General features: G+C 59.2%; 59 protein-coding genes and 4 tRNA genes. 58 read left to right on the top strand and 5 right to left on the bottom strand.

Annotated elements, in window-relative coordinates; genetic code table 11:
• The first annotated feature begins 150 nt into the window (after window positions 1-150).
• From PQR40_RS22720 to PQR40_RS22480, 49 genes are all read left to right on the top strand, one after another.
• A tRNA-Tyr gene (locus tag PQR40_RS22720) sits at window positions 151-236 on the top strand.
• 41 nt (window positions 237-277) lie between these two features.
• Window positions 278-351: transfer RNA gene (locus tag PQR40_RS22715), tRNA-Gly, on the top strand.
• A 16-nt stretch (window positions 352-367) separates the two neighbouring features.
• Window positions 368-442: transfer RNA gene (locus tag PQR40_RS22710), tRNA-Thr, on the top strand.
• Window positions 443-505: 63 nt separating this feature from the next.
• The gene (gene tuf, locus PQR40_RS22705; RefSeq protein ID WP_063497539.1) at window positions 506-1,696 is read left to right on the top strand and encodes an elongation factor Tu; all 1,191 of its coding nucleotides are present in this window, start codon (window positions 506-508) and stop codon (window positions 1,694-1,696) included.
• Window positions 1,697-1,761: 65 nt separating this feature from the next.
• Window positions 1,762-1,837 (top strand) — tRNA-Trp (locus tag PQR40_RS22700).
• 36 nt (window positions 1,838-1,873) lie between these two features.
• Window positions 1,874-2,254 carry a preprotein translocase subunit SecE gene (gene secE, locus PQR40_RS22695; protein WP_046567533.1) on the top strand — a complete coding sequence of 127 codons (381 nt, stop codon included), beginning with the start codon at window positions 1,874-1,876 and terminating at the stop codon, window positions 2,252-2,254.
• Window position 2,255: 1 nt separating this feature from the next.
• Window positions 2,256-2,813 (top strand): transcription termination/antitermination protein NusG, encoded by a 558-nt coding sequence (gene nusG, locus PQR40_RS22690; protein ID WP_007180147.1) that lies wholly within the window; start codon window positions 2,256-2,258, stop codon window positions 2,811-2,813.
• Window positions 2,814-2,978: 165 nt separating this feature from the next.
• A complete protein-coding gene (rplK, locus tag PQR40_RS22685; protein WP_074262715.1) occupies window positions 2,979-3,410 on the top strand; it encodes a 50S ribosomal protein L11 in 432 nt (143 codons plus the stop codon).
• Complete coding sequence (gene rplA / locus PQR40_RS22680; RefSeq protein ID WP_408241263.1) at window positions 3,411-4,109, top strand: 50S ribosomal protein L1; 699 nt, start codon at window positions 3,411-3,413, stop codon at window positions 4,107-4,109.
• Window positions 4,110-4,410: 301 nt separating this feature from the next.
• Window positions 4,411-4,914: a 50S ribosomal protein L10 gene (gene rplJ, locus PQR40_RS22675; protein ID WP_054043370.1), complete on the top strand. Its 504-nt coding sequence runs from the start codon at window positions 4,411-4,413 to the stop codon at window positions 4,912-4,914.
• Window positions 4,915-4,977: 63 nt separating this feature from the next.
• Window positions 4,978-5,349, top strand: coding sequence for a 50S ribosomal protein L7/L12 (gene rplL, locus PQR40_RS22670; RefSeq protein ID WP_172318043.1), 372 nt, complete (start codon window positions 4,978-4,980; stop codon window positions 5,347-5,349).
• 370 nt (window positions 5,350-5,719) lie between these two features.
• Entirely contained in the window at window positions 5,720-9,826 is a 4,107-nt protein-coding gene (gene rpoB / locus PQR40_RS22665; protein ID WP_408241261.1) for a DNA-directed RNA polymerase subunit beta, read from the top strand.
• A 21-nt stretch (window positions 9,827-9,847) separates the two neighbouring features.
• On the top strand, window positions 9,848-14,086 hold the full coding sequence (rpoC, locus tag PQR40_RS22660) for a DNA-directed RNA polymerase subunit beta' (protein WP_408241258.1): 4,239 nt from the start codon (window positions 9,848-9,850) through the stop codon (window positions 14,084-14,086).
• A gap of 202 nt (window positions 14,087-14,288) precedes the next feature.
• Window positions 14,289-16,136: a DNA helicase RecQ gene (gene recQ / locus PQR40_RS22655; RefSeq protein ID WP_408241256.1), complete on the top strand. Its 1,848-nt coding sequence runs from the start codon at window positions 14,289-14,291 to the stop codon at window positions 16,134-16,136.
• Window positions 16,137-16,357: 221 nt separating this feature from the next.
• Window positions 16,358-16,738 (top strand): 30S ribosomal protein S12, encoded by a 381-nt coding sequence (gene rpsL / locus PQR40_RS22650; RefSeq protein ID WP_006998493.1) that lies wholly within the window; start codon window positions 16,358-16,360, stop codon window positions 16,736-16,738.
• A gap of 181 nt (window positions 16,739-16,919) precedes the next feature.
• On the top strand, window positions 16,920-17,390 hold the full coding sequence (gene rpsG, locus PQR40_RS22645; RefSeq protein ID WP_006053291.1) for a 30S ribosomal protein S7: 471 nt from the start codon (window positions 16,920-16,922) through the stop codon (window positions 17,388-17,390).
• A 133-nt stretch (window positions 17,391-17,523) separates the two neighbouring features.
• Window positions 17,524-19,626 carry an elongation factor G gene (fusA, locus tag PQR40_RS22640; protein WP_408241253.1) on the top strand — a complete coding sequence of 701 codons (2,103 nt, stop codon included), beginning with the start codon at window positions 17,524-17,526 and terminating at the stop codon, window positions 19,624-19,626.
• Between the two features lie 47 nt (window positions 19,627-19,673).
• Window positions 19,674-20,864, top strand: coding sequence for an elongation factor Tu (gene tuf / locus PQR40_RS22635; RefSeq protein WP_063497539.1), 1,191 nt, complete (start codon window positions 19,674-19,676; stop codon window positions 20,862-20,864).
• Window positions 20,865-20,990: 126 nt separating this feature from the next.
• Complete coding sequence (rpsJ, locus tag PQR40_RS22630) at window positions 20,991-21,302, top strand: 30S ribosomal protein S10 (protein WP_091019600.1); 312 nt, start codon at window positions 20,991-20,993, stop codon at window positions 21,300-21,302.
• A gap of 201 nt (window positions 21,303-21,503) precedes the next feature.
• On the top strand, window positions 21,504-22,163 hold the full coding sequence (gene rplC, locus PQR40_RS22625; protein ID WP_007180137.1) for a 50S ribosomal protein L3: 660 nt from the start codon (window positions 21,504-21,506) through the stop codon (window positions 22,161-22,163).
• On the top strand, window positions 22,163-22,783 hold the full coding sequence (gene rplD, locus PQR40_RS22620; RefSeq protein WP_007180136.1) for a 50S ribosomal protein L4: 621 nt from the start codon (window positions 22,163-22,165) through the stop codon (window positions 22,781-22,783). The genes rplC and rplD overlap by 1 nt, the downstream gene beginning before the upstream one ends.
• On the top strand, window positions 22,780-23,094 hold the full coding sequence (rplW, locus tag PQR40_RS22615) for a 50S ribosomal protein L23 (protein ID WP_007180135.1): 315 nt from the start codon (window positions 22,780-22,782) through the stop codon (window positions 23,092-23,094). Before rplD ends, rplW begins: the two co-directional genes overlap by 4 nt.
• 2 nt (window positions 23,095-23,096) lie before the next feature.
• A complete protein-coding gene (rplB, locus tag PQR40_RS22610) occupies window positions 23,097-23,924 on the top strand; it encodes a 50S ribosomal protein L2 (protein ID WP_408509895.1) in 828 nt (275 codons plus the stop codon).
• A 10-nt stretch (window positions 23,925-23,934) separates the two neighbouring features.
• Window positions 23,935-24,210 carry a 30S ribosomal protein S19 gene (gene rpsS, locus PQR40_RS22605; protein ID WP_054036552.1) on the top strand — a complete coding sequence of 92 codons (276 nt, stop codon included), beginning with the start codon at window positions 23,935-23,937 and terminating at the stop codon, window positions 24,208-24,210.
• A 7-nt stretch (window positions 24,211-24,217) separates the two neighbouring features.
• Window positions 24,218-24,550: a 50S ribosomal protein L22 gene (gene rplV / locus PQR40_RS22600; protein WP_197070230.1), complete on the top strand. Its 333-nt coding sequence runs from the start codon at window positions 24,218-24,220 to the stop codon at window positions 24,548-24,550.
• A gap of 11 nt (window positions 24,551-24,561) precedes the next feature.
• Window positions 24,562-25,368, top strand: coding sequence for a 30S ribosomal protein S3 (gene rpsC / locus PQR40_RS22595; RefSeq protein ID WP_408509894.1), 807 nt, complete (start codon window positions 24,562-24,564; stop codon window positions 25,366-25,368).
• A 2-nt stretch (window positions 25,369-25,370) separates the two neighbouring features.
• Window positions 25,371-25,787 (top strand): 50S ribosomal protein L16, encoded by a 417-nt coding sequence (gene rplP, locus PQR40_RS22590; RefSeq protein WP_007180131.1) that lies wholly within the window; start codon window positions 25,371-25,373, stop codon window positions 25,785-25,787.
• 10 nt (window positions 25,788-25,797) lie between these two features.
• Window positions 25,798-25,992, top strand: coding sequence for a 50S ribosomal protein L29 (gene rpmC / locus PQR40_RS22585; RefSeq protein WP_007180130.1), 195 nt, complete (start codon window positions 25,798-25,800; stop codon window positions 25,990-25,992).
• Window positions 25,989-26,261, top strand: coding sequence for a 30S ribosomal protein S17 (rpsQ, locus tag PQR40_RS22580; RefSeq protein ID WP_408241246.1), 273 nt, complete (start codon window positions 25,989-25,991; stop codon window positions 26,259-26,261). The genes rpmC and rpsQ overlap by 4 nt, the downstream gene beginning before the upstream one ends.
• A gap of 290 nt (window positions 26,262-26,551) precedes the next feature.
• On the top strand, window positions 26,552-26,920 hold the full coding sequence (gene rplN / locus PQR40_RS22575; protein WP_006052212.1) for a 50S ribosomal protein L14: 369 nt from the start codon (window positions 26,552-26,554) through the stop codon (window positions 26,918-26,920).
• A 9-nt stretch (window positions 26,921-26,929) separates the two neighbouring features.
• The gene (rplX, locus tag PQR40_RS22570) at window positions 26,930-27,238 is read left to right on the top strand and encodes a 50S ribosomal protein L24 (RefSeq protein WP_408241244.1); all 309 of its coding nucleotides are present in this window, start codon (window positions 26,930-26,932) and stop codon (window positions 27,236-27,238) included.
• Between the two features lie 17 nt (window positions 27,239-27,255).
• Window positions 27,256-27,795: a 50S ribosomal protein L5 gene (gene rplE, locus PQR40_RS22565; protein WP_091019622.1), complete on the top strand. Its 540-nt coding sequence runs from the start codon at window positions 27,256-27,258 to the stop codon at window positions 27,793-27,795.
• A 7-nt stretch (window positions 27,796-27,802) separates the two neighbouring features.
• Window positions 27,803-28,108, top strand: coding sequence for a 30S ribosomal protein S14 (gene rpsN, locus PQR40_RS22560; protein WP_120289167.1), 306 nt, complete (start codon window positions 27,803-27,805; stop codon window positions 28,106-28,108).
• Window positions 28,109-28,122: 14 nt separating this feature from the next.
• Window positions 28,123-28,518: a 30S ribosomal protein S8 gene (gene rpsH / locus PQR40_RS22555; RefSeq protein WP_006052216.1), complete on the top strand. Its 396-nt coding sequence runs from the start codon at window positions 28,123-28,125 to the stop codon at window positions 28,516-28,518.
• 18 nt (window positions 28,519-28,536) lie between these two features.
• Window positions 28,537-29,067 (top strand): 50S ribosomal protein L6, encoded by a 531-nt coding sequence (rplF, locus tag PQR40_RS22550; RefSeq protein WP_370711630.1) that lies wholly within the window; start codon window positions 28,537-28,539, stop codon window positions 29,065-29,067.
• A gap of 12 nt (window positions 29,068-29,079) precedes the next feature.
• Window positions 29,080-29,445: a 50S ribosomal protein L18 gene (rplR, locus tag PQR40_RS22545; protein WP_102632854.1), complete on the top strand. Its 366-nt coding sequence runs from the start codon at window positions 29,080-29,082 to the stop codon at window positions 29,443-29,445.
• 14 nt (window positions 29,446-29,459) lie between these two features.
• The gene (gene rpsE / locus PQR40_RS22540; protein ID WP_007180127.1) at window positions 29,460-29,978 is read left to right on the top strand and encodes a 30S ribosomal protein S5; all 519 of its coding nucleotides are present in this window, start codon (window positions 29,460-29,462) and stop codon (window positions 29,976-29,978) included.
• A gap of 10 nt (window positions 29,979-29,988) precedes the next feature.
• Window positions 29,989-30,171: a 50S ribosomal protein L30 gene (rpmD, locus tag PQR40_RS22535; protein WP_007180126.1), complete on the top strand. Its 183-nt coding sequence runs from the start codon at window positions 29,989-29,991 to the stop codon at window positions 30,169-30,171.
• 29 nt (window positions 30,172-30,200) lie between these two features.
• On the top strand, window positions 30,201-30,635 hold the full coding sequence (gene rplO / locus PQR40_RS22530; protein WP_074281990.1) for a 50S ribosomal protein L15: 435 nt from the start codon (window positions 30,201-30,203) through the stop codon (window positions 30,633-30,635).
• Window positions 30,636-30,681: 46 nt separating this feature from the next.
• Window positions 30,682-32,028, top strand: coding sequence for a preprotein translocase subunit SecY (secY, locus tag PQR40_RS22525; RefSeq protein ID WP_408241239.1), 1,347 nt, complete (start codon window positions 30,682-30,684; stop codon window positions 32,026-32,028).
• An 8-nt stretch (window positions 32,029-32,036) separates the two neighbouring features.
• Window positions 32,037-32,255 carry a translation initiation factor IF-1 gene (gene infA / locus PQR40_RS22520; protein ID WP_004521905.1) on the top strand — a complete coding sequence of 73 codons (219 nt, stop codon included), beginning with the start codon at window positions 32,037-32,039 and terminating at the stop codon, window positions 32,253-32,255.
• Between the two features lie 20 nt (window positions 32,256-32,275).
• A complete protein-coding gene (rpmJ, locus tag PQR40_RS22515) occupies window positions 32,276-32,392 on the top strand; it encodes a 50S ribosomal protein L36 (RefSeq protein ID WP_004199844.1) in 117 nt (38 codons plus the stop codon).
• A gap of 41 nt (window positions 32,393-32,433) precedes the next feature.
• Window positions 32,434-32,799: a 30S ribosomal protein S13 gene (gene rpsM / locus PQR40_RS22510; protein ID WP_012434566.1), complete on the top strand. Its 366-nt coding sequence runs from the start codon at window positions 32,434-32,436 to the stop codon at window positions 32,797-32,799.
• Window positions 32,800-32,827: 28 nt separating this feature from the next.
• On the top strand, window positions 32,828-33,232 hold the full coding sequence (gene rpsK, locus PQR40_RS22505) for a 30S ribosomal protein S11 (RefSeq protein WP_006052224.1): 405 nt from the start codon (window positions 32,828-32,830) through the stop codon (window positions 33,230-33,232).
• 158 nt (window positions 33,233-33,390) lie between these two features.
• Complete coding sequence (gene rpsD, locus PQR40_RS22500) at window positions 33,391-34,014, top strand: 30S ribosomal protein S4 (RefSeq protein ID WP_027800372.1); 624 nt, start codon at window positions 33,391-33,393, stop codon at window positions 34,012-34,014.
• A gap of 124 nt (window positions 34,015-34,138) precedes the next feature.
• Entirely contained in the window at window positions 34,139-35,116 is a 978-nt protein-coding gene (locus PQR40_RS22495; RefSeq protein ID WP_006052226.1) for a DNA-directed RNA polymerase subunit alpha, read from the top strand.
• Between the two features lie 181 nt (window positions 35,117-35,297).
• Window positions 35,298-35,690 carry a 50S ribosomal protein L17 gene (rplQ, locus tag PQR40_RS22490; protein WP_006052227.1) on the top strand — a complete coding sequence of 131 codons (393 nt, stop codon included), beginning with the start codon at window positions 35,298-35,300 and terminating at the stop codon, window positions 35,688-35,690.
• A gap of 183 nt (window positions 35,691-35,873) precedes the next feature.
• Window positions 35,874-36,206 carry a divalent-cation tolerance protein CutA gene (cutA, locus tag PQR40_RS22485; RefSeq protein WP_408241236.1) on the top strand — a complete coding sequence of 111 codons (333 nt, stop codon included), beginning with the start codon at window positions 35,874-35,876 and terminating at the stop codon, window positions 36,204-36,206.
• Window positions 36,199-38,079: a protein-disulfide reductase DsbD gene (locus tag PQR40_RS22480; protein WP_408391060.1), complete on the top strand. Its 1,881-nt coding sequence runs from the start codon at window positions 36,199-36,201 to the stop codon at window positions 38,077-38,079. Before cutA ends, PQR40_RS22480 begins: the two co-directional genes overlap by 8 nt.
• Before the next feature lie 124 nt (window positions 38,080-38,203).
• Here the strand turns inward: PQR40_RS22480 and hemB are convergent, their stop codons facing one another.
• Both hemB and yihA read right to left on the bottom strand, forming a co-directional pair.
• Window positions 38,204-39,202 (bottom strand): porphobilinogen synthase, encoded by a 999-nt coding sequence (gene hemB, locus PQR40_RS22475; protein WP_408236130.1) that lies wholly within the window; start codon window positions 39,200-39,202, stop codon window positions 38,204-38,206.
• A gap of 251 nt (window positions 39,203-39,453) precedes the next feature.
• The gene (gene yihA / locus PQR40_RS22470) at window positions 39,454-40,107 is read right to left on the bottom strand and encodes a ribosome biogenesis GTP-binding protein YihA/YsxC (protein ID WP_408509893.1); all 654 of its coding nucleotides are present in this window, start codon (window positions 40,105-40,107) and stop codon (window positions 39,454-39,456) included.
• 216 nt (window positions 40,108-40,323) lie between these two features.
• Between yihA and PQR40_RS22465 the strand changes: the two genes are divergently transcribed.
• The 5 genes from PQR40_RS22465 to msrQ all read left to right on the top strand — a co-directional run bounded on the left by PQR40_RS22465 (window position 40,324) and on the right by msrQ (window position 46,493).
• On the top strand, window positions 40,324-40,977 hold the full coding sequence (locus tag PQR40_RS22465; protein ID WP_408236148.1) for a c-type cytochrome: 654 nt from the start codon (window positions 40,324-40,326) through the stop codon (window positions 40,975-40,977).
• 173 nt (window positions 40,978-41,150) lie between these two features.
• The gene (gene resB / locus PQR40_RS22460; RefSeq protein WP_408236124.1) at window positions 41,151-43,373 is read left to right on the top strand and encodes a cytochrome c biogenesis protein ResB; all 2,223 of its coding nucleotides are present in this window, start codon (window positions 41,151-41,153) and stop codon (window positions 43,371-43,373) included.
• A gap of 4 nt (window positions 43,374-43,377) precedes the next feature.
• Window positions 43,378-44,592: a c-type cytochrome biogenesis protein CcsB gene (ccsB, locus tag PQR40_RS22455; RefSeq protein ID WP_408338200.1), complete on the top strand. Its 1,215-nt coding sequence runs from the start codon at window positions 43,378-43,380 to the stop codon at window positions 44,590-44,592.
• A 198-nt stretch (window positions 44,593-44,790) separates the two neighbouring features.
• Entirely contained in the window at window positions 44,791-45,786 is a 996-nt protein-coding gene (gene msrP, locus PQR40_RS22450; RefSeq protein WP_408236119.1) for a protein-methionine-sulfoxide reductase catalytic subunit MsrP, read from the top strand.
• An 11-nt stretch (window positions 45,787-45,797) separates the two neighbouring features.
• Window positions 45,798-46,493 carry a protein-methionine-sulfoxide reductase heme-binding subunit MsrQ gene (msrQ, locus tag PQR40_RS22445; protein WP_408391052.1) on the top strand — a complete coding sequence of 232 codons (696 nt, stop codon included), beginning with the start codon at window positions 45,798-45,800 and terminating at the stop codon, window positions 46,491-46,493.
• 78 nt (window positions 46,494-46,571) lie between these two features.
• Here the strand turns inward: msrQ and lysA are convergent, their stop codons facing one another.
• Window positions 46,572-47,834: a diaminopimelate decarboxylase gene (lysA, locus tag PQR40_RS22440; protein WP_408236113.1), complete on the bottom strand. Its 1,263-nt coding sequence runs from the start codon at window positions 47,832-47,834 to the stop codon at window positions 46,572-46,574.
• A 9-nt stretch (window positions 47,835-47,843) separates the two neighbouring features.
• A complete protein-coding gene (gene lptM, locus PQR40_RS22435) occupies window positions 47,844-48,197 on the bottom strand; it encodes an LPS translocon maturation chaperone LptM (RefSeq protein ID WP_408236110.1) in 354 nt (117 codons plus the stop codon).
• A 35-nt stretch (window positions 48,198-48,232) separates the two neighbouring features.
• Here lptM and cyaY point away from each other — a divergent pair, with 35 nt between their 5' ends.
• Complete coding sequence (gene cyaY / locus PQR40_RS22430) at window positions 48,233-48,550, top strand: iron donor protein CyaY (protein ID WP_054036574.1); 318 nt, start codon at window positions 48,233-48,235, stop codon at window positions 48,548-48,550.
• A gap of 37 nt (window positions 48,551-48,587) precedes the next feature.
• On the opposite strand, the gene PQR40_RS22425 is transcribed toward cyaY, so the two are convergent.
• Entirely contained in the window at window positions 48,588-50,987 is a 2,400-nt protein-coding gene (locus PQR40_RS22425) for a penicillin-binding protein 1A (RefSeq protein ID WP_408236107.1), read from the bottom strand.
• Window positions 50,988-51,240: 253 nt separating this feature from the next.
• Between PQR40_RS22425 and pilM the strand changes: the two genes are divergently transcribed.
• The 3 genes from pilM to PQR40_RS22410 are packed head-to-tail and all read left to right on the top strand — an operon-like array spanning window position 51,241 to window position 53,875.
• Entirely contained in the window at window positions 51,241-52,230 is a 990-nt protein-coding gene (pilM, locus tag PQR40_RS22420) for a type IV pilus biogenesis protein PilM (protein WP_408236104.1), read from the top strand.
• Complete coding sequence (locus PQR40_RS22415) at window positions 52,227-52,955, top strand: PilN family protein (RefSeq protein WP_408236101.1); 729 nt, start codon at window positions 52,227-52,229, stop codon at window positions 52,953-52,955. Before pilM ends, PQR40_RS22415 begins: the two co-directional genes overlap by 4 nt.
• Window positions 52,952-53,875 (top strand): hypothetical protein, encoded by a 924-nt coding sequence (locus PQR40_RS22410; protein WP_408509892.1) that lies wholly within the window; start codon window positions 52,952-52,954, stop codon window positions 53,873-53,875. Before PQR40_RS22415 ends, PQR40_RS22410 begins: the two co-directional genes overlap by 4 nt.
• The last annotated feature ends 19 nt before the right edge of the window (window positions 53,876-53,894 follow it).

Here is a 53,894-nt window from a genome sequence, read left to right as displayed (position 1 = left end):
TGCAGCATCAGAAACCCCACCCCGCAAAGGTGGGGTTTCTGCGTTTACGGCAGCGCTGGAGTCACTATATAAGTGAGAGCTATGAGTTTGGAACGGTCAGTCAAGCCTTGACAGCAAGCGGTTGTTCCCTCATAATCATCAGTTCTCTGCGGAGGGGTGCCCGAGTGGCTAAAGGGGGCAGACTGTAAATCTGTTGGCTTACGCCTACGTTGGTTCGAATCCAACCTCCTCCACCAGAATGCAAGTTGTAGCAGTAGTTGGGAATCCATGGATCCTTGCGGGTGTAGCTCAATGGTAGAGCAGAAGCCTTCCAAGCTTACGACGAGGGTTCGATTCCCTTCACCCGCTCCAGCAACAAAGAAGTAGCGCCCATGTGGCTCAGTGGTAGAGCACTCCCTTGGTAAGGGAGAGGTCGGCAGTTCGATCCTGCCCATGGGCACCAGAAGTACTCGGTGATTGTTTGCGCGCGGCGCAACGTACGGATAAATCCTCTTAGGAGTCGAAAATGGCCAAGGGTAAGTTTGAGCGGACCAAGCCGCACGTGAACGTCGGCACGATCGGTCACGTTGACCACGGCAAGACCACGCTGACGGCAGCGATCACGACGGTTCTGACCAAGAAGTTTGGCGGCGAAGCAAAGGCATACGACCAGATCGACGCGGCGCCGGAAGAAAAGGCACGTGGTATCACGATCAACACGGCGCACGTCGAGTACGAAACGGCTAACCGCCACTACGCGCACGTCGATTGCCCGGGCCACGCTGACTATGTGAAGAACATGATCACGGGCGCAGCGCAGATGGACGGCGCGATCCTGGTGTGCTCGGCCGCAGACGGCCCGATGCCGCAAACGCGTGAGCACATTCTGCTGGCGCGTCAGGTTGGCGTTCCGTACATCATCGTGTTCCTGAACAAGTGCGACATGGTGGACGACGCAGAGCTGCTGGAGCTCGTCGAGATGGAAGTTCGTGAACTTCTGTCGAAGTACGACTTCCCGGGCGACGACACGCCGATCATCAAGGGTTCGGCCAAGCTGGCGCTGGAAGGCGACACGGGCGAGCTGGGCGAAGTGGCGATCATGAATCTGGCCGACGCGCTGGACACGTACATCCCGACGCCGGAGCGCGCAGTTGACGGTGCGTTCCTGATGCCGGTGGAAGACGTGTTCTCGATCTCGGGTCGCGGCACGGTGGTGACGGGTCGCGTTGAGCGCGGCGTCGTGAAGGTCGGCGAAGAAATCGAAATCGTGGGTATCAAGCCGACGGTGAAGACGACCTGCACGGGCGTGGAAATGTTCCGCAAGCTGCTCGACCAGGGTCAGGCAGGCGACAACGTGGGTATCCTGCTGCGCGGCACGAAGCGTGAAGACGTGGAGCGTGGTCAGGTTCTGGCGAAGCCGGGCTCGATCAACCCGCACACGCACTTCACGGCTGAAGTGTACGTGCTGAGCAAGGACGAAGGCGGCCGCCACACGCCGTTCTTCAACAACTATCGTCCGCAGTTCTACTTCCGTACGACGGACGTGACGGGCTCGATCGAGTTGCCGAAGGACAAGGAAATGGTCATGCCGGGCGACAACGTGTCGATCACGGTGAAGCTGATCAACCCGATCGCGATGGAAGAAGGTCTGCGCTTCGCAATTCGCGAAGGCGGCCGTACGGTCGGTGCTGGTGTCGTTGCCAAGATTCTCGAGTAACGCCAGATAGTTCTCGTTAATCGGTAGTTTCGGGGTTGGCGGCGTCGTCAACCCCAAAATGGTTTAGGGGTATAGCTCAACTGGCAGAGCGTCGGTCTCCAAAACCGAAGGTTGGGGGTTCGATTCCCTCTGCCCCTGCCAACTCACGCGTCATATGTGACGCTTCGTTAAGGTGTTATGGCGAATCCTTCCGTCGAAACTGTAAATACATCCGGCGACAAGCTGATGCTCGTCGCGGGCGTATTGTTGGTCTTGGCCGGGTTCGTGGGATTCTTCTGGCTCAGCGGCCAGGAATGGTACGTCCGCGGAGCCGCCTTGGCTGTTGGCGCTATCGCGGGTGTTGCAGTCGGTCTTCTCTCCGCGCCTGGCAAGGGTTTCATCGCTTTCGCCAAAGACTCGTACAAAGAAGTTCGTAAGGTTGTCTGGCCGACTCGTAAAGAGGCCACCCAGACAACACTCGTAGTGTTCGGCTTCGTGTTCGTGATGGCGATCTTTCTTTGGATTAGCGATAAATCCATCGAATGGGCGATTTTCTCGGTGATTCTGGGTTGGAAATGATATGAGTGATACTCCGGCATCCCCGAGCGGCAAACGTTGGTACGTGGTGCACGCCTACTCCGGCATGGAGAAGAGCGTGCAACGTGCGCTTCAGGAGCGCATTGAACGTGCTGGCATGCAAGACCAATTTGGTCAGATCCTTGTTCCGACTGAAGAAGTGGTCGAGGTGAAAGGCGGTCACAAATCGGTGACCGAGCGTCGTTTCTTCCCGGGCTATGTCCTTGTGGAAATGGAAATGACGGACGAAACGTGGCACCTCGTGAAGAACACGGCAAAGGTGACGGGTTTCGTCGGTGGGGCGCGTAATCGTCCGAGTCCGATTTCCCCGCGGGAAGTCGAGAAGATCATGTCGCAAATGCAGGAAGGCGTGGAAAAGCCGCGTCCGAAGACCCTGTTCGAAGTAGGCGAGATGGTTCGGGTGAAGGACGGTCCGTTCACGGATTTCAACGGCAGCGTCGAAGAAGTGAACTACGAAAAGTCGCGCGTCCGTGTTTCCGTTACAATCTTTGGCCGCGCAACGCCGGTCGAGCTGGAATTCGGCCAGGTCGAAAAGTTGTAATCCAGAATTCTACGGGGCACACCAATCGGTGCGTCCCGTATTTCGCGCTTACGGTCCGCGTAATGGCCGTTGAGGAGCGTAAGTAGTCTGTTTTCCGGCGAACGCGCGCTACTACTCACTGAATGTCCGCTTGTACCACGGCGGCGTTCCTAAGAGGTTTTCAACATGGCAAAGAAAATCATCGGCTTTATCAAGCTGCAGATTCCTGCAGGTAAAGCCAACCCGTCGCCGCCGGTCGGTCCGGCACTGGGCCAGCGCGGCCTGAACATCATGGAGTTCTGCAAGGCGTTTAACGCGCAGACTCAAGCTATGGAACCGGGTCTGCCGATTCCGGTTGTGATCACCGCGTTCGCGGACAAGAGCTTCACGTTCGTTCTGAAGACGCCGCCGGCTACGGTTCTGATCAAGAAGGCAGCGAAGATCGACAAGGGTTCGGCCAAGCCGCATACCGATAAGGTCGGCAAGATCACTCGCGCTCAAGCTGAAGATATCGCCAAGGCCAAGATGCCTGATCTGACGGCGGCTGATCTGGACGCAGCGGTTCGTACAATCGCTGGTAGCGCCCGCTCGATGGGCATCACCGTGGAGGGCGTGTAAATGGCTAAGCTTTCAAAGCGTCTGCAAGCATTTGCAGCCAAGGTTGATCGTCAAAAGCTGTACGCGGTCGACGAAGCTCTGTCGCTCGTGAAGGAATGCGCAAGCGCTAAGTTCGACGAGTCGATCGACGTTGCAGTGCAACTCGGCATCGACGCGAAGAAGTCGGACCAAGTGGTTCGCGGTTCGGTCGTACTGCCGGCTGGTACTGGTAAGTCGGTTCGTGTGGCCGTGTTCGCACAAGGTGAAAAGGCTGAGCAAGCTCGTGCAGCTGGCGCAGAAATCGTCGGGATGGAAGACTTGGCTGAACAAGTCAAGGCTGGCAAGCTGGACTTCGATATCGTGATCGCTTCGCCGGACACGATGCGCGTTGTCGGTACGCTCGGTCAGATTCTCGGCCCGCGCGGCCTGATGCCTAACCCGAAGGTTGGCACGGTTACGCCGGACGTCGCGACTGCCGTCAAGAACGCCAAGGCTGGCCAGGTGCAATTCCGTGTCGACAAGGGCGGTATCATCCACGCCACGATCGGCCGTGCTTCGTTCGAGCCGACGGCTCTGCGTAGCAACCTGAACGCTCTGGTCGACGCGCTGCAAAAGGCGAAGCCGGCAACGAGCAAGGGTGTGTACCTGCGCAAAGTTGCGCTGTCGAGCACGATGGGTGTTGGCGTTCGCGTCGACCAGGCATCGATCGCAGCACAGTAATAAATTCATCGCCTCGATGTGAGTCGAGGCGGTTTTATGGGCTTTGGGCGGTCGCAAGATGGCAGTTTGCATCGTGCGGCCGGTTGTCAAAGACCGTTGGCGGGAACGCAGCAGGCAGGCGGTCCCTTAATGTAAAGCCAACGCAGATGGCGAACCCGAAAAGGTTTTGTAGTGATGAAGCCGCTGGATGTCCGCAGAAATGTGGGGATCGGGCGGTCGAAATACTCCTGACTGGTCGGACGCCGTTATTGAACGCGGTACACAAGGCGCACGCTGCGTGTATCGAATCTGGAGGTTAACCGTGCCACTCAATAAAGAAAGCAAGCAGGCCGTCGTCGCTGAGGTTGCCGCGCAAGTCGCGAAAGCCCAGACCGTGGTTCTGGCTGAGTATCGTGGGATCACGGTTGGCGATCTGACCAAGCTGCGCGCGAAAGCGCGTGAGCAACAGGTTTACCTTCGTGTGTTGAAGAACACGCTGGCGCGTCGCGCTGTTGAAGGTACCCCGTTTGCTTCTTTGGCAGAGCAGATGACCGGTCCCCTGATCTACGGCATCTCGGAAGATGCCATTGCTGCTGCTAAGGTCGTCAACGACTTCGGCAAAAGCAATGACAAGTTGATCATCAAGGCTGGTTCCTACGAAGGCAAGGTGATGGACAAGGCTGGCGTGCAAGCGCTGGCAAACATCCCGAGCCGCGAAGAACTGCTCTCCAAGCTGTTGTACGTTATGCAAGCACCTGTTTCCGGCTTTGCGCGCGCTCTGGCCGCGCTGGCAGAAAAGAAACAAGGCGAAGAAGCTGCTGCGTAACGCACTTCAGTCGAGCGTGATTGATCGCTGGCTGTATCCGAATTCAATTTAGGAGTATTTCAAATGGCAATCGCAAAAGATGACATCCTCGAGGCAGTAAGCTCGATGTCGGTTCTGGAACTGAACGAGCTGGTTAAGGCGTTCGAAGAAAAGTTTGGCGTGTCGGCAGCTGCTGTTGCAGTGGCAGGCCCGGCAGGCGCAGCTGCAGCTGTCGCTGAAGAGCAAACCGAATTCACGGTCAACCTGACGGAAGTCGGCGCGAACAAGGTTTCGGTCATTAAGGCTGTTCGTGAACTGACGGGTCTCGGCCTGAAGGAAGCGAAGGACCTGGTTGACGGTGCACCGAAGCCTGTTAAGGAATCGGTACCGAAGGCTGCTGCTGAAGAAGCCAAGAAGAAGTTGGAAGAAGCCGGCGCGAAGGCTGAAATCAAGTAAGTTTCGGCGCGTTGTGCGAAGGCTGGCGGTTTTCCACCGCCGGCCTTTTTGTGCTTTGTGGGGACCACGTTTTTGCCAGCCGATTTCGGCAAGAACAGGGGCCCCAGAGGCCAAAGAGAATCGTCTATCGGCAGTATTGACCGGTGCTTCTCTTTGTCTTCTGAAGCGACTGCAGAAGGCAAGTTTGGTCGGGTAGCGGGCAACACAGGCATCCGCTGCCGTCAGCCAGCGGTTGGTAGCGGCCAACCACCAAGCTTCTAGGCTCGTTCAGGCCATCGGACGGCCATCGGGTCTCAGTCGGTGAACACTCGGGTTGTCTCATCAAGGTATCCTGCCTCGACAACAATGCCCGCCGTGATTCGGAGATCGTATGCAATATTCCTTCACCGAGAAGAAGCGCATTCGCAAGAGTTTTGCGAAGCGCCCCATCGTTCACCAAGTACCTTTCCTGCTGGCTACCCAGCTTGAATCATTCAGCACGTTTCTGCAAGCAGACACGTCGTCCACGCAGCGCAAGCCGGAAGGCCTGCAGGCTGCGTTTACATCCGTTTTCCCGATTGTTTCGCACAACGGGTTCGCACGTCTGGAGTTCGTCAGCTACATGCTGTCGCCGCCGGCATTCAACATCAAGGAATGTCAGCAGCGCGGTTTGACTTACTGCTCGGCACTGCGCGCGAAAGTGCGTCTGGTGCTGCTCGACAAGGAGTCGCCGAGCAAGCCGGTCGTCAAGGAAGTGAAGGAACAAGAAGTGTATATGGGCGAAATTCCGCTCATGACGCCGACGGGTTCGTTCGTGATCAACGGCACGGAACGTGTGATCGTTTCGCAGCTGCACCGTTCGCCGGGCGTGTTCTTCGAACACGACAAGGGCAAGACGCACAGCTCGGGCAAGCTCCTGTTCTCGGCACGTATCATTCCTTACCGCGGTTCGTGGCTCGACTTCGAATTCGATCCGAAGGACGTGCTGTACTTCCGCGTCGACCGCCGCCGCAAGATGCCGGTCACGATCCTGCTGAAGGCGATCGGCCTGACGCCGGAACAGATCCTCGCAAACTTCTTCGTGTTCGACAATTTCACGCTGATGCCGGAAGGCGCGCAGATGGAATTCGTGCCGGAGCGTCTGCGTGGTGAAGTCGCACGTTTCGACATTACGGATCGTGACGGCAACGTGATCGTCCAGAAGGACAAGCGGATCAACGCCAAGCATATTCGCGATCTCGACAACGCGAAGACGAAGTTCATCTCGGTTCCGGAAGACTATCTGCTCGGCCGCGTGCTGGCGAAGAACGTCGTCGACGGCGACACGGGTGAAGTCATCGCTAACGCGAACGACGAAATCACCGAAACCGTCCTCGAAAAGCTCCGCGAATCGAAGATCAAAGACATCCAGACGCTGTACACGAACGATCTGGATCAAGGTCCGTACATCTCGTCGACGCTGCGTATCGACGAAACCGCGGACAAGATGGCCGCTCGCATCGCGATCTACCGCATGATGCGTCCGGGCGAACCGCCGACCGAAGAAGCAGTCGAGGCGCTATTCAACCGTCTGTTCTACAGCGAAGACGCATACGACCTCTCCAAGGTGGGTCGTATGAAGTTCAACCGCCGTGTCGGTCGCGACGAAATCGTCGGTCCGATGACGCTGCAAGACGACGACATCCTCGCAACGATCAAGATCCTGGTCGAACTGCGCAACGGCAAGGGAGAAGTGGACGATATCGACCACTTGGGCAATCGTCGTGTGCGTTGCGTCGGCGAACTGGCGGAAAACCAGTTCCGCGCAGGTCTCGTGCGTGTCGAACGTGCTGTGAAGGAACGCCTCGGCCAGGCCGAAAGCGAAAACCTGATGCCGCACGACCTGATCAACTCGAAGCCGATTTCGTCGGCGATTCGCGAGTTCTTTGGTTCGTCGCAGCTGTCGCAGTTTATGGACCAGACCAACCCGCTGTCGGAAATCACCCACAAGCGCCGTGTTTCGGCTCTTGGCCCGGGCGGTTTGACGCGTGAGCGCGCTGGCTTTGAAGTCCGCGACGTGCACCCGACTCACTACGGTCGTGTGTGCCCGATTGAAACGCCGGAAGGTCCGAACATCGGCCTGATCAACTCGCTCGCACTGTACGCGCACCTGAACGAATACGGCTTCCTCGAAACGCCGTATCGCAAGGTTGTGGACAGCAAGGTGACCGATCAGATCGACTATCTGTCGGCGATCGAAGAAGGCCGTTACGTGATCGCTCAGGCGAACGCGGCGGTGGCTGCTGACGGCTCGCTGACCGACGAACTGGTGTCGTCGCGTGAAGCAGGTGAAACGCTGATGGTTACGCCGGACCGCATCCAGTACATGGACGTGGCGCCGTCGCAGATCGTGTCGGTGGCGGCATCGCTGATTCCGTTCCTCGAGCACGATGACGCGAACCGCGCATTGATGGGTTCGAACATGCAGCGTCAGGCTGTGCCGTGTCTGCGTCCTGAAAAGGCCGTGGTTGGTACGGGCATCGAACGCACGGTGGCAGTCGACTCGGGTACGACGGTTCAGGCATTCCGCGGTGGTGTGGTCGATTACGTCGACGCAGGCCGTATGGTGATCCGCGTGAACGACGATGAAGCCGTTGCTGGCGACGTCGGCGTGGACATCTACAACCTGATCAAGTACACGCGTTCGAACCAGAACACGAACATCAACCAGCGCCCGATCGTGAAGGTCGGCGACATCGTGTCGCGCGGCGACGTGCTGGCTGACGGTGCATCGACCGACCTCGGCGAACTGGCTCTCGGCCAGAACATGCTGGTCGCGTTCATGCCGTGGAACGGCTACAACTTCGAAGATTCGATTTTGATCTCGGAGAAGGTGGTTGCTGACGACCGTTACACGTCGATCCACATTGAAGAACTGAACGTCGTAGCTCGCGATACGAAGCTCGGACCGGAAGAAATCACGCGCGACATCTCGAACCTGGCTGAAGTGCAACTCGGTCGTCTCGATGAGTCGGGCATCGTCTACATCGGCGCTGAAGTCGAAGCAGGCGACGTGCTGGTCGGTAAGGTCACGCCGAAGGGCGAAACCCAGCTGACGCCGGAAGAAAAGCTGCTGCGCGCGATCTTCGGTGAAAAGGCTTCGGACGTGAAGGACACGTCGCTGCGCGTGCCGTCAGGCATGAGCGGTACGGTGATTGACGTTCAAGTGTTCACGCGTGAAGGCATTCAGCGCGATAAGCGTGCGCAACAGATCATCGACGATGAGCTGAAGCGTTATCGCCTCGACCTGAACGACCAGCTGCGTATCGTGGAAGGCGATGCATTCCAGCGTCTCGCACGTATGCTGACCGGCAAGGTCGCGAACGGCGGTCCGAAGAAGCTCGCGAAGGGTACGAAGATCGACCAGGCTTACCTGGAAGATCTCGACCACTACCACTGGTTCGATATCCGCCTCGCGGACGAAGAAGCAGCGGCACAGCTCGAAGCGATCAAGGACTCGATCGAACAGAAGCGTCACCAGTTCGATCTGGCGTTCGAAGAAAAGCGCAAGAAGCTCACCCAGGGCGACGAACTGCCGCCGGGCGTGCTGAAGATGGTCAAGGTGTATCTGGCTGTGAAGCGTCGTCTGCAGCCTGGCGACAAGATGGCCGGCCGTCACGGTAACAAGGGTGTGGTGTCGAAGATCGTTCCGATCGAAGACATGCCGTACATGGCCGATGGCCGTCCGGCTGACGTCGTGCTGAATCCGCTCGGCGTGCCGTCGCGGATGAACGTGGGTCAGGTTCTCGAAGTACATCTGGGTTGGGCCGCGAAGGGTCTCGGCTGGCGTATCGCCGAAATGCTGCAGCGTCAGGCGAAGATCGTTGAACTGCGCGAATTCCTGACCAAGATCTACAACGAGTCGGGCCGTGCTGAAGAGCTGGACAGCTTCACAGACGACGAAATCGTCGAACTGGCGAAGAATCTACGCGAAGGCGTGCCGTTTGCAACGCCGGTGTTCGACGGTGCGACGGAAGAAGAAATGTCGCGCGCGCTGGATCTGGCATTCCCGGACGACATCGCGAAGAACCTCGGCATGACGCCGTCGAAGAACCAGGTGCGTCTATATGACGGCCGCACGGGTGAGATGTTCGAACGCACGGTGACTGTCGGCTACATGCACTACCTGAAGCTGCACCACTTGGTCGACGACAAGATGCACGCACGTTCCACGGGCCCGTACTCGCTCGTGACGCAGCAGCCGTTGGGCGGTAAGGCGCAGTTTGGTGGCCAGCGTTTCGGTGAAATGGAAGTGTGGGCGCTCGAAGCGTACGGCGCATCGTACGTGTTGCAAGAAATGCTGACGGTGAAGTCGGATGACGTGGCGGGCCGGACCAAGGTGTATGAGAACCTGGTCAAGGGTGATCACGTGATCGACGCTGGCATGCCGGAATCCTTCAACGTGCTCGTGAAGGAAATCCGCTCGCTCGGTATCGATATCGACCTCGACCGCAACTAATCGGACTACGGAGAGAAAGCAATGAAAGCTCTGCTCGATCTATTCAAGCAAGTCCAACAGCCTGAAGTTTTTGACGCGATCAAGATCGGTCTGGCCTCGCCAGACAAGATCCGTTCGTGGTCGTTCGGTGAAGTTAAGAAGCCGGAAACCATCAACTACCGGACGTTCAAGCCGGAACGCGATGGTCTGTTCTGCGCGAAGATCTTCGGGCCGATCAAAGACTACGAATGCCTTTGCGGCAAGTACAAGCGCCTGAAGCATCGTGGCGTGATCTGTGAAAAGTGCGGCGTCGAAGTGACGCTCGCGAAGGTGCGTCGCGAACGGATGGGCCACATTGAGTTGGCCTCGCCGGTCGCTCACATCTGGTTCCTGAAGTCGCTGCCGTCGCGTCTGGGCATGGTGCTCGACATGACGCTGCGCGACATCGAACGCGTGCTGTACTTCGAAGCATACGTGGTGATCGACCCGGGCATGACGCCGCTGAAAGCGCGGCAGATCATGACCGAAGAGGATTACTACAACAAGGTCGAAGAGTACGGTGACGAATTCCGTGCCGAGATGGGCGCGGAAGGTGTTCGCGAACTGCTGCGCGCGATCAATATCGACGAACAGGTCGAGATGCTGCGCACTGAACTCAAGAACACGGGTTCGGAAGCGAAGATCAAGAAGTACGCGAAGCGCCTGAAGGTGCTCGAGGCTTTCCAACGTTCGGGCATCAAGCCGGACTGGATGGTGCTCGAAGTGCTGCCGGTGCTGCCGCCGGAACTGCGTCCGCTGGTGCCGCTGGATGGCGGCCGTTTCGCGACGTCGGACCTGAACGATCTGTATCGCCGTGTGATCAACCGTAACAACCGGTTGAAGCGTCTGCTCGAATTGAAGGCGCCTGAAATCATCGTCCGCAACGAAAAGCGGATGCTGCAGGAAGCTGTCGATTCGCTGCTCGACAACGGTCGTCGCGGTAAGGCAATGACCGGCGCGAACAAGCGTCCGCTGAAGTCGCTCGCTGACATGATCAAGGGTAAGGGCGGTCGTTTCCGTCAGAACTTGCTCGGTAAGCGCGTTGACTACTCCGGTCGTTCGGTGATCGTGGTCGGCCCGACGCTCAAGCTGCATCAGTGCGGTCTGCCGAAGCTGATGGCGCTCGAACTGTTCAAGCCGTTCATCTTCAACAAGCTGGAAGTGATGGGTGTTGCTACCACCATCAAGGCTGCGAAGAAGGAAGTCGAGAATCAGACAGCCGTGGTGTGGGACATCCTCGAAGAGGTGATCCGCGAGCATCCGGTCATGCTGAACCGTGCGCCGACGCTGCACCGCCTTGGCATTCAGGCTTTCGAGCCGGTGCTGATCGAAGGTAAGGCTATCCAGCTGCACCCGCTCGTTTGCGCGGCGTTCAACGCCGACTTCGACGGTGACCAGATGGCTGTGCACGTGCCGCTGTCGCTTGAAGCGCAGATGGAAGCGCGTACGCTGATGCTGGCGTCGAACAACATCCTGTTCCCGGCCAACGGCGATCCGTCGATCGTGCCGTCGCAGGATATCGTGCTCGGCCTGTACTACGCGTCGCGTGAAGCTGTGAATGCCAAGGGCGAAGGTCTGACGTTCACCGGCGTGTCGGAAGCACTGCGCGCTTACGAGAACAAGGAAGTCGAGCTGGCCTCGCGCGTCAACGTGCGGATCACGGAAATGGTCCATAACGAAGACACGTCGGAAGGCGCGCCGAAGTTCGTGCCGAAGATTACGCTGTATCCGACGACCGTTGGCCGTTCGATCCTGTCGGAAATTCTGCCGCCGGGTCTGCCGTTCTCGGTGCTGAACAAGCCGCTGAAGAAGAAGGAAATCTCGCGTCTGATCAACACCGCATTCCGCAAGTGCGGTCTGCGTGAGACGGTGATTTTTGCCGACCAGCTGATGCAGATGGGTTTCCGTCTGGCAACGCGCGCCGGTATTTCGATTTGCGTCGACGACATGCTCGTGCCGCCGCAAAAAGAACAGATCGTCGGCGATGCTGCGAAGAAGGTGAAGGAATACGACCGTCAGTACATGTCGGGTCTCGTCACGTCGCAAGAGCGCTACAACAACGTGGTCGACATCTGGTCGGCAACGTCGGAAGCGGTCGGCAAGGCGATGATGGAACAGCTGTCGACGGAACCGGTGGTCGATCGCGACGGCAACGAAACGCGTCAGGAATCGTTCAACTCCATCTACATGATGGCGGACTCGGGTGCTCGTGGTTCCGCAGTTCAGATTCGTCAGCTGGCCGGTATGCGTGGCCTGATGGCGAAGCCGGACGGCTCGATCATCGAGACGCCGATTACGGCGAACTTCCGTGAAGGCCTGAACGTGTTGCAGTACTTCATCTCGACCCACGGTGCACGTAAGGGTCTGGCTGATACGGCACTGAAGACGGCCAACTCGGGTTACCTGACGCGTCGCCTGGTCGACGTGACGCAGGATCTGGTGGTGGTCGAGGACGACTGCGGTACGTCCAACGGCGTCGCCATGAAGGCGTTGGTCGAAGGCGGTGAAGTCGTCGAAGCACTGCGTGACCGTATCCTCGGTCGCGTGACGGTGGCTGACGTCGTCAATCCTGAATCGCAGGAAACGCTGTACGAAACGGGCACGTTGCTCGACGAAGACGCGGTCGAAGAAATCGAACGCCTCGGCATCGACGAAGTGCGCGTGCGTACGCCGCTGACTTGCGAAACGCGTTACGGTCTGTGCGCAGCCTGCTATGGCCGCGACCTGGGTCGTGGCTCGTCGGTCAACGTTGGCGAAGCAGTCGGTGTGATCGCTGCTCAGTCGATCGGTGAACCGGGCACGCAGCTCACGATGCGTACGTTCCACATCGGTGGTGCGGCGTCGCGTGCGGCAGTGGCTTCGTCGGTTGAAGCCAAGTCGAACGGTACGGTGCGTTTCACGGCGACCATGCGTTACGTTACCAACGCGAAGGGCGAGCAGATCGTCATTTCGCGTTCGGGCGAAGCCATGATCACCGACGACCACGGCCGCGAGCGTGAACGCCACAAGGTGCCGTACGGCGCGACGCTGTTGCAACTGGACGGCGCGCAGATCAAGGCCGGCACGCAACTGGCGACGTGGGATCCGATGACGCGTCCGATCATCACCGAGTACGGTGGTATGGTGAAGTTCGAAAACGTCGAAGAAGGCGTGACGGTTGCCAAGCAGATCGACGATGTGACGGGTCTCTCGACGCTGGTCGTGATCGACGTGAAGCGCCGCGGTTCGCAAGCGTCGAAGACGGTGCGTCCGCAGGTCAAGCTGCTCGACGCGAACGGCGAAGAAGTCAAGATCCCGAACACCGAGCACTCGGTGCAGATCGGCTTCCAGGTCGGCGCTCTGATCACCGTGAAGGACGGTCAGCAAGTGCAGGTCGGTGAAGTGCTGGCACGTATCCCGGTTGAATCGCAAAAGACTCGCGACATTACCGGTGGTCTGCCGCGTGTGGCCGAACTGTTCGAAGCGCGCTCGCCGAAGGACGCCGGTATTCTGGCGGAAGTCACGGGCACGACGTCGTTCGGTAAGGACACGAAGGGCAAGCAGCGTCTCGTTATCACGGACCTCGAAGGCAATCAGCACGAGTTCCTGATCGCGAAGGAAAAGCAGGTTCTGGTGCACGATGGTCAGGTCGTCAACAAGGGCGAAATGATTGTCGACGGGCCGGCTGATCCGCACGACATTCTGCGTTTGCAGGGCGTCGAAGCGCTGGCGCGCTACATCGTGGACGAAGTGCAGGACGTGTATCGTCTGCAGGGCGTGAAGATCAATGACAAGCACATTGAAGTGATCGTCCGTCAGATGCTGCGCCGTGTGCAGATCGTCGATAACGGTGACACGCGCTTCATCATGGGCGAACAGGTCGAGCGCTCGGATATGCTCGACGAGAACGACCGGATGGCTGCGGAAGACAAGATCCCGGCAACCTACGACAACGTGCTGCTCGGTATCACGAAGGCATCGCTGTCGACCGATTCGTTCATCTCCGCGGCGTCGTTCCAGGAAACGACTCGCGTGCTGACCGAAGCGGCGATCATGGGCAAGCGCGACGATTTGCGCGGGCTGAAGGAAAACGTGATCGTTGGTCGTCTGATTCCGGCTGGTACGGGTCTCGCGTTCCACAAGGCACGCAAGAGCAAGGAACTGTCCGACCGTGAGCGTTTCGATCAGATCGCAGCGGAAGAGTCGTTCGAATTCGGTACGCCGGAAACCCCGGCCGCCGAACAGCAGCACTCAGGCGAGTAAGTCCCGGCGGCGCAAGCCGCTCGGGCTCACCAGCCAGCGAAGCCGCTCAGTTTCGACTGAGCGGCTTTTTTTATGCGCCTCATTTTTGTGCGGTTTTGTGGATTCGTAGGCCAAACGGCTAACGTTTGTGCAAAGCGCGGGCGCAGCACGAATGGGTTGGTAAAATTCGTGTCACCGGCATTACGCTGCTTCTCTCAAATTCATGTCCCGTCCGCTCGAAATCCTCAACGAAGTCTTCGGTTACCCCGCGTTCAGAGGACAGCAGGGCGAAATTGTCGAGCACGTCGCCGGCGGCGGCGATTGCCTCGTGCTGATGCCGACGGGCGGCGGCAAGTCGTTGTGCTATCAGATTCCGTCACTGGTGCGGCGCGAAGCTGGATGCGGAGCGGGGATCGTGGTGTCTCCGCTGATCGCATTGATGCAGGACCAGGTCGCCGCGCTCACGGAAGTCGGTGTGCGCGCCGCGTACCTGAACTCGACGCTGTCGAGCGCGGAAGCGATGGCTACCGAGCGCGCGTTGCGCGAAGGCGAAATCGATCTGTTGTATGTGGCGCCGGAACGGTTGATGACGCCTCGTTTCCAGGAACTGCTCGAGCGCACGCGCATCGGCCTGTTCGCAATCGACGAAGCGCATTGCGTATCGCAATGGGGTCACGATTTCCGTCCTGAATATATTCAGCTGTCGGTACTGCACGAGCGCTTTCCGAACGTGCCGCGCATCGCGCTTACCGCGACCGCCGACGCGATCACACGCGACGAAATCATCCACCGCCTCGCGCTTGATGACGCGCGCATCTTCGTTTCGAGTTTCGATCGGCCCAATATCCGTTACCGCATCGTCGAAAAAGATAATGCGCGCGCTCAACTGCTCGACTTCATTCGCGCCGAACATTCGAGGCCGGACGGTACGACCGACGCCGGCGTGGTGTATTGCCTGTCGCGGCGCAAGGTCGAAGAAACGGCCGAGTGGTTGAAAGAGAAAGGCATGCGCGCGTTGCCTTACCACGCCGGCATGGAGTTCGAAATCCGCCAGAAGCATCAGGAGATGTTTCAGCGCGAGGAAGGCATTGTGATGTGCGCGACGATCGCCTTTGGTATGGGTATCGACAAGCCGGACGTGCGCTTTGTGGCTCACCTTGATTTGCCGAAGAGCGTTGAAGGCTACTATCAGGAAACCGGTCGCGCCGGCCGCGATGGCATGCCCGCCAATGCCTGGATGGCATACGGTCTTGGCGACGTCGTGCAGCAGCGCAAGATGATTGACGAGTCCGACGCCGACGATGCGCATAAGCGTGTTCAGACAGGCAAGCTCGACGCTTTACTTGGCCTGTGCGAAGCGGCGACCTGCCGCCGGGTGCGGTTGCTCGCGTATTTCGGAGAATCGAGCAAGCCTTGCGGCAACTGTGACAACTGCATCGAACCGCCTGACACATGGGACGCGACGCGCGAAGCGCAGATGGCGCTGTCCTGCGTATTCCGCGCGCAGCGGGCGAGCGGCTTTCATTTCGGCGCCGGGCACTTGATCGATATTCTCCGCGGTAACCGCAGCGAGAAGGTCCTGCAACGTGGCCACGAAAAGCTGACCACGTTCGGAATCGGCGCCGGGCTCGGCGAGCCCGAGTGGCGCGCTATCTTCCGTCAGCTCGTCGCATTCGGCTACCTCACCGTCGACCACGAAGGTTTCGGCTCGCTGGTACTGACTGAGGCTGCTAAAGCCGTGCTGAAGAGTGAGCAGAATGTCACGATGCGCCGCTATGTGAAGCCCACGCGTACACGTCAGTCGTCCAGTCGCACAAGCGAGCGGGCCGACCCGACGATCGGTATGGGCCCGCGCGAGCGTGCCCGCTGGGAGCGCCTGCGCACCTGGCGCACGGAGACGGCGAAGAGCGATGGCGTGCCGGCCTATGTCATCTTCCACGACGCCACGCTGGCGGAAATTGCCCGCAACGGTCCCGATTCCATCGAGGATTTGCGTGGTATTCCTGGCATGGGTGCGCGCAAACTCGACCGTTTCGGCGACGAATTGCTGGAAGTTGTCGCCGCCGACTGAGACCCGGCGAGCGCTGTTTGAGGTCGGCAGGCGTGCGAAACATTGCAACCTGTTGACTCGCTTAGCATTTTCGGAATATTATGCTAGGTTCCGGTTCTTGGAATGCCTGTGCGCGAAGTGAATTCGTGCGCTGACACCTTGGTCCGGGAGTTCGATGCGCAATCGTTTCTGCTTTGCCCGGAAACAGATGCGTCGATTTTGTTCAATTTCAGGAATAAACAATGCCAACCATCAATCAACTGGTTCGCAAAGGCCGCGCGTCGGAAACGACGAAGAGCAAGAGCCCGGCTTTGCAGGACTGCCCCCAGCGGCGTGGCGTGTGCACCCGTGTGTACACCACGACGCCTAAGAAGCCGAACTCGGCACTCCGTAAGGTTGCCAAGGTGCGCCTGACGAACGGCTTCGAAGTCATTTCGTACATCGGTGGTGAAGGCCACAACCTGCAGGAACACTCGGTCGTGCTGATTCGCGGCGGCCGTGTTAAGGACTTGCCGGGTGTGCGTTACCACATGGTTCGCGGCTCGCTGGATACCCAGGGCGTCAAGGATCGTAAGCAAGCTCGCTCGAAGTACGGCGCGAAGCGTGCCAAGGCTGGCAAGTAATTAGCCGGTCAATGTAGTTTCAGGTCGCCTGTAAGGGCGGTAATAGCGGTGGTGCCGGAATCGCCGGTGCTGTCGAGTAAGTGGTCACCCGACCAGGCTGGTAAGTCGTTAGGGATGAATCGGGTTAGTTGGTGGCCGCGGGGCTGATAGACAGCTCCAACTGAAAAGTAAAGGAAGAAACATGCCGCGTCGTCGCGAAGTCCCCAAGCGGGAAGTGTTGCCGGATCCGAAGTTCGGTAACGTAGATGTAGCTAAGTTCATGAACGTGCTGATGCTCTCCGGCAAGAAGTCGGTTGCTGAGCGCATTGTGTACGGCGCTTTCGAACAGATCCAGACCAAGGGTGGCAAGGACCCGCTGGAAGTGTTCACGGTAGCGCTCAACAACGTCAAGCCGGTGGTCGAAGTTAAGAGCCGCCGCGTTGGTGGTGCGAACTATCAGGTTCCGGTCGAAGTGCGTCCGTCGCGTCGTATGGCATTGGCGATGCGTTGGTTGCGTGAAGCCGCGAAGAAGCGCAGCGAGAAGTCGATGGCCCTGCGTCTGGCAGGTGAACTCTCCGAAGCGGCCGAAGGCCGTGGCGGCGCGATGAAGAAGCGCGACGAAGTTCACCGGATGGCAGAAGCCAACAAGGCGTTCTCGCACTTCCGTTTCTAAGCTTCCCGAACCCGGGTTTAGCAGAAAAACGGAAAGAAATTCCGGGCGGGTGCGCTTACAAAGCGCCTCGCCCGTTTGTGTTACAGCGCGATGGGTATTTTCTCGCATCGCGTCATCCCAATTGAGGATTAAAGTGGCTCGCAAGACACCTATCGAGCGCTACCGTAACATCGGTATTAGCGCTCACATCGACGCCGGCAAAACGACGACGACCGAGCGCATCCTGTTCTACACCGGCGTGAACCACAAGATTGGTGAAGTTCACGACGGCGCTGCCACCATGGACTGGATGGAGCAGGAGCAGGAACGCGGCATTACGATCACGTCCGCTGCTACCACGGCATTCTGGAAAGGCATGGCCGGCGACCGTGCTGAGCACCGCATCAACATCATCGACACCCCGGGCCACGTTGACTTCACGATTGAAGTTGAGCGCTCGATGCGCGTGCTCGACGGTGCATGCATGGTGTACTGCGCAGTGGGCGGCGTGCAGCCGCAGTCGGAAACCGTGTGGCGTCAAGCTAACAAGTACAAGGTTCCCCGTCTCGCGTTCATCAACAAGATGGACCGTACCGGCGCGAACTTCTTCAAGGTTTACGACCAGCTCAAGCTGCGTCTGAAGGCGAACCCGGTTCCGGTCGTTGTACCTATCGGCGCAGAAGAAACGTTTACGGGCGTGGTCGATCTGCTGAAGATGAAGGCGATCATTTGGGACGAAGCGTCCCAAGGCACGAAGTTCTCGTACGAAGAAATCCCGGCTGAGCTCCTCGACACGTGCAATGAATGGCGCGAGAAGATGGTCGAAGCGGCGGCAGAGTCGAACGAAGACCTGATGAACAAGTACCTCGAGTCGGGCGAACTGACGGAAGCGGAAATCATCAAGGGTCTGCGCGACCGTACGATCGCGTGCGAAATCCAGCCGATGCTGTGTGGTACCGCGTTCAAGAACAAGGGTGTGCAACGGATGCTGGACGCCGTGCTCGACTTCCTGCCGTCGCCGATCGACATTCCGCCGGTTACGGGTGAACTCGAAAACGGTGAAAAGGCCGAGCGTCGCGCAGCTGACGACGAGAAGTTCTCGTCCCTCGCGTTCAAGATCATGACCGATCCGTTTGTCGGCCAGTTGATCTTCTTCCGTGTGTACTCCGGTACGACGAAGTCGGGTGACACGCTGCTGAACGCGACCAAGGACAAGAAGGAACGTCTCGGTCGTATTCTGTTGATGCACGCAAACCAGCGTGAAGAAATCAAGGAAGTGCACGCAGGCGACATCGCTGCTGCAGTTGGCTTGAAAGACGCGACCACGGGCGACACGCTGTGCGATCCGCTGCACCCGATCGTGCTTGAACGCATGATTTTCCCGGAGCCGGTGATTTCGCAGGCTGTTGAGCCGAAGACGAAACCCGACCAGGAAAAGATGGGTCTGGCGCTGAATCGTCTGGCTCAGGAAGATCCGTCGTTCCGCGTTCAAACGGACGAAGAATCGGGTCAAACCATTATTTCGGGTATGGGCGAGCTCCACCTCGAAATTCTGGTCGACCGGATGAAGCGTGAATTCGGCGTCGAAGCAACGGTCGGCAAGCCGCAGGTTGCTTACCGCGAAACGATCCGCGGCAAGGCGGAAGACGTCGACGGCAAGTTCGTCAAGCAGTCGGGTGGTCGCGGCCAGTACGGTCACGCGGTCATCACGCTCGAGCCGAATGAGCAAGGCAAGGGCTACGAGTTCCTGGACGAGATCAAGGGCGGTGTGATTCCGCGTGAATACATCCCGGCAGTCGACAAGGGTATCCAGGAAACGCTGAAGGCTGGCGTGCTGGCAGGCTTCCCGGTCGTTGACGTGAAGGTTCACTTGACGTTCGGTTCGTACCACGATGTTGACTCGAACGAAAATGCGTTCCGCATGGCCGGTTCGATGGCGTTCAAGGAAGCAATGCGCAAGGCTCAGCCGGTCATCCTCGAACCGATGATGGCCGTCGAAGTCGAAACGCCGGAAGACTACATGGGCAACGTGATGGGCGATCTGTCGGGCCGTCGCGGTATTGTTCAGGGCATGGAAGACATGATCGGCGGCGGCAAGATCGTTCGCGCTGAAGTTCCGCTGTCGGAAATGTTCGGCTACTCGACTTCGCTGCGTTCGCTGAGCCAAGGCCGTGCAACGTACACGATGGAGTTCAAGCACTACTCCGAAGCACCGCGCAACGTGTCTGAAGCGATCATCAACGCGAAGTCGAAGTAATCGCGCGGCAAGTCATTCAACGATTAACTTTTTGAAAGAAGAGAAACATGGCTAAAGGTAAATTCGAACGGACCAAGCCGCACGTGAACGTCGGCACGATCGGTCACGTTGACCACGGCAAGACCACGCTGACGGCAGCGATCACGACGGTTCTGACCAAGAAGTTTGGCGGCGAAGCAAAGGCATACGACCAGATCGACGCGGCGCCGGAAGAAAAGGCACGTGGTATCACGATCAACACGGCGCACGTCGAGTACGAAACGGCTAACCGCCACTACGCGCACGTCGATTGCCCGGGCCACGCTGACTATGTGAAGAACATGATCACGGGCGCAGCGCAGATGGACGGCGCGATCCTGGTGTGCTCGGCCGCAGACGGCCCGATGCCGCAAACGCGTGAGCACATTCTGCTGGCGCGTCAGGTTGGCGTTCCGTACATCATCGTGTTCCTGAACAAGTGCGACATGGTGGACGACGCAGAGCTGCTGGAGCTCGTCGAGATGGAAGTTCGTGAACTTCTGTCGAAGTACGACTTCCCGGGCGACGACACGCCGATCATCAAGGGTTCGGCCAAGCTGGCGCTGGAAGGCGACACGGGCGAGCTGGGCGAAGTGGCGATCATGAATCTGGCCGACGCGCTGGACACGTACATCCCGACGCCGGAGCGCGCAGTTGACGGTGCGTTCCTGATGCCGGTGGAAGACGTGTTCTCGATCTCGGGTCGCGGCACGGTGGTGACGGGTCGCGTTGAGCGCGGCGTCGTGAAGGTCGGCGAAGAAATCGAAATCGTGGGTATCAAGCCGACGGTGAAGACGACCTGCACGGGCGTGGAAATGTTCCGCAAGCTGCTCGACCAGGGTCAGGCAGGCGACAACGTGGGTATCCTGCTGCGCGGCACGAAGCGTGAAGACGTGGAGCGTGGTCAGGTTCTGGCGAAGCCGGGCTCGATCAACCCGCACACGCACTTCACGGCTGAAGTGTACGTGCTGAGCAAGGACGAAGGCGGCCGCCACACGCCGTTCTTCAACAACTATCGTCCGCAGTTCTACTTCCGTACGACGGACGTGACGGGCTCGATCGAGTTGCCGAAGGACAAGGAAATGGTCATGCCGGGCGACAACGTGTCGATCACGGTGAAGCTGATCAACCCGATCGCGATGGAAGAAGGTCTGCGCTTCGCAATTCGCGAAGGCGGCCGTACGGTCGGTGCTGGTGTCGTTGCCAAGATTCTCGAGTAAAATCGAGGGTTGAAGTTGCAATAAGTGGTGCCCGGAGCCGGGCGCCGCCCCATGGCGGGTGTCCGGCTCTACGTTCTTTTACTATCTGGCGGCGCAATACCGCCTCGCTCTTTCCAAGGAATTGTCATGCCGAATCAAAAAATCCGCATTCGCCTGAAGGCTTTCGATTATCGCTTGATCGATCAATCGGCAGCAGAAATCGTCGACACGGCAAAGCGGACAGGCGCAATCGTTCGTGGTCCGGTGCCCCTGCCGACCCGCATTCAACGTTTCGACATCCTGCGTTCGCCGCACGTCAACAAGACGTCGCGTGATCAGCTCGAAATCCGTACGCATCAACGTCTGATGGACATCGTCGATCCGACGGACAAGACCGTTGACGCACTGATGAAGCTGGACCTGCCGGCTGGCGTGGACGTGGAAATCAAGCTGCAATAAGGCTTCCAGAGGTTGTCCGGCGTGCTGGACAACGCTAAGTCATTGATTGCTTGCGGAAAACGAAAAGCCTCGCTATAATGCAAGGCTTTTCGCGCATTTGCGCAAAAAAGTCGGTGTGCTGCAGCATGAATTCATGCCCGAAACGGCGCCGGCATTTTGTAAATTAGCCCCGACCAATCGCAGTCGGGAATGGAGAAAACGATGAGCCTTGGACTCGTAGGTCGCAAGGTTGGCATGACCCGTATCTTCACGGCAGAAGGGGATTCGATTCCCGTTACCGTGCTGGACGTGTCCGACAACCGCGTGACGCAGATCAAGACTGTTGAAACCGACGGCTACACCGCCGTGCAGGTTGCATTCGGTACGCGCCGTGCATCGCGTGTGACGAAGCCGTTGGCCGGTCATCTCGCCAAAGCCGGTGTTCAAGCCGGTGAAATCCTCAAAGAATTCCAGATCGATGCTGCCAAGGCTGCCGAGTTGTCGAACGGCACCGTGGTCGGTCCCGACCTGTTCGAAGTAGGCCAGAAGGTCGACGTGCAAGGCGTGTCGATCGGTAAGGGCTACGCCGGTACCATCAAGCGTTACAACTTCGCATCCGGCCGTGCATCGCACGGTAACTCGCGCTCGCACAACGTGCCGGGTTCGATCGGTATGGCGCAGGATCCGGGTCGTGTTTTCCCGGGTAAGCGCATGACCGGTCACATGGGTGACGATACGGTAACCGTGCAAAACCTCGAAATCGCTCGTATCGACGCTGACCGCAAGCTGTTGCTGGTCAAGGGCGCCGTTCCGGGTGCGAAGGGTGGCAAGGTATTCGTTACGCCGGCCGTGAAGACGCGTGCCGTGAAAGGAGCGAAATAATGGAACTTAAGCTCCTGAATGCCAATGGTCAGGAAGGTGCAGGCGTTAGCGCGTCGGACGTAGTGTTCGGTCGCGATTACAACGAAGCCCTGATTCACCAGGTAGTGGTGGCGTATCAAGCGAATGCCCGTAGCGGTAACCGCGCGCAGAAGGACCGTGAGCAAGTCAAGCACACGACCAAGAAGCCGTGGCGCCAGAAGGGTACGGGCCGTGCCCGTGCCGGTATGTCGTCGAGCCCGTTGTGGCGCGGCGGTGGCCGGATCTTCCCGAATTCGCCGGAAGAAAACTTTTCGCACAAGGTCAACAAGAAGATGCATCGCGCAGGTCTCTGCTCGATCTTCTCGCAGCTGGCCCGCGAAGGCCGCATCTCGGTGGTCGACGAGCTGACGCTCGAGGCGCCGAAGACGAAGCTGCTGGCCGAAAAATTCAAGGCGATGGGTCTCGACTCCGTGCTGGTGATTACCGACACGGTTGACGAAAACCTGTACCTCGCGTCACGCAACCTGGCCCATGTGGCAGTTGTCGAGCCGCGTTACGCCGACCCGCTGTCGCTGATCTACTTCAAGAAGATCCTGATCACGAAGGCTGCGGTCGCCCAGATCGAGGAGTTGCTGTCATGAGCGAGATTCGCAAAAACGATCATCGTTTGATGCAGGTCCTGCTCGCGCCGGTGATCTCCGAAAAGGCGACGCTGGTGGCCGACAAGAACGAGCAAGTTGTGTTCGAAGTCGCGCCCGATGCCACGAAGCAGGAAGTGAAAGCCGCAGTCGAGCTGCTGTTCAAGGTGGAAGTCAATTCCGTCAACGTGCTGGTCTCGAAAGGCAAAGCCAAGCGCTTTGGCCGTTTCATGGGCAAGCGCAAGGACGTGAAGAAGGCGTACGTCTGCCTGAAGCCCGGCCAGGAAATCAACTTTGAAGCGGAGGCCAAGTAATCATGGCAATCGTTAAAGTTAAGCCGACTTCGCCGGGTCGCCGCGCGATGGTCAAAGTGGTCAACAAGGATCTGCATAAGGGCAAGCCGTTCGCACCGCTGCTCGATTCGCAATCCTCGACCGCCGGCCGTAACAACAACGGCCACATCACCACGCGCCATAAGGGTGGTGGTCACAAGCATCACTATCGTGTCGTCGATTTCCGTCGCACGAAGGATGGCATTCCGGCTAAGGTCGAACGTCTCGAGTACGATCCGAACCGTAGCGCGAACATCGCGCTGGTTCTGTACGCAGACGGCGAGCGCAAGTACATCATCGCTCCGAAGGGTGTGTCGGTTGGTCAGCAACTGATGTCGGGTTCGGAAGCTCCGATCCGCGCAGGTAACACGCTGCCGATTCGCAACATTCCGGTCGGTACGACGATTCACTGCATCGAAATGCTGCCGGGCAAGGGCGCGCAAATGGCGCGTTCGGCTGGCACATCGGCGATGTTGCTGGCTCGTGAAGGCATCTACGCACAGGTCCGCCTGCGCTCAGGTGAAATCCGCCGCGTTCACGTTGAATGCCGCGCGACGATTGGTGAAGTTGGCAACGAAGAGCATAGCCTCCGTCAAATCGGTAAGGCTGGCGCGAATCGCTGGCGCGGTATCCGCCCGACGGTGCGTGGCGTTGCAATGAACCCGGTCGATCACCCGCACGGTGGTGGTGAAGGCAAGACGGCTGCAGGTCGCGATCCGGTGAGCCCGTGGGGCACGCCTGCTAAGGGTTATCGCACCCGCAGCAATAAGCGCACGACGAGCATGATCGTCCAGCGCCGTCACAAGCGTTAAGGAGTAGGCAATGGCACGTTCTGTAAAAAAAGGTCCGTTCTGCGACGCCCATTTGCTGAAGAAAGTTGAGTCGGCAGCTGCTGCGCGTGACAAGAAGCCGATCAAAACCTGGTCGCGTCGTTCGACAATTTTGCCGGATTTCATCGGTCTGACGATTGCTGTGCATAACGGCCGTCAACACGTCCCGGTGTACATCTCGGAAAACATGGTCGGCCACAAGCTTGGCGAGTTTGCATTGACCCGGACGTTCAAGGGTCATGCAGCCGACAAGAAGGCTAAGAAATAAGGGGCTCATGATGGAAGTGAAAGCAATTCATCGCGGTGCCCGCATCTCGGCGCAGAAAACGCGCCTTGTGGCTGACCAGATCCGCGGTTTGCCGGTCGACAAGGCGTTGAACGTTCTGACGTTCTCGCCGAAGAAGGCTGCGGGAATCGTGAAAAAGGTCGTGCTGTCGGCGATCGCGAATGCGGAGCACAACGAAGGCGCCGATATCGACGAGCTCAAGGTAACGAGCATCATGGTCGACAAGGCTGCATCGCTCAAGCGTTTTACCGCGCGCGCTAAAGGCCGTGGTAACCGCATCGAGAAGCAATCCTGTCACATCACTGTGACGGTCGGGAATTAAGGGGTCATACGATGGGACAGAAAATTCATCCGACTGGCTTCCGTTTGGCCGTCAGCCGCAATTGGGCGTCGCGTTGGTACGCGAACAACAACAATTTCGCGGCGATGTTGCAGGAAGACATCGGTGTTCGTGAATACCTGAAGAAGAAGCTGAAAAACGCTTCGGTTGGCCGCGTCGTCATCGAGCGTCCGGCGAAAAACGCGCGCATCACGATTTATAGTTCGCGTCCGGGTGTCGTCATCGGTAAGAAGGGCGAGGATATCGAGCTGCTGAAGTCGGAACTGCAACGCCGCATGGGCGTTCCGGTCCACGTCAACATCGAAGAAATCCGCAAGCCGGAAACCGATGCGCAACTGATCGCTGACTCGATCACGCAACAACTCGAGCGCCGGATTATGTTCCGCCGCGCGATGAAGCGTGCGATGCAAAACGCAATGCGTCTGGGTGCTCAAGGCATCAAGATCATGAGCGCTGGCCGCCTGAACGGTATCGAAATCGCTCGTACGGAATGGTATCGCGAAGGTCGCGTGCCCCTTCATACGCTGCGTGCTGATATCGACTACGCAACTTCGGAAGCGAAGACGACGTACGGCATCATCGGCGTGAAGGTGTGGGTCTACAAGGGCGACACGCTTGGCCGCAACGACGCACCGGTGGTTGAAGAAGTCACCGAAGAAAAGCGTCCGCGCCGCAACGCACGTCCGGGTGGCGATCGCCGTCCGCGTCGCGATGGTGAAGGTGGTGGCCCGGCAGGTGCACGCCGTGGCGCTCCTCGTCGTGCTGGCGGTGCCGGCGACGGCGGGAAGACTGGAGAATAACGATGCTGCAACCGAAACGCAGAAAGTATCGCAAAGAGCAGAAGGGTCGTAACACCGGTATCGCTACCCGCGGCAACGCGGTGTCGTTCGGTGAGTTCGGCCTGAAGGCTATCGGTCGTGGTCGCTTGACCGCGCGCCAGATTGAAGCGGCACGTCGTGCAATGACGCGTCACATCAAACGTGGTGGCCGCATCTGGATCCGCATCTTCCCGGACAAGCCGATCTCGCACAAGCCGGCTGAAGTACGTATGGGTAACGGTAAAGGTAACCCTGAGTACTACGTCGCGGAGATTCAACCGGGCAAGATGCTGTACGAAATGGACGGCGTAACCGAAGAGCTGGCACGCGAAGCGTTCCGTCTGGCTGCAGCTAAGCTGCCGCTTAAGACGACGTTTATCGTGCGTCAGCTCGGCGCCTAAGGAGCAAATGATGAAGGCTTCCGAACTTCACCAGAAAGATCAGGCCGCGCTCAACAAGGAGCTGTCGGACCTGTTGAAGGCGCAATTCGGCCTGCGCATGCAACTCGCGACCCAGCAGCTCACGAACACGAGCCAGCTGAAGAAGGTTCGTCGCGACATCGCACGTGTGCGGACCGTCCTGACTGAGAAGGCGAACCAGAAATGAACGATAGCGTAAAAACCTCGCTCAAGCGGACGCTGGTCGGCAAGGTCGTCAGCAACAAGATGGACAAGACGGTCACCGTGCTGGTTGAGCACCGCGTGAAGCACCCGATCTACGGCAAGTACGTTGTGCGTTCGAAGAAGTACCACGCGCACGACGATGCGAACACGTACAACGAGGGCGACCTCGTTGAAATCCAGGAAACGCGTCCGATTTCGAAGACGAAAGCTTGGGTTGTGGCTCGCCTGCTCGAGGCTGCTCGCGTCATCTGACGCCGCAAAGTTGTAGAAGTAGTTGAAGTCGCAGTAAGTTTCGCTTGCAAGACCGAGATTATTTGTTATAATCTCGGTCTTCCCTCTTTTATGGGAGCCCCGTCGCGGGCGAAGTTGGTGGGGGAAGCGGTTCAGGCGCCAGTCTGTTCCGAAGGATTCACCGGATTGCGATGGCGGGTTTCGTTTGCCGTCGCTGCTGTTCATACCCAAGCAGCCGATTGGCTGACGGGACCAAGACTGACCGGGTACGCCATGGTGGTGTGACCGGATTAAGTTGGGATAGATAAACCATGATCCAGACCGAAACTCGGCTTGAAGTGGCCGACAACACGGGTGCGCGTGAAGTCATGTGCATCAAGGTGCTCGGCGGCTCGAAGCGTCGTTATGCCAGCATTGGCGACATCATTAAGGTGACCGTCAAAGAAGCAACGCCGCGCGGGCGCGTAAAGAAAGGCGAAATTTATAACGCCGTGGTGGTTCGCACCGCCAAGGGCGTGCGCCGTCAGGACGGCTCGCTGATCAAGTTCGATGGCAATGCGGCAGTGCTGTTGAATGCCAAGCTCGAACCTATTGGCACCCGTATTTTCGGGCCTGTTACGCGCGAGTTGCGCAGCGAACGATTCATGAAGATCGTTTCGTTGGCACCTGAAGTGCTGTAAGGAGTCGCGATGAACAAGATTCGCAAAGGTGACGAAGTTATCGTCATCACCGGCAAAGATAAGGGCAAGCGCGGCATCGTGCTGTCCGTTGGCGAAGACAAAGTCATTGTCGAGGGTATCAACCTCGTCAAGAAGCACGTCAAGCCGAACCCGATGAAGGGTACGACGGGCGGTGTGGAAGCCAAGACGATGCCGCTGCAAATTTCGAACGTCGCATTGGTCGACGCGAATGGCAAGGCGTCGCGTGTAGGCATCAAGGTCGAAGGGGACAAGAAGGTTCGTTTCCTTAAGACGACCGGTGCTGTGCTGAGCGCCTGACGCAGCGGAGTAAAAAAATGGCTCGTTTGCAAGAGTTTTACAAAGAAAAGGTTGTACCCGGCCTCACTGAGAAGTTCGGTTACAAGTCCGTGATGGAAGTGCCGCGCATCACCAAGATCACCCTGAACATGGGCCTTGGCGAAGCGGTTGCTGACAAGAAGATCATCGAAAACGCCGTTGGCGACCTGACGAAGATCGCAGGCCAGAAGCCGGTGATCACGAAGGCACGCAAGGCAATCGCTGGCTTCAAGATCCGTCAGGGCTATCCGATCGGTGCAATGGTCACGTTGCGTGGTCAGGCAATGTACGAATTTCTGGACCGTTTCGTGACGGTTGCGCTCCCCCGTGTGCGTGACTTCCGTGGCGTGTCGGGTCGTGCGTTCGATGGTCGCGGCAACTACAACATCGGTGTGAAAGAGCAGATCATTTTCCCCGAAATCGACTACGACAAGATCGACGCACTGCGTGGGCTGAACATCAGCATCACGACAACTGCGAAGACCGACGACGAAGCAAAGGCTCTGCTCGCCAGCTTCAAGTTCCCGTTCAGAAACTGAGGTTACCGTGGCTAAACTGGCACTGATCGAACGTGAAAAGAAGCGTGCTCGCCTGGCTGCTAAGTACGCTCCCAAGCGTGCTGAGCTGAAAGCGATCATCGGCGATATGAGCAAGTCGGACGAAGAGCATTACGTAGCACGTCTGGAACTGCAGCAACTGCCGCGCAACTCTAACCCGACCCGTAAGCGCAATCGTTGTGCAATTACCGGTCGCCCACGTGGCACGTTCCGTAAATTCGGGCTGGCGCGTAACAAGATTCGCGAAATCGCGTTCCGCGGCGAGATCCCTGGCCTGACCAAGGCGAGCTGGTAATAGGAGAAACGTAAATGAGCATGAGTGATCCTATCGCCGATATGCTGACTCGCATCCGCAATGCGCAGATGGTTGAGAAAGTTTCGGTGACAATGCCCTCGTCGAAAGTCAAGGTTGCGATTGCGCAGGTCCTTAAGGACGAAGGCTATATCGATGATTTCGCAGTGAAGTCCGAAGGTGCGAAGTCTGAATTGAACATCGTGTTGAAGTACTACGCTGGCCGTCCGGTGATCGAGCGCATTGAACGCGTTTCGAAGCCTGGTCTGCGTGTGTACCGCGGCCGTAACGACATCCCCGTGGTCATGAATGGCCTCGGCGTGGCAATCGTGTCGACGCCGAAGGGCGTGATGACGGACCGCAAGGCGCGTGCAACGGGCGTTGGCGGCGAAGTCATCTGCTACGTCGCTTAAGGCCGAAAGGAGAGAAACATGTCTCGAGTAGGTAAAAGCCCGATCGCGCTGCAAGGCGCAGAAGTGGCCCTGAGCGACGAACGCATTACCGTCAAGGGCCCGCTGGGTACGATTTCGCAGGCTGCAAACAGCCTCGTGAAGGTGGTGAACGACAACGGCACGCTGAAATTCGAGCCGGTGGGCGAAAGCCGCGAAGCGAATGCGATGTCGGGCACGATGCGCGCACTTGTTGCGAACATGGTGAACGGCGTGACGAAGGGTTTCGAGCGCAAGCTGACGCTGGTTGGCGTCGGTTACCGCGCACAGGCGCAAGGCGACAAGCTGAACCTGTCGCTGGGTTTCTCGCACCCCGTGGTGCACCAGATGCCGGAAGGCGTCAAGGCTGAAACCCCGACGCAAACCGAAATCGTGATCAAGGGGATCAATAAGCAACAAGTTGGCCAAGTCGCTGCAGAAGTGCGCGGCTATCGCCCGCCGGAGCCCTACAAGGGCAAGGGTGTGCGTTACGCCAACGAGGTTGTGATCCTCAAAGAAACGAAGAAGAAGTAAGGGTGCGCAATCATGGATAAGACTCAATCTCGCCTGCGCCGCGCTCGTCAGACGCGTATCAAGATCACTGAGCTGCAGGTCGCGCGTCTCGCCGTGCATCGCACGAACACGCACATCTATGCGCAAGTGTTCTCGCCGTGTGGCACCAAGGTGCTCGCTAGCGCGTCGACGCTCGAAGCCGAAGTGCGTGCGCAATTGGCTGATCAGACGGGCAAGGGCGGCAACGTCGCTGCTGCGACCCTGATCGGTAAGCGCATTGCAGAAAAGGCTAAGGCTGCCGGCATCGAATCCGTCGCCTTTGACCGTTCAGGTTTCCGTTACCACGGCCGCGTGAAAGCGCTGGCTGATGCGGCACGCGAAGCCGGACTCAAGTTCTAAGGGAAGAATTCGTCATGGCAAAGATGCAAGCGAAAGTTCAGGCTGACGAACGCGACGACGGCCTTCGTGAAAAAATGATTTCGGTCAACCGCGTGACCAAGGTCGTGAAGGGTGGCCGGATTCTCGGTTTCGCCGCACTGACCGTGGTTGGCGACGGTGATGGCCGCATCGGCATGGGCAAGGGCAAAGCGAAGGAAGTTCCGGTTGCTGTTCAAAAGGCAATGGAACAAGCTCGCCGCAACATGTTCAAGGTGCCGCTGAAGAACGGTACGTTGCAACACGAAGTGCACGGTAAGCACGGCGCATCCGCAGTCCTCCTCGCTCCGGCGAAGGACGGTACGGGCGTGATCGCTGGCGGCCCGATGCGCGCAGTGTTCGACGTGATGGGCGTGCAAAACGTGGTTGCTAAGAGCCACGGTTCGACGAACCCGTACAACCTCGTTCGTGCAACCCTCGACGGTCTGCGCAAGCAGTCGACGCCGGGTGATATCGCGGCGAAGCGCGGCAAGTCCGTCGAAGATATTCTGGGCTAAGGTGGACACCATGTCTGATAAAACTGTCAAGGTCCAGCTCGTCAAGAGCCTGATCGGCACTCGTGAAACGCACCGTGCAACGGTGCGTGGCTTGGGCCTGCGCCGACTCAACTCGGTTAGCGAGTTGCAGGACACGCCGGCTGTGCGCGGCATGATCAACAAGGTTTCGTACCTCGTTAAGGTCATCAGCTAAGCGGCTGACCAGGACTCAAGGAGTTGATAATGGAATTGAATAACCTGAAGCCGGCTGAAGGCTCGAAGCACGCTAAGCGTCGCGTCGGCCGTGGTATCGGCTCCGGTCTGGGCAAGACTGCTGGCCGTGGTCACAAAGGTCAGAAGTCGCGTTCGGGCGGCTTTCACAAGGTTGGCTTCGAAGGCGGTCAAATGCCGCTGCAACGTCGCCTGCCGAAGCGTGGCTTCACCTCGCTGACGAAGGAATTCGTTGGTGAAGTGCGTCTCTCTGATCTGGAAAAGCTGCCGGTCGACGAAATCGATCTGTTGGCTCTGAAGCAAGCCGGCCTGCTCGGCGAGCTGATCAAGAGTGCCAAGATCATCGCGACGGGCGAGCTGAAGCGCAAGGTCGTTGTGAAGGGTCTGGGTGCGACGAAGGGTGCGCGTGCTGCTATTGAAGCAGCAGGCGGCTCTTTTGCCGAGTAACGAGCAAGTTATTTGCCGTCACTAGCATTTGCATCGGAGAAGGTACTTGGCTAACAGTCCGAGTCTCGCAAAACCCGGTCGCAGCGCGGCGAAATTTGGCGATCTGCGTCGGCGTGCAGTGTTCCTGCTGCTGGCGTTGGTCGTCTACCGTATCGGCGCGCACATTCCGGTGCCGGGTATTGACCCGGACCAACTGGCAAAGTTGTTCCAAAGCCAGTCGGGCGGCATCCTTGGCATGTTCAACATGTTCTCGGGTGGCGCGCTTTCGCGGTTCACGATTTTTGCGCTTGGGATCATGCCGTACATTTCGGCGTCGATCATCATGCAGTTGCTGGCGATTGTCTCGCCGCAACTGGAAGCGCTGAAAAAGGAAGGGCAGGCGGGTCAACGGAAGATTACGCAGTACACGCGTATCTTTACGGTCCTGCTGGCGACGTTCCAGGCGTTCGGCATTGCCGTCGCACTGGAAAATCAGCCGGGCCTGGTGATCGATCCGGGAATGGTATTTCGGTTGACGACGGTCGTGACGCTGGTGACCGGCACGATGTTCCTGATGTGGCTGGGTGAGCAGATCACGGAACGCGGGCTTGGCAACGGTATCTCGATCATCATTTTCGGCGGTATTGCGGCGGGTTTCCCGAACGCAATCGGTGGTCTTTTCGAATTGGTGCGAACCGGCTCGATGAGCATCATCTCGGCGATTATCGTGGTCGCGCTGATTGCCGGTGTGACGTATCTGGTGGTGTTCATTGAACGCGGCCAGCGCAAGATTCTTGTGAATTACGCCAAGCGGCAAGTCGGTAACAAGATTTACGGCGGTCAGTCTTCGCATTTGCCGCTGAAGTTGAATATGTCGGGCGTGATTCCGCCGATCTTTGCATCGTCGATCATTCTCTTCCCGGCAACCATCCTGAACTGGTTTAGTTCGGGGTCGCGTGCCAGCTGGTTCGCAGACACGTTGCATAACGTGGCCGAAGCTCTTAAGCCCGGTCAACCCGTGTACGTGTTGCTGTACGCGTTGGCGATCGTCTTCTTCTGCTTCTTCTACACCGCACTGGTGTTCAACAGCAGGGAAACGGCCGACAACCTGAAAAAGAGTGGCGCTTTCGTCCCAGGCATCCGCCCGGGCGATCAAACCGCGCGGTACATCGACCGCATCCTGACGCGTCTGACGCTGGCTGGTGCGATCTACATCGTGTTTGTTTGTCTGCTGCCTGAATTTTTGGTACTGCGCTGGAACGTGCCGTTTTATTTTGGTGGAACGTCGCTGCTGATCATTGTCGTCGTCACAATGGATTTCATGGCGCAGGTGCAGTCGTACGTTATGTCGCAACAGTATGAATCGCTGCTGAAGAAAGCTAATTTCAAAGGCGGCGGCGTCCCGATGCGTTGAAAGGACTTATGGCCAAAGACGATGTTATCCAGATGCAGGGTGAAGTCATCGAAAACCTGCCTAACGCTACCTTTAGGGTGAAGCTGGAAAACGGCCATGTCGTATTGGGACACATATCCGGCAAGATGCGGATGCACTACATCCGAATCTTGCCGGGCGACAAGGTAACGGTTGAATTGACGCCTTACGATCTGTCGCGTGCGCGGATCGTGTTCCGGGCGAAGTGATTTGAAAAAAGGGTAATATCATGAAAGTGATGGCATCGGTTAAGCGCATTTGCCGCAATTGCAAGATCATCAAGCGCAAAGGCGTTGTGCGCGTGATTTGCAGCTCTGATCCGCGCCACAAACAGCGTCAAGGCTGAACGCCGCGCTTTTTGCTGCGCTTTTTGTTTGAGGAAAAACAATGGCTCGTATCGCAGGGGTTAACATCCCGAATCACCAGCATACCGAAATCGGCCTGACGGCTATTTACGGTGTAGGCCGCACGCGCTCGCGCGACATTTGCGTCGCTGCTGGTGTGGCATTTTCGAAGAAGGTCAAGGACCTGAACGACGCAGACCTCGAAAAGCTGCGTGAAGAAGTCGGCAAGTTCATCGTTGAAGGCGATCTGCGCCGTGAAACGACGATGAACATTAAGCGCCTGATGGATCTCGGCTGCTACCGTGGCGTGCGTCATCGCAAGGGCTTGCCCCTGCGTGGCCAACGCACGCGTACGAATGCCCGTACGCGCAAGGGTCCGCGTCGTGCAGCGCAATCGCTGAAGAAGTAAGCGGAACTGACAGTTACAGGAAAACGTAATGGCTAAGGCTTCGAACAACTCCGCGGCGCAACGCGTTCGCAAGAAGGTCAAGAAGAACGTCGCCGAGGGCGTGGTTCACGTTCACGCGTCGTTCAACAACACCATCATCACGATCACCGATCGTCAAGGCAATGCACTTGCTTGGGCAACGTCGGGTGGTCAGGGCTTCAAGGGTTCGCGTAAATCGACCCCGTTTGCAGCCCAGGTGGCGGCCGAATCGGCTGGCCGCGTGGCGATGGAATACGGCGTGAAGAACCTCGAAGTGCGGATCAAGGGCCCCGGTCCTGGCCGTGAATCGGCGGTGCGCGCGTTGCATGGTCTTGGTATCAAGATCACCGCGATCTCCGACGTGACGCCGGTCCCGCACAACGGCTGCCGTCCGCCGAAGCGTCGTCGTATCTAAGACGCTGTTTTCGCTAGCGCCTGTTGCCGCCGGGGGTTGTAAGCCGGCGACCACAGGCTGCTTGCGCTATTGAATTGACTAAGCCCACCGTTCGACCCAAAGGGCTCGGACTAGCGCGAGTGCATGCATTCGTGTGATTAATCATAGAAGGAATCAACGTGGCACGTTATATCGGCCCTAAGGCCAAGCTGTCCCGCCGTGAAGGCACTGACCTCTTCTTGAAGAGCGCCCGTCGTTCGCTCGCTGACAAGTGCAAACTTGACAGCAAGCCTGGCCAACACGGCCGCACGTCGGGTGCACGTACGTCCGACTACGGCACGCAGCTGCGCGAAAAGCAAAAAGTGAAGCGCATCTATGGCGTCCTCGAGCGTCAATTCCGCCGTTACTTCGCTGAAGCCGACCGCCTGAAGGGCAACACAGGTGAAAACCTGCTGCAATTGCTCGAATCGCGTCTCGACAACGTCGTGTATCGCATGGGCTTCGGCTCGACGCGCGCTGAAGCGCGTCAACTCGTGAGCCACAAGGCGATCACGGTGAACGGCGTTGTGTCGAACATTCCGTCGATGCAAGTGAAGGCGGGCGACGTCGTCGCAGTGCGCGAACAAAAGAAGAAACAGGCGCGTATTCTCGAAGCGCTGTCGCTGGCTGAGCAAGGCGGTCTGCCGAGCTGGGTTGCTGTCGATTCGAAGAAGTTCGAAGGCACGTTCAAGAGCAAGCCGGAACGTAGCGACATCGCTGGCGATATCAACGAAAGCCTGATCGTCGAATTGTATTCGCGGTAATCGGATTAATGGCCGGGGCACCTCGATTGCGTTGCGCAAGGGGGCGTCTCGGCTGTTTATTTTCAGGTTGTTACCGGTCAGCCTTATCGGTGTAACGAGCCGAGGGTATTGAAAAGGAAAACCTATGCAAACCAGTTTGTTGAAGCCCAAGATCATCGCAGTTGAATCGCTTGGTGAGAGCCACGCGAAAGTGGTCATGGAACCGTTTGAACGCGGTTACGGCCACACCTTGGGTAACGCGCTCCGGCGCGTGCTGCTGTCGTCGATGATCGGCTACGCGCCGACCGAAGTGACGATCGCAGGCGTCGTACATGAGTATTCGACGCTCGACGGTGTGCAAGAGGATGTGGTCAACCTGTTGTTGAACCTGAAGGGCGTGGTGTTCAAGCTGCATAACCGTGACGAAGTGACAGTTACGCTGCGCAAGGAAGGCGAAGGCGTTGTCACCGCTGGCGACATCGAACTCGCGCACGATTGCGAAGTGATCAACCCGGATCACGTCATTGCGCACCTGTCGAAGGGCGGTAAGCTCGACGTGCAGATCAAGGTCGAAAAGGGCCGTGGTTATGTGCCGGGCAATGTGCGTCGTTACGGCGAAGAGTCGGCCAAGATCATCGGCCGTATCGTGCTGGACGCGTCGTTCTCGCCGGTTCGCCGCGTGAGCTACGCCGTTGAAAGCGCGCGCGTCGAACAACGTACCGACCTCGACAAACTCGTGATGAACATCGAGACCAACGGTGTGATCTCACCGGAAGAAGCGATCCGTCAATCGGCGCGTATTCTGGTTGATCAACTGTCGGTGTTCGCTGCACTGGAAGGCACCGAAGCAACGGCGGAAGCTCCGTCGCGTGCGCCGCAGATCGATCCGATCCTGCTGCGTCCGGTTGATGATCTCGAACTGACGGTTCGTTCCGCGAACTGCCTGAAGGCCGAGAACATTTACTACATCGGCGACCTGATCCAGCGCACGGAAAACGAGTTGCTCAAGACCCCGAATCTGGGTCGCAAGTCGTTGAACGAAATCAAGGAAGTACTGGCGTCGCGTGGTTTGACGCTCGGCATGAAACTCGAAAACTGGCCGCCGGCAGGATTGGACAAGTAAGTCGAGAAGTAATCTCGGGATAAGACCCGCCGCTGCACTGGCAAAGACGCGGATTTTCCTTTAAAATCCGCGTCTTGTCTTTTTTCACTACCGGCCCGTGCACTCGCTACCGTTGGGAAACCGATGGAAGATCGAGCGCGATAGAAGAGCTGGACCAAAACTTTGAATCAAAGGAATTAACATGCGTCACCGTCATGGTTTGCGGAAACTGAACCGCACGAGCAGCCACCGTCTGGCAATGCTCCGTAACATGTCCAACTCGTTGATCGAGCACGAAGTCATCAAGACGACGTTGCCGAAGGCGAAAGAACTCCGTAAAGTCGTCGAGCCGCTGATCACGCTCGGCAAGAAGCCGTCGCTGGCAAATCGTCGTCTGGCGTTCAACCGCCTGCGCGATCGTGACTCGGTCACGAAGCTGTTCGAAGTTCTCGGCCCGCGTTACGCTACCCGTCCGGGCGGCTACCTGCGCGTCCTGAAGTTCGGCTTCCGCGTCGGCGACAACGCACCGATGGCACTGGTCGAATTGCTGGACCGTCCGGAAGTCGAAGAAGTTGAAGTGCAAGAAGCTGAGTAAGCTTTTTAGCATCGAAGAAAAAGCCAGGCACCAAGCCTGGCTTTTTTGTTTGTAGCGGCGGATTCATCGCTGCAACTCAAATGCAGCGGCTAAATGCCGCATCCTCGCCGCGGGTGCCTCAGCGGCATCGCAAGGCTAGGTGATACGATATCGGCACTTGAATCGTGCCTGTCCGGAGCCTTTGTGAGCGTGAATGTGACCTTGATTCTGACGACGGTACCTGATGCGGCCGTTGCTCAGAAGCTCGCCGCGGACGCGTTGGCAGCGCGCCTATGCGCCTGCGTCACGCAATTGGGCGCTGTGCAGTCCAGCTATCACTGGCAGGGCGCGATCGAAGTGGCGCAGGAGATTCAGTTACTGTTCAAGACAAGCGGCGCACGCGCGCTGGAACTCGAGCAGTACATTCAGGCGCACCATCCCTACGACACGCCGGAAATCCTCTCGTGGCAAGCTACGGCATCCGCCGCGTACGGCCAGTGGGTCACTGCTGAAACCCAACGTCCTCTCCATGTTTAACGGCTCCAACCGACGCGCACGCAATGTACTGCGCACAGTCCTTTTCCTGCTTGGCTGCCTGATCTTTGTGCAGTTCGGCACGCTTGCTCGCGGTGCGGACGACTTCCTCGATCCCGCCGTCGCGTTCAAATTCAGCGCGACCGAAAAACCGGGCGAAGTCGACGTCACATACAAGATCGCGGACGGTTACTACATGTACCGCGAGCGCTTCGCGTTCGCGACCCGTAACGGTACGGCGACGATCGGCGAAGCACAATTGCCGGCAGGCCACGTCAAGTTCGATCAGACCTTCAACAAGAACGTCGAAACCTATCGCAATGAGCTGACGATCCGTATTCCCGTCAAGCAGGCGTCTGGGCCGTTCGATCTCGCTGTCACGTCTCAAGGTTGCGCCGATGCCGGCATCTGCTACCCGCCGATGGAGCGCGTGTACCGCGTGAGCGGTGAGGCGTTGCAGCCGGCCGGCAGCGCAGCGGCGGCCGCCGCTGCCACCACGCAGCAATCCGCGGCGGCCGGTGCGTCGTGGTATGAACGCGCCACCAGCGCTGACTATGCGCAGTCGCTACTGCAAGGCGGCGGCTTCTTCGCAATCATCGGGCTCTATTTCGTGGCCGGTGCCGTGCTCAGTCTGCTGCCGTGCTCGTATCCGATGATTCCCATCCTGTCTGCAATCATCATCGGCGAAGGCGCGCGGGTGACGCGTGCCCGCGGCTTTGCATTGTCGCTGGCGTACGTGATCGGTATGGCGCTCGTGTACACGGCGCTTGGCATTGCGGCGGCGCTTGTTGGCCAGAGTCTCGGCGCGTGGCTGCAGAACCCGTGGGTGCTCGGGACGTTCGGCGTACTGTTGACTGTTTTTGCGCTGACCCTGATCGCGGGCTTCGATATCGCGTTGCCGCAGCGCTGGCAGGACGGCGTGTCGCGTGCATCGAGCGGGCGTTCCGGCGGCAAGTTTGCTGCGGTGGCCGTCATGGGCGCGCTCTCCGCGTTAGTGGTGGGCGCCTGCATGACCGCGCCGCTCTTTGCCGTGCTGGCGTTCATCGCACATACGGGCGACGCCTTTCTCGGCGGCGCGGCGCTGTTCTCGATGGGACTCGGTCTCGGCGTGCCGCTCCTGATCATCGGTCTTGGCGCCGGTACCTTGCTGCCGCGCGCCGGTGCATGGATGGATGGCGTCAAGGTGTTTTTTGGCGTGGTGCTGCTTGCGGCGGCCCTGTGGATCGTCTGGCCGGTGCTCGGCGCGACACCGACAATGCTGTTGAGCGCGTTGTGGTTGCTGATCGCCGCAGCTGGACTCGGTCTTTTCTCGGCGCCGGCTGTGAACGCTTCAGTGTGGCGTCGGCTCGGCCGTGGTATCGGTGCGGCGCTGGCAATCTGGGCTGCGGTGCTGCTGGTGGGCCTGGCTGCGGGCTCCTCCGATCCGCTGCGTCCGCTGGCTGTCCTGGCCGCGCGCGCTGGTGGTGAGGCTAGCGTGGCAAACGCCTCCAATACGCCGAATGCAGCGCCACAGAGCGACCTGACGTTCGCCTCGGTTCGTTCCTCGACCGAGCTCGACGAGGCCGTCAAAACGGCCGCACAACCCGCTATGCTTGATTTTTATGCAGACTGGTGCGTGAGCTGCAAAGAAATGGAGAAATTCACATTCAGCGATCCGCGTGTCAAGGCGAAGTTGAAGCAGATGAACCTACTGCGCGCCGACGTCACTGCGAATAACGCCGACGATCAAATGCTCCTCAAGCGTTTCAGCCTGTTCGGGCCGCCTGGCATCATCTTCTTCGATCAAGGCGGCAAGGAGGTGTTGCGCGTCGTCGGATACGAGTCCGCTGACAAGTTCTTGCGCAGCCTCGATCGCGCGAGTACGCCCGGCGCGTAACCGGTGGTCCGGTTCTGCCGCAGGGGCGTGCATAAAAAAACGGAGGCGGGACTGAAAAGTCCGCCTCCGTTTTTTCTCGAGCATTCAGACTGACGCCGCTCGCCAAGGCAAGGCGTCGGTCAAATCACTTCTGCGAGCGCAGAATTCGCGCGGCATCCAGCGCGAAGTAGGTCAGCACGCCATCCGCGCCTGCCCGCTTGAATGCCAGCAGCGATTCCATCATCGCCTTGTCGTGATCGAGCCAGCCGTTCTGTGCGGCGGCCTTTAGCATCGCGTATTCGCCGCTCACCTGATAGACGTAAGTCGGAAACTTGAACTCGTCTTTCACGCGACGCACGATGTCCAGATACGGCATACCCGGCTTGACCATCACCATATCTGCGCCTTCCTCGATGTCCGCTTGCACTTCGCGCAGCGCTTCGTCCGAATTGGCTGGATCCATCTGGTAGGTCATCTTGTTGCTCTTGCCGAGGTTCGTTGCGGAACCAACAGCGTCGCGGAACGGGCCGTAAAACGCCGACGCGAACTTGGCCGCGTAAGCCATGATGCGCGTGTGGACATGATCCTCGCTCTCGAGCATTTCGCGGATCGCGCCGATGCGGCCGTCCATCATGTCCGAGGGCGCGACGATATCGACGCCCGCTTCAGCCTGCGCGCGCGCCTGTTCGACGAGGATATCGACGGTCTCGTCGTTGATCACATAGCCGTTTTCGTCGAGTACGCCATCCTGGCCGTGGCTCGTGTACGGATCGAGCGCGACGTCCGTAAGCACGCCAAGGTCGGGAAAGTTCTTTTTCAGTTCGCGAACCGCGCGCGGGATCAGGCCGGCTGCGTTGGTCGCTTCGCGGCCATCAGGCGTCTTCAAGGACGGTTCGATTGCGGGAAAAAGCGACAGCACCGGCACGCCCAACTCGATGCATTGCTCGGCCACGCCCATCAGCAGATCCACCGACACGCGCTCGACGCCCGGCATCGACGGTACGGCTTGCCGCACGTTGGTGCCTTCGACGATGAACACGGGATAGATCAGATCGTTGGTGGTGAGGATGTTTTCTCGCATCAGACGGCGCGAGAAGTCGTCACGGCGCATGCGGCGGGGACGGTAGTGCGGGTAGAAGCTCATAAACGAATCGAAGAAACGTGGATGTGTGGAGTGGACAAGTAACGCCTGCCTCCGCTCCCGGAAACTTTTCGAGACAATGGTATATCATACCGATCGAGCAAGGCGCCCTGCGCTGACCTCCCCGCTTCTCCTCCCTGAGCGGGTGCCTGTCGTTTGTTTCGATTAGGCTGTTTGACCCGCCGTTAAAGCGGCGGGTTTTTTTATGGGCGGACGAAAAGGCGCTTTTGCCTTGGCTTGTACAAGCCGCGCGGTTACTGCGGAGCGTCTGTTTCGCCCTTCGTGTCGGGGATCAGCCAGCTTTCGATCAGCTCATGTGCTTCGTCGATACCGACGCGTTTGAGCGCCGAGAACAGCTGTGCGGTCAACTCGCCCTGATAGCCAGCGGTGCGATATTCAGCCAAACCCTTCTGCGTTGCACGCAAGGCGTTGATGCTTTCCTGGCGCGTCAATTTGTCGCACTTGGTTAGCAGCGTATGAATCGGCTTGCCGGTTGGCGCGAACCACTCGATCATCCGCCGGTCCAGATCCGTCAGCGGGCGGCGCGAGTCCATCATCAGGATCATGCCGCGCAGTTGCGAGCGCGACTGCAGGTAGGTTGAGAGCAGCGCTTCCCAATGGGCCTTGGCTGCGCCCGGCACTTCCGCATAGCCGTAGCCCGGCAGGTCGACTAGGTGCGCAGTCGGCTCGTCCGCCTTTCCCACCGAGAAATAATTGATGTGCTGCGTGCGGCCAGGCGTCTTACTGGCGAATGCGAGGCGCTTCTGATTGCACAGAATATTGATAGCCGTCGACTTGCCCGCATTTGAGCGTCCGGCAAAGCAGATCTCAGGTTGCGCAGTGGCCGGCAGATCACGCAGATGATTGACTGTCGTGAAAAAGCGGGATTGGTGGAGCAGGAAGGACATGATCAGGCCAGGATTCGAGACGCCGGGGAACCCGGAGTGGGGACGGGTCAAGCCCGACTGGCGTCTTAGCGATTAGCGAGTTATTGTACAATACGATGGTTTACTGAAAACCTGAGGGGGCCAGCCCGCGTGCCTTGGCGGCTCTTTGCGGTCACTCAGTCGCTGTCGTATCTTGCAAAACCTCTAAAATCCCACAAGACGAGACAGGGTGTGCGAATGAATCGACTGTGCAAGGCTCTGATGGTGTTTCAAGTAGCGGCAGGTCTTTCAGGTTTGGCAATTCAGGCACGAGCAGCAGATCCGGCAAAGCCGGACGTCAATCGGGGGCAGGCAATCGCAGTGCAGGTTTGCGCGTCATGTCACGGTGCAGACGGCAATAGTGCCGGCGGTGCCTATCCGAAGCTGGCGGGCCAGCATCCAGAGTACATCGTCAAACAGCTCATGGATTTCAAGACGCAGCCTGGCGCCAAACAGCCCGCGCGCAACAATGCGATCATGGCGGGCATGGCCGCGGCGCTGTCCGATCAGGACGTGGTCAACGTGGCTGCCTATTTTTCGACGCAGACCCCGAAGCCAGGCTACGCGCATAACAAAGATACCGTGCCGCTCGGTCAGAAGATTTATCGCGGCGGCATTGCGGACAAGGGTGTGCCGGCGTGCGCAAGCTGCCACGGGCCGACCGGCCAGGGGATTCCGTCGCAGTATCCGCGTCTGTCGGGGCAGTGGGCCGAATACACGGTGGCGCAGTTGACCGCGTTCACACAAGGTCCCGGCGCACGTAATAACAATGAGGCGATGCATGCAATTGCAACGCGTCTATCGGACAGTGAGATCAAGGCTGTAGCTGATTACATCGCGGGCTTGCACTAAGATAGAGCCCCCTGAGGGGGCGAGAAAACCTGGGGCGGCCCGGCGTTTTCTCACGAGTGAGTCCGCACACAAGTGCAACTGGCCCCGCGAGGCCGGTGCAAAACAAGAAAAGGGTGGGGGCGTCGTGCCTACGACAGCCCTTCACCCTTTTTTGCTGTTCAGTCGGAGTATGAATGAGCGTCACCACGTCGGGTTTGCAGTCGAAGTCAGGCAATCGCACCACGCGCAGCGTCATCGAAGTATTGAGTTCGATGCGTTTCGCCATCGCGCTGCTCGTGATTTTGTCGATCGCCAGCATCATCGGCACCGTTCTCACGCAGGACGACCCCTATCCCAACTACGTCAATCAGTTCGGCCCGTTCTGGGCGGACATCTTCCGCTCGCTGAGTCTGTACACGGTGTACAGTTCGTGGTGGTTCATGCTGATTCTCGGCTTCCTGATGGTGTCGGTGTCGCTGTGCGTGATCCGCAATGCGCCAAAAATGGTCGCGGACGCCAAGAGCTGGAAGGACAAGGTTCGCGAAGGCAGCTTGCGTGCGTTCCATCACAAGGGCGAGTTCGCGGTGCACGGCACGCGCGCGGAGACCTCGGCGGTGCTTGCGCGGCTCTCGGCCAAGTTCGGCTACAAGTTCGTCACACGTGAGTCAGACGGTGCCACGCTGATCGCCGCCAAGCGCGGCGCGTTGACCAAATTCGGCTACATCTCCGCGCACATTGCGATCGTGGTGATCTGTCTGGGTGGTCTGCTCGATAGCAATCTGCCGATCAAGCTGCAAATGTGGCTGTTCGATAAGTCGCCGATCCGCGCCAACACGGTCATCAACGACATTCCGCCTGAACATCGCATGTCGCAATCGAACCCGACTTTCCGCGGTTATGCGTGGGTGCCGGAGGGGCAGCATGTATCGACGGCGATCCTTAACCAGCCGGACGGCTCGCTGATCCAGGACCTGCCGTTCTCGATCGAGCTCAACAAGTTCATCGTCGACTATTATTCGACCGGCATGCCGAAACTGTTCGCGAGCGACATCGTCGTGGTCGACCATAAGACCGGCGCACGCGTGCCGGCGCGGGTCGAAGTGAACAAGCCATTCACCTACGACGGCGTGTCGATTTATCAGTCGAGCTTCCAGGATGGCGGCTCGCAGATGCAGATGACCGCGTACCCGATGTCCGGCGCGAGTGCGAAGACCGCGCCGTTCGGCGGCACGATCGGCGGCAATGCGCCGTTGAGCACGGCCTCGCCGTTGGCGGATGGCCAGACCGTCGAATTCACCGATTTCCGCGCGATCAACGTCGAAAACGTCTCAAACGGCAGCGGCCAGACCGATGCCCGTGGTGTCGCTGCACATCGAACACTGAAAGAAGCGTTTGACGAGCGCCTCGGCTCGGGCGCGAAGACCTCGAAACCGCTCGATCTGCATAACGTCGGCCCGTCGGTTCAGTACAAGGTGCGTGACAAGGACGGCCAGGCGCGCGAGTACAACAACTACATGCTGCCGGTTGACGTAGCCGGCGAAAAGATGTTCCTCGCCGGCATGCGCCTGAATCCGGACGACCCGTTCCGCTACTTGCGTATTCCCGCCGACACCGGCGGTACCGTCAAGGAGTGGATGAACCTGCGCGCCACGCTTGAAAATCCAGCCATGCGCGCAACGGCCGCCCACCGTTTCGCGCTGCGCTCGGTGCCGGGTTCGAATACCGAACTGCAACAGCATCTGGAAGAAAGCGCCTTGCGTGTCCTGACCCTGTTTGCCGGTGCGGACAACAGTATCAAAATGCCGAATGGCCAGACGGTCGGCGGCTTCCAGGCAATTGCCGGTTTCATCGACCATTCGGTGCCTAAGGGCGAGCAGGAAAAGGCCGCTGGCCTGCTCCTGCGTATGCTGGAAGGTGCGACGTGGGACCTGTGGCAACTGTCGCGTGAGCAGCTGGGCGAACCGGATGCGCAGGCCAACGCGGACGCCAGCCGCTTCATCCAAAGCTCGATCAACGCGATATCCGACAGCTTTTTGTATGGATCGCCGGTCTACTTGCAGCTTGACTCCTTCAAGCAGGTGCAAGCTTCGGTATTTCAGTTGACGCGCGCGCCGGGCAAAAAAGTCGTGTATCTTGGCAGCCTGCTTCTCGTGTTAGGCATCTTTTCGATGTTCTACGTCCGCGAACGGCGCCTCTGGTTCTGGCTCAAAGATACCGATCACGGCACGAATGTCGTGATGGCGATGTCGAGTGCGCGCAAAACGCTCGATTTCGAAAAGGAGTTCGTCCAAACGCGCGACGCTGTAGGCGCCGCGCTGGGCGCCAAACTCACAGAAGCATCCGACGCCGCCGGCGCCTCCGACAAACCCGGCAATGCCGGCGCGCCGTCCGCAAGCTCACAAGATTCGACCCGGTAAGATCATGGACTTGACTCAGGTTTCCTCATCCTCCTCTTCGTCAGCCTCGCGGCCCCCCAGGGCGTTTGCGAGCGAGACACTCAACGTCGCGCAGTATGACGAGCGGCCGTTTCTGAAACGGCTCGGTGTCGTCGACTGGCTGTTCGCCATCGTGTTGGTTGCGGGCGCGGGGTTCGCGCTGTCGCGCTATCACCCGTTCATGAATTACTACGACAAACTGGTGCTGTGCTGCGCCGTGCCGGTGTTCATCGTACTGGGCTGGCGCTGGAAGCCGGTGCGTCCGCTGATGGTGACCATCGCCGCGCTGTCGCTGCTGGCGATCCAGATCTATCACGGCGATCTGACGCGCGCGGATACCGCGTTCTTCCTCAAGTATTTCCTGTCGAGCCAGTCTGCGATTCTGTGGATGAGCGCGCTCTTCGTGTTCGCCACCGTCTTTTACTGGATCGGCCTGCTGTCGCGTTCGCCGACCGGCGCCGCGATCGGTTCGAAAATGACGTGGGCCGCGGTGGTGATGGGCTTCGTCGGTTTGATGGTGCGCTGGTACGAGTCGTACCTGATCGGCGCAGACGTCGGTCATATTCCAATCTCGAACCTGTACGAAGTGTTCGTGCTGTTCAGCCTGATCACCGCGTTGTTCTATCTGTACTACGAGCAGCACTACAACACGCGTGCGCTCGGCGCATTCGTGCTGCTGGTGATCGGCGCGGCGGTCGGTTTCCTGATGTGGTATTCGGTTGCTCGTGACGCACAGCAGATCCAGCCGCTGGTTCCCGCACTGCAAAGCTGGTGGATGAAGATCCACGTGCCGGCTAACTTCATTGGCTACGGGAGCTTCGCGCTGTCGGCCATGGTCGGCGTTGCGTATCTGGCGAAGGAGCGCGGTGTGCTGGCAGACCGCCTGCCGCCGCTCGATGTGCTCGACGACCTGATGTACAAGTCGATCGCCGTCGGTTTCGCGTTCTTCACGATCGCGACGATCCTCGGCGCGCTGTGGGCCGCTGAAGCATGGGGCGGTTACTGGAGCTGGGACCCGAAGGAAACGTGGGCGCTGATCGTCTGGCTGAACTACGCGGCATGGCTCCATATGCGTTTGATGAAGGGTCTGCGCGGCGCGGTCGCCGCCTGGTGGGCGCTGACCGGCCTGCTGGTAACGACCTTTGCATTCCTCGGCGTCAATATGTTCCTGTCGGGGCTGCATAGCTACGGCAAGCTGTAAGATCTGCCGTTCCGAGCCGACTAAGAACCGCCGTGTGCTTCGCACCGGCGGTTTTTTTACGTCTGGCGGAATATTCGCTGCATCCAGGGTGTTCGTTAGAGCAGTACCTAGGGATGGCTGGGCAAGTGGCTAAACGAGCCGATCATCAATATGGCCCCGTAAGATGGACAACCCGATGGGCCGGCAAGGAGCAGCACGATGTGGATCAAGCGAAGCGGCAGAATTCAACTCATCGGCGATGACATCGCACGAAGCGAAATCACGCCACAGCGCGTCTTCGAGAACCGGCGGCGCGTGTTGCAGGCTGCGGGCGCTTTAGCGCTCGGTGGTCTGATCGGCGTGAATGGCGAAGCTCTGGCAGCGTATTCATCGCCGGATCCGAAGGCGCAGAAGCTTGTGGCGAAGACCAACGCGAAGTTCGTCGCGCTCGACAAGATCACGCCGTACAAGGACATCACCACGTACAACAATTACTACGAATTCGGCACTGACAAAGCGGATCCTGCGCACAACGCCGGTACGTTGCGGCCGCATCCGTGGAAGGTGAGTGTCGAGGGTGAAATCAAGAATCCGAAGGTGTATGACATCGACGAATTGCTGAAGCTCGCGCCGCTCGAGGAACGCGTGTACCGGTTGCGTTGTGTCGAAGGCTGGTCGATGGTGATTCCGTGGATCGGCGTGCCGCTCTCGGAGTTGATCAAACGCGTGCAACCGACCGGCAATGCGAAGTACGTGCAATTCATCACGCTCGCCGATCCGTCGCAAATGCCCGGCCTCTCGACACCGGTACTCGACTGGCCGTACACCGAAGGTTTGCGGATGGACGAAGCGATGAATCCGCTGACGCTGCTGACGATGGGCCTCTACGGTCAGGTGTTGCCGAATCAGAACGGCGCGCCGATCCGCGTGGTGGTGCCGTGGAAATACGGCTTCAAGAGCGCGAAGTCGCTGGTGAAGATCCGCTTCCTCGACAAGCAGCCGCCGACCAGCTGGAATACTTACGCGTCAAACGAATACGGTTTCTATTCGAATGTGAATCCGAACGTCGATCACCCGCGCTGGAGCCAGGCCACCGAGCGGCGCATTGGTGAAGACGGCTTCTTCACGCCCAAGCGTAAAACGTTGATGTTCAATGGCTACGGTGATCAGGTCGCATCGCTGTATCAGGGCATGGACCTGAAGAAGAATTTTTGAGCGGCGCGATCATGGCTTCCGATACGCAACCTGTAACTCAAACGGAACGCAAAGCGCCGCGAACAGCGCAGCCGTCGACCATGGCGAAACGCCCCACCGGCGGCGCGCGCTGGATCGTGCCGGCCAAGATCGCGGTTTTTATCGCGGCGTGGTATCCGCTCGTGCGCATCGTGCTGTTTGGCGTGACCGATCGGCTCGGCGCGAATCCGATCGAGTTTATTACGCGCTCGACGGGTCTGTGGACGCTTGTCTTTCTTTGCATCACGTTGGCTGTGACGCCGTTGCGTCGACTGACAGGCATCACCGCATTGGCCCGTTTTCGCCGGATGCTCGGCCTCTACGCATTTTTCTACGCGACGCTGCATTTCACCACTTACCTGTGGTTCGACAAGTGGTTCGATGTCGCCGCGATTCTCAAGGACATCGGCAAGCGGCCGTTCATCACTGTGGGCTTCGCTGCATTTGTGTTGCTGATCGCGTTAGCCGTTACGTCGCCGCGCGCGATGGTGCGCAAACTTGGACGCCGCTGGCAGACGCTGCATCGTGCGATCTATGCGATCGGCGCGCTCGCGATCCTGCACTTCTGGTGGATGAAGGCGGGCAAGCACGATCTGGTCTTGCCGAAGATCTACGGCGCGATCATGGTCGCGTTGTTAGGGTGGCGTTTGCTCGTATGGCTGCGCGAGCGGAGGTTAAAAACACGCTGACCGCCAGGTACGGCGCACAAATAGAAAAAGGCGATGCCGGTGGCATCGCCTTTTTTATGCTGCTTAGGCTCCGGACGTTTACGCCGGCAAGATCGTTTCGCCCGCAAACAGCTGTTTGATCTCTTCGCGAGCGCGAACTACATGTACCTGTGTACCATCAACCATCACCTCGGCCGCGCGCGGACGGGTGTTGTAGTTTGAGCTCATCACGAAGCCATACGCGCCAGCCGAGCGAATCGCCAGCAGATCACCCGGTTCGACCGCCAGCAGACGCTCACGACCTAGCCAGTCGCCACTTTCGCAAACCGGCCCGACCACGTCGTACACGTGGGCGGGCACGTCGCGCTTAACGACCGCCTCGATTGCGTGATACGCCTCGTACATCGCGGGACGTGCGAGATCGGTCATCGCGGCATCCACGATGGCGAAGTTCTTTTCCGCGCCTGGCTTCAGAAACTCGACGCGCGTGAGCAGCACACCGGCATTGCCGACCAGCGAACGGCCCGGTTCGAAGTACACCTCGCGATGCCCGTGACCGCGCGCTTCGATGCGATCCAGCACAGTGCGCACGAAGTCGCCGATTTCCGGCGGGGTTTCGTCGTCGTACGTAATGCCGAGACCGCCGCCTACGTCGATATGGCGAATCTTCACGCCGTCCTGCTCGATCTGTTCGACCAGTTCGAGAACCTTGTCGACCGCGTCGAGATACGGCGAGACTTCAGTAATCTGCGAGCCGATATGACAGTCAATGCCGACCACGTCGAGATGCGTCATTGCCGTGGCGGCTCGATACGTAGCGCGTGCATCTTCGAACGCGACGCCGAACTTGTTCGACTTCAGGCCGGTGGAAATATACGGATGCGTTTTCGCGTCGACATCCGGATTCACGCGCAGTGAGACAGGTGCTTTTTTGCCCATTTCCGCCGCAACCGCATTCAGGCGGTCGAGCTCAGGAATCGATTCGACGTTGAAGCATTTGACGCCCGCTGCGAGTGCCTGACGCATTTCGTCCGCATGCTTGCCGACGCCGGAAAACACGGTGTTTTCCGCTTTGCCGCCCGCGGCCAGCACGCGCGCCAGTTCGCCTCCCGACACGATGTCGAAGCCGGCGCCGAGGCGCGCGAATACGTTCAGCACCGCGAGATTGCTATTGGCCTTGACAGCGACGTGCACGGTCGCGCGGCGGCCGGCGCAGGCGCCTGCGTAGGCATTCCACGCTTCGGTGAGCGCGGCGCGCGAATAGACGTACAGCGGCGTGCCGAACTGCTCGGCGAGTGAGACGGCGGACACGCCTTCGGCGTGCAACACGCCGTCGACGTAGTCAAATGCGGATCGAGTCATGCGAAAGTCTTATTGAACGGGAGTGGCGGCGGAGGCGGGTTGCGCAGGTGTAGCAGCGGATGCGGCAGACGGGGGCGGCGCGGCGAGTTCGCTTTCCGGCGACAACGAGAGTGGCGCGCCCGACGTATCCGGTACCTCACCCATAGGGCCGGCGGTTTCCGCGCCCGGTTTCACTTCAGCCGATGAAGCTGACGGTGGCGGTTGCGTGCGAGTGACCGGCTTGGCCGGTAGCGGCGGAACGGTGGGCAAATAGAGCGAACCACGTTGCCCGCAGCCGGCAAGTGCACAACCTGCGAGAATGGCTAAACCCGCTACAATCGCGCGGCCGGGCGCCGCAGCGCGCATCCGAGATACGACTCGCATGACTGTCCCTGAATAAATAATCGATGGAGTTTAGCATGTCCGATAGTGATTACCTGACCCGCGCGGAAGCCGCGCTAGCCGCCATCGAACGCGCGCTCGACGACACGGAAGCCGACATCGAACTCGAGCGCAGCGGCAATGTCCTGACCCTCGAATTCGAGAACCGCACTAAGATCATCGTCAACCTGCAACCACCGATGAGCGAGATCTGGATCGCCGCGAAAGCGGGTGGCTTTCACTTCCGTTTCATCGATGGCGAGTGGCGCGATACGCGCAGCGGCACGGAATTTTTCGCCGCGCTGTCGGAGTACGCGACGCAGCAAGCTGGTGAGCCGGTTCACTTCGAGGCGTAAATTAACGGACTTTGGCGTCTCTTTCGAGACGCCTCGCCTAGTGCCCGCGGAACAGATTCATGATGTCCTGTTTCTCCTGTTCGCCGACTTGCTGCGGCGCTGCCGCGGACGCGCCGCTCGCGTCGGCATCCAGCGCCGCCTGACTGATACCGACTGTCGCGACGAAACCGTGTCCTGGCGTGAAGTCGTCGAAATACAATTCTGAGCCGAGTTCGGTCACGCCGTCCGGCATCGGCATCTTGTAGTCCGGTACGCCTTTGAGCGCGCGCGCCATGTATTCGACCCACACCGGCAACGCGAGGCCGCCACCGGTTTCCTTGTCGCCGAGACTGCGCGGGTTGTCGTAGCCGATCCATGCGATGGCGGTGAGCGTGTGCTGATAGCCGGCGAACCATGCATCCCGCGAATCGTTGGTTGTGCCGGTCTTGCCACCGAGATCGGTACGCTTCAGCACGTTGGTCTTCGCACCCGTGCCACGTTGCGCGACGCTTTGCAGCAGGCTGTTCATCACATACGCATTGCGCGGCTCGATCGCGTGCGGCGCACTCTGCGCGGCCACCAGCGGTTGCGCGTGCGCCACGACGATTCCGCGCTGATCGGTAACTTCGGCGATCAGATACGGATTGATGCGATAACCGCCGTTGGCAAATACCGAGAATGCACCCGCCATCTGCAAGGGCGTGACGAGACCCGCGCCGAGCGCCATCGGCAGATAAGCCGGATGACGATCCGCATCGAAGCCGAAACGCGTGATGTATTGCTGCGCGTACTTGGTGCCGATCTGGTTCAGGATGCGAATCGACACGAGGTTCTTCGACTTCTGCAGTGCGGTACGCATGGTCATTGGACCGTCGAAACCACCGCCGTAGTTCTTCGGTTCCCACGCTTGACCACCCGTCTCCGCCGCGCTGAAAAAGAGCGGCGCGTCGTTGATCACCGTGGCCGGTCCGAGTCCCTTTTCGAGCGACGCCGAATAGATGAACGGTTTGAAGCTCGAACCCGGCTGTCGCCATGCCTGGGTCACGTGGTTGAACTTGTTCTTGTTGAAGTCGAAGCCACCGACCAGCGCGCGAATCGCGCCATCTTGCGGCACGACCGAAACGAATGCGCCTTCCACTTGCGGCAACTGGGTAATCGACCAGTTGCCGTCGTCATCCTTCACGAGGCGAATGATCGCACCGGGCCGCACGCGTTGATTCGGCTGCGCACGTGTGCCGAGCGCGAACTGCGCGAAGCGCAGGCCGTCGCCCTGAATGGTCGCGACGTTGCCGTCGATGAAGGTGGCTTGCACCTGCTTCGGGCTCGCCGCCGTCACCACCGCGGCGATGAGTTCGCCGTTGTCGGGGTGCTCGAGCAGCGCGTCGTCGATGTCCTGTTCGCGGTCGTCCGCATCGGAAGGCAAATCGATGAACGCTTCCGGGCCGCGATAGCCGTGGCGCCGTTCGTAGTCCATCAGACCCTTGCGCAGAGCCCGGTAAGCGACATCCTGATCGGCCGAGTCGATAGTGGTCACGACATTCAGGCCGCGCGTGTACGCCTCTTCGCGATACTGCGCGTACATCATCTGCCGCACCATTTCCGCGACGTATTCCGCGTGCACGCTGAACTCCTTGCCCGCGCCCTTGACGACCAGTGGCTGCTTGCTTGCTTCCTCGTATTGTTCCTGAGTGATGTAGTGCAATTCGTACATGCGCTGCAGGATGTATTCCTGACGGATCTTCGCGCGTTTTGGATTGACCACCGGGTTATACGCGGACGGTGCCTTTGGCAGGCCCGCCAGCATGGCCGATTCCGCCAGAGTCAAATCCTTCAGATCTTTCCCGAAGTACACCCGCGCCGCGCTTGCGAAGCCATATGCGCGCTGACCGAGATAGATCTGATTCATGTACACCTCGAGAATCTGATCTTTCGTCAGCTTCGACTCGATCTTGTACGCGAGCAGCATCTCGTAAATCTTACGCGTGTAGGTCTTCTCACTCGAAAGGAAGAAATTGCGCGCCACCTGCATGGTGATCGTGCTGGCGCCTTGCGTGGCGTGACCATTGGTCAGTGCGACGAAGCCGGCGCGCGCAATGCCTGTCAGGTCGACACCGCCGTGATCGTAGAAGCGCGCGTCTTCGATCGCCAGCACGGCTTTCTTCAGGCTGTCAGGCACGTCCTGGATATGGACGATGTCACGCCGCTCTTCACCGAATTCGCCGATCAACACGTGGTCGGCCGTATAAATGCGCAATGGCACCTTCGGCCGGTAGTCGGTCAGCGCATCGAGCGACGGCAGGTTCGGCGTTGCTACCACCAGCGCATAACCGAGCACCAGCAGCACGCACAGGATGCCCGCGACGATAAGACCCACAAAGCCGATGATGAGCTTGAGCCACAAGGGGCGCTTGCGCTTCTGCGGCGCAGGCGGCGGGGACGTAGGAGACGTGGATTGCATATGGGCACCAAAAAACAGTCCCGTGATTATAGCCGCCTCGCTTTTCAGCTTTCGGCATGCTTACTGGCAGTTCTTGACAAGTCGGCGCGCCGCGCAGGAATGACTTCACTGTAGACGCTTTGATGGCGTGCGGGGCGCACGTCGCGCAACGTTAGCCATTCGGCTGAGTGTCGCGCGACGGCGTGGCTACGCACAATTCTTCCTCGTTACTCGCGTTCGAATGGTTCGCCGCGTGAGTCTGAGGGAGGGCGTGATGACGTTCAAAAATTCGTGGCTTCAAGGTGTGCAACTCGGGGCGCAGCGTTTTGCTGCGGGAATCGATGTGAGTTCGCAGGCAGTGCGTCTGGTCGTGGTGAGTCAGCATTCGCGCACACGTGCGCTACATATCGAATACGCGTGCACTGTGCCGCTTGGCGCCGGTGCGATGGCAGGCACGGAGATCGCCGACCGGCATGCGGTGGCGCGCGCGTTGCGCGACGCATTCGCCGATCTGCCGCACGCGTGTGCGACGCAGGCGTTGCGATGCGCGATGGCGCTGCCCGCCTCGGCCACGTTGACAACCACCGTGCCATTTACACAACTCGCCGCGCTGAGCGGTTGCGGGGACGACGGTGGTCATGAACTCGCCGAACTCGAGCCAGCGGTGATGAGCGAAGTCGAGCGCATAGCAGGTCTCGAGCGACATGCATTGGCTGTCGACTGGTTCGTCGACGAAACGCGTTCGCCGATTCGTTCGGTGACGATCGCCGCAACAGCACGCCAGCATCTCGAAGCGCGTATCGAATGCGCAGCGACCGCCGGTATCTCGCTCACCGTGGTTGATGGCGAGCCGCATGCGGCTTTGCGCGCAATGCGTTACGCGGCGAGCCACGAACTCGATCCGCACGAGCCCTATGTCGCGCTGTGGATCGGCGCGGACGGCGTGTACGGCTGGCGCCTCGTCGACGATTGCCTAGCCGGTGAAATGCGCTACCCGGCGCCCGAGCACACCGATCTCGCCGACGCGTTGCGCGATCTCGTCCACGGCCCCGTACTCGATTGCGCGTTGTTGAGCGGCGAGGTCGATTTGCTCGACGGCGTGGGTTTCTCGATTGCGGATATAGCTGACGTATTGGGCTGCACTGTGCTGCCGTTCGAATGTGCGGCGCTTGGCGGGCTCGCGCGTCAATTGCACGATCCGTTGCTGCACGAGCCTGCCGCCGCAGTCGCATTCGGACTTGCGCTGCGCGGGGTGCTCGAATGATGCGCGGCCTGCGTTCCTGTCTGGATGCGGCGGCCCCGAACACGCGAGCGTCTACGCGTGGCACGGGCCTCGCACTGCCGTGGCTCGGCGGCTTCAATCTGCTGCCGTACAGGCAACGCAATGCGCGGCTCGCGCGCGGGCGGCGCTTGTTTGAATGGGTTGCCGCCGCGCTCACCGGTTTTGCGGCTGTGCTCGCGATAGTTGGGTGGCAGGCATTCGAAAAGGCACAGATCGATTCGCGGCGTGCATCGATCGAACAATCGCTCACGCAACTGGCCATGCCGCTCGCGGAGCACGCCAGATTACTGCGGACGCAAGACGAACAACGCAAAGGCGCGGCGCGTGCGATGACCTTGTCCGGACCGCTTACGCATTTGCGCGATCTGCTGGATGCGTTGAGTTTTGAACCCGGTGATGGCGTGGTGTTGCAGCAATTGCGCCAGCGCGAGCATGAGACAGAGTTGCTCGCGACCTCGCGCGGACATATCGCGTCGGCCGAGTGGCTCAAACGCCTGAGCGCGATCCACGGCGTGACGGGCGCGGAGGTGAGCGATCTGCGTCGCTCGACACCGCGCAGCAATGCCGTTGCGGCGGCCGGCGTTACCGGCCCTATCGAATTTGGAGCACACCTGCGCTGGGACCCGCCGCCGCAGAAAGCGGCCCATACGCCTGGCTTTGCGGCGCAGCGTCCCATGAAGTCTGAACAATCAGGAGGTGCGAAATGAGTACGACTTTTGTCGAGTTCGGCGGCGCGACAAACACGCGGCCTTCTTTTTCCCAGTGGATAAAGCGTGCGCGCTTACCCTTCGCGGCCTGGAGTCGTCGGCGCCGTTGGGTGGTCGCCGTGCTGATCGCTGCGGTGGTATTCGGACTGGGCGCGCACGGCTGGGTTGTGGCCGATCTCGGTGGGGTCGAGGCAAGCCGTACGGCATTGGAGGCGGCCACGCAGCATCTCGCGGATGCGCGCCGTGCGCTGGCGCAATTGCCCACGCTGCGCCGGCAAGTTGCCGCTACGCCGGGCGCGCGGTTGTCAGCGTCATGGACCTCTGCGGACGATGTGCGCATCGTGTCCGAACTCGCGGCTCAGAATAACGTCTCCTTGCTTTCCGTAGAGCCGGGCGCCGCGAGCGGTTCGGGCGCCGAAGGCCTGCGTCCTATACGGCTCACTGCGTACACCGATTTCGTACACCTGATGGCATTCCTGCGCGGCCTGTCGGATCTGCCGGTGCTAATCGTTCCCGTCGACGTGATGGTGAACCGCGATGCCGCTTCGTTAGCGGTGAGGGCAACGCTGCATGTATTCAGCGCGCTGAGGCCGGTGCCTTCAACTGCTACTGCGGATGCGTTTGCCGACGATAGTCTCGACTCGGACGACGAAGAAGACATCGTGTTCTTCGACCCATTCTCGCTTCCGCAGATACTCGCGTCCGGCGAGCAGCAGCCCGACGCTTCGCAACTGCGGCTGGTCGGTTTGCTGCACGATCGCACACGCGGGCTGGCTTTGCTCGATACGCCAGATGGCGCGACCACTGTCGTGTCGGGGCAGCAACTCGGTATCGAGCGCGTTACGCGGCTCGACGCACTCAGCATCACGCTGGCCAACGGCGGCGCGACTCGCACGCTGGCACTGACGGAGGCGCCCTGATGAGGCTGATGAAGCCGTT

Source organism: Paraburkholderia sediminicola (genome assembly GCF_046026855.1).
GTDB classification, from domain to species: domain Bacteria; phylum Pseudomonadota; class Gammaproteobacteria; order Burkholderiales; family Burkholderiaceae; genus Paraburkholderia; species Paraburkholderia sediminicola_A.
This window is presented reverse-complemented; position numbering and strand designations above follow the sequence as displayed.

What these genes read in the sequence shown, in the direction of transcription:
- tuf (WP_063497539.1), top strand. Translation starts at nt 506, where the DNA reads ATGGCCAAGGGTAAGTTTGAGCGGACCAAGCCGCACGTGAACGTCGGC.
- secE (WP_046567533.1), top strand. Translation starts at nt 1,874, where the DNA reads ATGGCGAATCCTTCCGTCGAAACTGTAAATACATCCGGCGACAAGCTG.
- nusG (WP_007180147.1), top strand. Translation starts at nt 2,256, where the DNA reads ATGAGTGATACTCCGGCATCCCCGAGCGGCAAACGTTGGTACGTGGTG.
- rplK (WP_074262715.1), top strand. Translation starts at nt 2,979, where the DNA reads ATGGCAAAGAAAATCATCGGCTTTATCAAGCTGCAGATTCCTGCAGGT.
- rplA (WP_408241263.1), top strand. Translation starts at nt 3,411, where the DNA reads ATGGCTAAGCTTTCAAAGCGTCTGCAAGCATTTGCAGCCAAGGTTGAT.
- rplL (WP_172318043.1), top strand. Translation starts at nt 4,978, where the DNA reads ATGGCAATCGCAAAAGATGACATCCTCGAGGCAGTAAGCTCGATGTCG.
- rpoB (WP_408241261.1), top strand. Translation starts at nt 5,720, where the DNA reads ATGCAATATTCCTTCACCGAGAAGAAGCGCATTCGCAAGAGTTTTGCG.
- rpoC (WP_408241258.1), top strand. Translation starts at nt 9,848, where the DNA reads ATGAAAGCTCTGCTCGATCTATTCAAGCAAGTCCAACAGCCTGAAGTT.
- recQ (WP_408241256.1), top strand. Translation starts at nt 14,289, where the DNA reads ATGTCCCGTCCGCTCGAAATCCTCAACGAAGTCTTCGGTTACCCCGCG.
- rpsL (WP_006998493.1), top strand. Translation starts at nt 16,358, where the DNA reads ATGCCAACCATCAATCAACTGGTTCGCAAAGGCCGCGCGTCGGAAACG.
- rpsG (WP_006053291.1), top strand. Translation starts at nt 16,920, where the DNA reads ATGCCGCGTCGTCGCGAAGTCCCCAAGCGGGAAGTGTTGCCGGATCCG.
- tuf (WP_063497539.1), top strand. Translation starts at nt 19,674, where the DNA reads ATGGCTAAAGGTAAATTCGAACGGACCAAGCCGCACGTGAACGTCGGC.
- rpsJ (WP_091019600.1), top strand. Translation starts at nt 20,991, where the DNA reads ATGCCGAATCAAAAAATCCGCATTCGCCTGAAGGCTTTCGATTATCGC.
- rplC (WP_007180137.1), top strand. Translation starts at nt 21,504, where the DNA reads ATGAGCCTTGGACTCGTAGGTCGCAAGGTTGGCATGACCCGTATCTTC.
- rplD (WP_007180136.1), top strand. Translation starts at nt 22,163, where the DNA reads ATGGAACTTAAGCTCCTGAATGCCAATGGTCAGGAAGGTGCAGGCGTT.
- rplW (WP_007180135.1), top strand. Translation starts at nt 22,780, where the DNA reads ATGAGCGAGATTCGCAAAAACGATCATCGTTTGATGCAGGTCCTGCTC.
- rplB (WP_408509895.1), top strand. Translation starts at nt 23,097, where the DNA reads ATGGCAATCGTTAAAGTTAAGCCGACTTCGCCGGGTCGCCGCGCGATG.
- rpsS (WP_054036552.1), top strand. Translation starts at nt 23,935, where the DNA reads ATGGCACGTTCTGTAAAAAAAGGTCCGTTCTGCGACGCCCATTTGCTG.
- rplV (WP_197070230.1), top strand. Translation starts at nt 24,218, where the DNA reads ATGATGGAAGTGAAAGCAATTCATCGCGGTGCCCGCATCTCGGCGCAG.
- rpsC (WP_408509894.1), top strand. Translation starts at nt 24,562, where the DNA reads ATGGGACAGAAAATTCATCCGACTGGCTTCCGTTTGGCCGTCAGCCGC.
- rplP (WP_007180131.1), top strand. Translation starts at nt 25,371, where the DNA reads ATGCTGCAACCGAAACGCAGAAAGTATCGCAAAGAGCAGAAGGGTCGT.
- rpmC (WP_007180130.1), top strand. Translation starts at nt 25,798, where the DNA reads ATGAAGGCTTCCGAACTTCACCAGAAAGATCAGGCCGCGCTCAACAAG.
- rpsQ (WP_408241246.1), top strand. Translation starts at nt 25,989, where the DNA reads ATGAACGATAGCGTAAAAACCTCGCTCAAGCGGACGCTGGTCGGCAAG.
- rplN (WP_006052212.1), top strand. Translation starts at nt 26,552, where the DNA reads ATGATCCAGACCGAAACTCGGCTTGAAGTGGCCGACAACACGGGTGCG.
- rplX (WP_408241244.1), top strand. Translation starts at nt 26,930, where the DNA reads ATGAACAAGATTCGCAAAGGTGACGAAGTTATCGTCATCACCGGCAAA.
- rplE (WP_091019622.1), top strand. Translation starts at nt 27,256, where the DNA reads ATGGCTCGTTTGCAAGAGTTTTACAAAGAAAAGGTTGTACCCGGCCTC.
- rpsH (WP_006052216.1), top strand. Translation starts at nt 28,123, where the DNA reads ATGAGCATGAGTGATCCTATCGCCGATATGCTGACTCGCATCCGCAAT.
- rplF (WP_370711630.1), top strand. Translation starts at nt 28,537, where the DNA reads ATGTCTCGAGTAGGTAAAAGCCCGATCGCGCTGCAAGGCGCAGAAGTG.
- rplR (WP_102632854.1), top strand. Translation starts at nt 29,080, where the DNA reads ATGGATAAGACTCAATCTCGCCTGCGCCGCGCTCGTCAGACGCGTATC.
- rpsE (WP_007180127.1), top strand. Translation starts at nt 29,460, where the DNA reads ATGGCAAAGATGCAAGCGAAAGTTCAGGCTGACGAACGCGACGACGGC.
- rpmD (WP_007180126.1), top strand. Translation starts at nt 29,989, where the DNA reads ATGTCTGATAAAACTGTCAAGGTCCAGCTCGTCAAGAGCCTGATCGGC.
- rplO (WP_074281990.1), top strand. Translation starts at nt 30,201, where the DNA reads ATGGAATTGAATAACCTGAAGCCGGCTGAAGGCTCGAAGCACGCTAAG.
- infA (WP_004521905.1), top strand. Translation starts at nt 32,037, where the DNA reads ATGGCCAAAGACGATGTTATCCAGATGCAGGGTGAAGTCATCGAAAAC.
- rpmJ (WP_004199844.1), top strand. Translation starts at nt 32,276, where the DNA reads ATGAAAGTGATGGCATCGGTTAAGCGCATTTGCCGCAATTGCAAGATC.
- rpsM (WP_012434566.1), top strand. Translation starts at nt 32,434, where the DNA reads ATGGCTCGTATCGCAGGGGTTAACATCCCGAATCACCAGCATACCGAA.
- rpsK (WP_006052224.1), top strand. Translation starts at nt 32,828, where the DNA reads ATGGCTAAGGCTTCGAACAACTCCGCGGCGCAACGCGTTCGCAAGAAG.
- PQR40_RS22495 (WP_006052226.1), top strand. Translation starts at nt 34,139, where the DNA reads ATGCAAACCAGTTTGTTGAAGCCCAAGATCATCGCAGTTGAATCGCTT.
- rplQ (WP_006052227.1), top strand. Translation starts at nt 35,298, where the DNA reads ATGCGTCACCGTCATGGTTTGCGGAAACTGAACCGCACGAGCAGCCAC.
- PQR40_RS22480 (WP_408391060.1), top strand. Translation starts at nt 36,199, where the DNA reads ATGTTTAACGGCTCCAACCGACGCGCACGCAATGTACTGCGCACAGTC.
- hemB (WP_408236130.1), bottom strand. Translation starts at nt 39,202, where the DNA reads ATGAGCTTCTACCCGCACTACCGTCCCCGCCGCATGCGCCGTGACGAC.
- yihA (WP_408509893.1), bottom strand. Translation starts at nt 40,107, where the DNA reads ATGTCCTTCCTGCTCCACCAATCCCGCTTTTTCACGACAGTCAATCAT.
- PQR40_RS22465 (WP_408236148.1), top strand. Translation starts at nt 40,324, where the DNA reads ATGAATCGACTGTGCAAGGCTCTGATGGTGTTTCAAGTAGCGGCAGGT.
- resB (WP_408236124.1), top strand. Translation starts at nt 41,151, where the DNA reads ATGAGCGTCACCACGTCGGGTTTGCAGTCGAAGTCAGGCAATCGCACC.
- ccsB (WP_408338200.1), top strand. Translation starts at nt 43,378, where the DNA reads ATGGACTTGACTCAGGTTTCCTCATCCTCCTCTTCGTCAGCCTCGCGG.
- msrP (WP_408236119.1), top strand. Translation starts at nt 44,791, where the DNA reads ATGTGGATCAAGCGAAGCGGCAGAATTCAACTCATCGGCGATGACATC.
- msrQ (WP_408391052.1), top strand. Translation starts at nt 45,798, where the DNA reads ATGGCTTCCGATACGCAACCTGTAACTCAAACGGAACGCAAAGCGCCG.
- lysA (WP_408236113.1), bottom strand. Translation starts at nt 47,834, where the DNA reads ATGACTCGATCCGCATTTGACTACGTCGACGGCGTGTTGCACGCCGAA.
- lptM (WP_408236110.1), bottom strand. Translation starts at nt 48,197, where the DNA reads ATGCGAGTCGTATCTCGGATGCGCGCTGCGGCGCCCGGCCGCGCGATT.
- cyaY (WP_054036574.1), top strand. Translation starts at nt 48,233, where the DNA reads ATGTCCGATAGTGATTACCTGACCCGCGCGGAAGCCGCGCTAGCCGCC.
- PQR40_RS22425 (WP_408236107.1), bottom strand. Translation starts at nt 50,987, where the DNA reads ATGCAATCCACGTCTCCTACGTCCCCGCCGCCTGCGCCGCAGAAGCGC.
- pilM (WP_408236104.1), top strand. Translation starts at nt 51,241, where the DNA reads ATGACGTTCAAAAATTCGTGGCTTCAAGGTGTGCAACTCGGGGCGCAG.
- PQR40_RS22415 (WP_408236101.1), top strand. Translation starts at nt 52,227, where the DNA reads ATGATGCGCGGCCTGCGTTCCTGTCTGGATGCGGCGGCCCCGAACACG.
- PQR40_RS22410 (WP_408509892.1), top strand. Translation starts at nt 52,952, where the DNA reads ATGAGTACGACTTTTGTCGAGTTCGGCGGCGCGACAAACACGCGGCCT.